This is a genomic window from Lautropia mirabilis, assembly GCF_900637555.1.
GTDB classification, from domain to species: domain Bacteria; phylum Pseudomonadota; class Gammaproteobacteria; order Burkholderiales; family Burkholderiaceae_E; genus Lautropia; species Lautropia mirabilis.
The window spans coordinates 10001-67671 of record NZ_LR134378.1 but is presented as its reverse complement, the minus strand read 5'-3'; the positions used below and the strand labels follow the sequence as shown (position 1 = coordinate 67671).

Sequence of the window (57671 nt, the reverse complement as noted above, 5' to 3'; positions counted from 1 at the left end):
AGGGCGGCCGGTCGTCGGAGGTGCCTTACTGGGGCGCGCTTGACTGGATCGCCCATCGTTTGCAGGACAGGCGCGCCTTTTCCATCCCGGGCGTCCGACAACGCTGGCATTGGCAGCGGCAGACATGAGCATTCCGCCGTCGATGCCACCGCTCCGGCCCTGGCAGCATGTCCTGAATGGGGGCGTGATCGCCTGGCGTTTCGTGGCGGTGGTGGCCGCCTTTGCGCTGTTCGGTTCGGTGGGGATCCTGTTCCTGCTGGCGCTCTGGCCGCTGCGCGATCCTCCGCCCCACAAGGCCATGCAGCGCCAGCTCCTGGCGCGACGCATCGTGGCCGCCAGCTGGCGGACGCTGCTGGGCTGGCTGCGCCTGACGGGCGTGATCTCCGTTCGCATGGAGGGCTTCGAACGTCTGGGGCGGCCGGGGCAGCTGGTGCTGGCCAACCACCCGTCGCTGCTGGATGTGCTTTTCCTGGTGGGGTACGTGCCGGGCATCAACTGCGTGGTCAAGGCGTCGCTGCTCGACAATCCGACCATGCGCGCCCCCATCCTGGCCTGCGGCTACGTGCTCAACGATGTCTCGGAGCGGATCCTTGCCGATTCTGATGCTGCGCTCCGTCAGGGGCAGACGCTGCTGGTCTTTCCGGAGGGCACGCGCACCGGTCCGGACGGGGTCATTCGCCTCAATCGGGGGGCCGTATCGATCGGCCTTCGAAGTGCTTCCGTCATCACGCCGGTCACCGTCCGGATGACGCCCCGCGGGCTGGGGAAAGGGGAGCCCTGGTATAGAATTCCGTTTTCAAGATATCGTTATGAGCTGCGTGTGGGCGCAGACATCGATCCTCGGGACTGGCTGGCTGAAAAGCCGCTGCCAATCGCCTCCCGGCGTCTGAACGATCATCTGCAGGATTATTTTGCGCGGGAGCAAGCACATGGATGACCTGAGGCAGTCCATCAAGGTTCTGATCATCGAAAGCCTGAACCTGGAGGACATCACGCCGGCCGACATCGACGATGACGCCCCCCTGTTCGGCACGGACGGCCTGGGGCTGGATTCGGTGGACGCCCTGGAACTGGGCCTGGCCCTGCAGAAGAAGTTCTCCTTCCGTCTGGATGGGGAGAACACGGCATTGCGCGAGCACTTTCACAGTGTCGCCACGCTGGCGGATTTCATCGGCAAAATGAAGACTGAGGCGAAGGGGTGAGCCATGCTGAACAGGGAGCAGGTCCAGGAGATTCTGAGCAACGCGCTCGTCGAACTGTTTGAAATCGACTCGTCGAAAATCACCCTCACGGCCAACCTCTATGAGGACCTTGAAATCGACAGCATCGATGCCATCGATCTGATCGACCATATCAAGCGCAAGACGGGCCATCGCCTGGTGGCCGATGATTTCCGCTCGGTCCGCACGGTGGGTGACGTGGTCGAAGCCGTCATGAAGAAGATGGAAGAGAACGGCGGGTGAGACTGTCGTGGCAGGTTCTTGTCGCCGTTCTCAGCCTGGCCTATCCACTGGCATGGTACTGGGGGCGTGAGGCTGGCCTGTTCAGCTGGCTGGCCGGCGGTATGGCCGTGCTCTGGGGGGTAAGGGCTCTCCTGCAGCGAACGCGCGGGCAGCGTGTGCTTTCCTGGGGGCTGGCCGCCTTCTTCGTGCTGGTGCTGCTCTTCGAGCGCCAGCACGCCATGTACTGGTACCCGGTGCTGGTCAACCTCCTGATGCTGGCGCTTTTCGGGGGCAGCCTGCTGACGGGGCAGAGCATTGTCGAACGGCTTGCCCGGATGCAGCACCCGGATCTTCCGCCCCGTGGTGTACGCTACACGCGACGGGTCACGCAGGTCTGGTGCGGTTTCTTCCTCTTCAACATCGCGGTCATCCTCGCGTTGATCGCCAGCAGCTCCTGGCGTGCGTGGGCGCTGTACACGGGAGTCATTGCCTACGGCCTCATGGCGCTCCTCTTTTCCATCGAATGGCTGTATCGACGCCGGGTCATGCGCCTCGATGCTCAATCATGATGCGCGACGCCGTCGTCATGGCGCCTGCATTCGGCTTTCCGATTCCTGAATCCTGACAGCGAGGGTCTTTCGCGAACATGTGGTGCCCGTTGCAGAGACTGCTGCTTGATCCCCAGATGCAGCCTGCCCGCGTGGGGGTGGCGCCCGAGTGGACGCGCGCCGATTTTGTCGCGCAGGCACTGCGCGTGGCCGCACGTCTGCGTGAAACCAGGCCTCGGGCCGTTGCACTGCATTTTTCCGATGCAGCGCGCATGGCGTGCACCTTCCTGGCGTGCGCGCATGAAGGGGTTGCCATGGTGCTGCCTCCCAACCTGGCGGCGGACAACCTGGTCTGGGCTTGTGAACAGGCCGATGTCTGGATGACCGATGGCCACACGCCGGATCTGGCACAGGATGTGGCGAATGCAGCGCAGGCCGTTGCTGATGCTCAGGTGGGAAGGGGCAACATCGAGGTCTGGCAAATCACCGACGATGCGATCCTCGTGGAGGCGCGTCATGGCAGCCTGCCTGCCCAGACAGCCCAGAGGGCAGAGAAGCGTGCGCCGTGCCCTGCAAACCGTGCCGAGGGTCATGAGGGCGCCGGGCAGGTCCCTGCGCATCTCCTGAAGCTGGACACGGAAGTCTGGCTCAAGACATCCGGCTCCACTGGGCAGCCGCAAATCATCTGCAAGACGGTGGCCCAGTTTCAGGCCGAGGCAGAGGCGCTGGCCCAGTGTTGGGGCTTGGTTGATGAGGCGCCCGTGGATGCGGTCGTGGGAAGCGTCTCGCCGCAGCACCTGTACGGTCTGAGCTTCCGTGTTGTCCTGGCGCTGTGCGCGGGCTGGCCCATCCATCGGATGCAGTGTGTCTACCCGGAAAGTCTGCTGGCCGCGGCGCTCCCGATGCGCCGAAGCGTCTGGATCTCCAGTCCGATGCTGCTTGATGCGCTGGGTGAAGACCGGGTGGGCCCGCGCCTGCGCGGCAGCGTGAGCCGGCTGGTGTCGTCCGCGGGCAGTCTTTCGGCGGCCACCCGTGAGCGTCTGCATCGGCAGCTGGGCATCCTGCCCGACGAGATCTACGGCAGTACCGAAACCGGCGTCATTGCCCATCGTCAGGGAAGCGGTCCCTGGCAGCCCCTGCCTTCGGTGCAGCATGGTACAGACGCCGAAGAGGCCCTGTGGGTCGATTCGCCATGGTCGGGCGGGCGTCGTCAGCTGGCGGACCTGGTATCGCCGCAGGGAAAGGGTTTCGTGCTCGAAGGGCGACGTGATCGCATCATCAAGCTGGCGGACAAGCGTGTTTCCCTGGCGCACGTGGAGGCGACGTTGAAGGAACATGCCTGGGTGGCGGACGGGGCCTGCGGGCTGAGCCCTGTCCACAAGCGCCTGGCTGTGGCCCTGGTCCTGTCCCCTGAAGGGGCCACGGCGTGGCGAGAGCAAGGGCGTGCAAGCGTCCTGAACGTGCTGCGTGATCATCTGCGTGGCAGCCTGGATGTCGTTGCATTGCCGCGCAGCTGGCGCGTCGTGCATCGCCTGCCTCGTGATGCGCAAGGCAAGCTCCCGCTGGCGGCCTGGCAGCGCCTGTTTGAGGCCCGACCGCTCGCGCCCGAGTGGGCACGCCTGCGGGACGGTGCGGAGGATCGGCAAGTCCGGTTCTCCGGGCAGGTTCCCTGGGATCTCGTCCACTTCGGGGGCCACTTTGCCGAGTTCCCGCTGGTGCCTGGCGTGGTGGAGCTGGATTGGGCCATCACGCAGGCCAGGACAGCCTTCACGCTGCCGCCACACCTGATCCGCACCGAGGCGCTCAAGTTCCGGCAGTTCGTGCGGCCCGGCGATGCTCTGGAACTGACGTTGGACTGGCAGCCTGACAAGGGGCGACTCGTGTTCGAACTGAAGGGGCCGGACGGCATCTGCGCTTCCGGGCGACTGGTGCTGGCGGCCCATCGTGAATCATGAAAGTTGCAGCGCTGATACCCCATTACGATCATGCCGGGACACTGCCGACCGTGGTGTCGGCCATGCGCGCGCAGGGCCTTCCGGTCCTGATCGTCGATGACGCCTCCCCCGAACGCTGCCGCCCGGTGCTGGACGAGCTGGCCAGGCAGGACGAGGTTCTGGTTCGTCACCTGCCCGTGAACCGGGGCAAGGGAGGCGCCGTGAAGGTGGGGATGGCCTGGGCGCACGACCTGGGTTACGACCATGTACTGCAGGTCGATGCTGATGCCCAGCACGCGCTGGGTGACGCAGCCCGCCTGCTGGAGGTGGCCCGTGCGCAACCCGAGGTAGTGGTCTGCGCCGAACCGGTCTACGGAGACGACGCACCGCGTGCGCGCCTGTATGGGCGCAAGCTGACCAATTTCTGGGCGGCGATCAATACGGGCTCCCGCCAGATCCGTGACGGCATGTGCGGTTTCCGCATCTACCCGCTGGGTCCGGTCCTGAAGCTTCTGAAAGCGCACCGGACGGGCGATCGCATGGATTTCGACATCGAGGTGCTGGTTCTTCTGGTGTGGGCGGGCGTCCCTCTGGCGTGGGTCCGTACCCCGGTGAAATACGAGCCGGGAGGTGTTTCGCATTTCCAGCCGTGGCGTGACAACATGCTCATCAGCCTGATGCACGCCCGGCTGTTCTTCCGGATGCTGGGCCGCAGGGTGTCGACATGGCTGCGGAGGCCACGATGAGCGCGGATCCTGCCGGACACTGGTCCCGACAGCAGGAGCGGGGTGTTCCCGGGCTTCTCACGCTGTCGGTCTGGCTGTGCAGGCATTGCCCCCAATGGCTGCTGCGTCCGATCGTCGCCGGGGTGGTGGGGTATTTCTTCCTGACCGCGCCCGGGCCGCGTCGCTGTATCCGCACCTACCACACCCGCTTGCGCAGCACCTATCCCGACGTGGTGCTGCCGTCATGGGCACCGGTCTGGCGGCAGTTCCTGGCCTTCGGGCAGGCCATCGTCGATCGCTTTGCAGTCTGGCAGGGGCGCATCAGCTACCAGGACCTCGTGGTGGAGGATCCGGACGGGCTCTACCCGGATATCCAGCGAAGTGCCCTGGGGGGCGGTAACGGGCAGCTGCTGGTGTGCTCGCACCTGGGCAACATCGAGATCTGTCGGGCGCTGGTGTCGCACAACGAGGGCTTCGTGCTGAACGTCCTCGTGCACAGCAAGCATGCCGAGAGTTTCAACCGGGCGCTACGGCAGGCAGGCGCCAGCGAGATCCGTCTCATCCAGGTCGTGGAGCTTGATCTGCCCCTGATGATGCAGCTGAAGGAGCGCATCGAGGCCGGCGAATGGCTGGCCATCGCCGCAGACCGCACCCCGGTGCGGGGCGAGAAGACGGTGAAGGTCGATTTTCTGGGGAAGCCGGCCCTGATGCCTCAGGGGCCCTGGCTGCTGGCCGGGCTTCTGGGAGTTCCAGTGAATCTGGTGTTCTGCAGTCGCCATGGCGAGCGCTACCGGCTGCGTCTGGAAAGGTTTTCCGAAGCACCGCGCTGGTCACGCGCCGAGCGCCCCGCCATGGTGGCATCGCTGGCACAGCGCTTTGCCCATCGGCTGGCCGAGGAATGCCGTCAGGTCCCTTTGCAGTGGTTCAATTTCTACGACTTTTGGGCGCAGGGTGATGATCAAGGAAACACGTGAGCTGTCATCGGTACGGCATCCGGGCGGTCCGGAGAGCGGGCATCGTCGTGCCTGGAAAGGCATCTGCACGGGAATGAGACAAGCGCTTCGCCTCCTGCTGGTGGCGGCGCTGCTGTTCGTGGCGCCGTCGGCCATGGCTTTCGATGTTGGTGCGTTGCAGAAACTCCTGCAGAAGGAAGAGCAGGTGCAGGGGCAGTTCAGCCAGGCGCGCTATCTCCGCGGGTTGCCTGATCCCCTTCGCAGCAGTGGCGATTTCAACATCGTGCCCGGCCAGTCGCTGTTGTGGCATGTGCGCAGCCCCTTTGAATACAAGGTGCGCATGGATGCGGAGGGGCTGGAGCACTGGGCCGATGGCCGCTGGCAGCGCGACAGGCAGACCGGCACGGGTGACCGGGCGCAGCTCGCGTTCTTCCGGGACATCATCGGTGGGCGTTTCGAGAGCTTGAGCCAGCATTTCTCGATGCAGCTGAGCGGTGACGAAAAGCGCTGGCAGTTGCATCTGACACCCTCCAGCGTCCTGATGAAACAGATCTTTGCGACCATCGACATCACGGGCGATGCCTATGTGCGCACCGTGAAGATCGCTGAGGCGCAGGGGGATCGCATGGAGCTTGAGTTCTCGGCGTTGAGCCATGGCCAATAGGGGCTGGCTTCGCTGCGGGCAGTGGCTGCTGGCCGCGCTGGTACTGACAGCTGCGGCGTTGCTGCTTCAGGCTTCGCGTACTGGCGCGCTTGTCGAGACCGGCATGCAGAGCCTGGTGCCGGCCTCTCACGCCGTGGATGAGGCTGAGCTGCGAGCAGAAGCGCAGGGGGAGCGCCTGCTCAACCAGCAGATGGTGCTGCTGGTGGGGGCGCCCGATGCCCGGCAGGCGGCAGCGGCAGCTGAGGAGCTTGCCCAGCGCTGGCGTGCCAGTGGCCTGTTTGCCGAGGTGCGAGAGAAACTTCTGCCGGACCTGTCGGTGCTGCAGAAACAGCTGGCACCGCTGCAGCTGGCCTTGATGCCGACCGACGTGCTGGATCAGTTGCGCACGGACCCGGCCGCGTATTTTCTGCAGCGCGCCCAGGATCTGGGCAACCCGTTCGGCCGACCCTCCCTGTTTCCGGTGGGAGACGACTGGCTGGGGCTGGGACGTTTCCTGCTGGGGCGGATGCCCGGTGACAACCGGCTGCGTTGGGATGCGTCGGCCGGAACCCTGCAAAGCGAGGACGCGGGACTGACCTGGGTCTGGGTGCTGGCCAAACTGAACGGGGACGGCGGCATTGCCGGCGCACCGGTGAATCTGTTGCCATTGCTGGACGAAACCCGGGCAGCTGCGGATGGACTGGGTGTGAAGGTCCTGACAGCCGGAGGCGCGATATTCGCTGCCGAGGGCAGGGCCCAGGGAGAACTCGAATCACGCTGGATGAGTGGTGTGGGCATTGGGCTTACGCTGACGCTGTTGCTGGTCATCGTGCGCAGCCTGCGGGTGCTTTTCATCCTGCTGCCCCTGGGGGTCGGTTTCCTGCTCGGGCTTGCAGGCTGTGTGCTGGCATTCGGTCAGGTGCACGTCCTCACGCTGGTGGTGGGCAGCAGCCTGGTCGGGGTGATGGTGGATCTGCCCATGCACTGGCTGGCTCCCGCATTGCTGCAGACGGAATGGCGTCCCTGGCCGACCATGCGACGCGTGCTTCCGTCCTTCGGGGTCAGCATCGCCATCACGGTGGCGGGGTATCTGGCCCTGGGGGTGGCGCCTTTGCCCGTCCTTCAGGAGACAGCGCTCTTTTCTACGCTGGCGCTGTGTGGCGCGAGTGCCGCCAGTGCATTGTGGCTGCCGGCCTCCTTCGAGGGGTGGAAGCCGGTTCCACGTCCCCAGGTGGCTCGTGCCATGGCAACCCTGCAACGAGCCATGCTCGGTCTGCGGAGCAAGCCGTGGTTCTGGGGGGTGGCGTTGCTCGTGGTGGTTTCCGGTTGCTGGCGTGCAGACTGGCGTGATGACATCCGTCAGTGGGTCAGTACCTCGCCAACGACGCTCGAACAGATGCAGGCGGTCGGCCGTTTGGGGGGAAGCATGGCTTCCGGGCGCTATCTGCTGGTGCAGGCGCCTGATGACGATACCCTGCTCATGCGGGATGCCGAGCTGGCCAGACACCTGTCGGCGCTCCAGTCGAAGGGGGATATCCAGGGCTTTCTGGCGCTCAGCCAATGGGTTCAGCCCGTGGGGCGCCAGCAGGAGATTCGCACGCTGCTGAATGATCTGGCCGCAAATGCATCGGCCTGGCAGCCGATGCGGGCATTGGGCGTGCCCGACGAGCGGATGCGTCAGGCCATCGACAGCCTGGTGGCCCTGCCGCCGGTGGGGCTGGAACAAAGCCTGCAGAACGATCTGGCCATTCCCTGGCAGCCCCTGTACCTCGGGGCGGGGGCTGACGGTCAGGTTGCAGCCTTGCTCCAGATTCGCGGCGTGCAGGACATGGACGCCCTTCAGAACGTGCTGAAGGGGCTGCCATGGGCACGCCTCATCGACCGGCCGGCACGGCTCAACGAGCTCTTCCAGGATACCCGGGGCTCCGTCATCTGGCTTAAACTCCTGTCGTGGCTGGGGGCTGCCGTACTGCTGTCGGTGCTGTTCGGCTGGCGGCGGGCCGTGCTTGTGTTGGCGGTGCCCACAGCGGCGGTGCTGGCCACGGTGGCCACGCTGGGCTGGGTGGGGCTGCCTGTTTCCCTGTTTGCAGTGTTCGGGCTTCTGCTGGCCTCGGCAATCGGTATCGACTATGCGGTCTATGCCCAAGGCGCGCGGCAGGGCGAGGGGCCCGAGCGATTTGCAGGCATCCTGCTGGCGGCGCTCACCTCCATGATTTCCTTTGCCCTGCTGGGCCTGAGCCATACGCCGGCTGTGTCCGGTTTTGGTATCTGTGTCACCCTGGGCATTGCATTCAACCTGGTGTTTTCCGCATGGCTGCCAGGTACGGCCGATGATGCCTCCGGTCTTCCGAAGGTCTGACGCGTGGCCGGGGCACCACACCATCTTCAAGAAGGAACAACATGAACGACGTTGCGGATTTCGATGTGGCCATTATTGGTGCGGGGCCTTCAGGGTCCGTGTCGGCGGCCTTGTTGCATCAGCAGGGTTTCCGGGTCTGCGTGATCGAGCGCACGCATTTCCCCCGTTTCGTCATCGGTGAAAGCCTGCTGCCCTACAGCATGGACATCCTGGAAGAGGCCGATCTGGTTCGGGTCGTTCAGGCGCAGCAGGGGTTCCAGTACAAGAACGGCGCGGCCTTCACGTGGGGCGAGCGCTACACCTGGTTCGACTTCACCGACAAGTTCAGCAAGGGCCCCGGCACCACCTTCCAGGTGCAGCGTGCCGTGTTCGACAAGATCCTGATTGACGAGGTCGAGCGTCGTGGCGTGACTGTCCGCTACGGACAGAACGTGACCGGCTACGAGGAAGTCGAGGGCGCATCAGGAGAGCACCTTGCCCGTCTCAGGATCGAGGCGCCCGAAGGGGCATACACCCTGCAGGCCCGCTTCGTGCTGGATGCCAGCGGTTACGGCCGTGTGCTGCCCCGTCTGCTGGGACTGGAGAGGCCCTCCGTGTTGTCGCCGCGCAAGGCCATCTTCACGCATATCGATGACCGCATCGTGGGCGACGACTTTGACCGCAACAAGATCCTGATCAGCACCCACCCGGCCGAGCGCGGTGTCTGGAGCTGGCTGATTCCGTTCGGCAACGGCCGTTCCTCCATCGGCTTCATCGGAGAGCCGGAATGGATCAACCAGCGTGCTGCCGGCCTGAAGGCCGCGGATGAAGGTGCCCTCAATGAAGCGCTGCTTCGGGGCGTGGTTGCCGAGATTCCCCGGCTGTCACGCATTCTCCGGAATGCCGTCTGGGACAACGGTGTCCCGTTCAGCTCGATCTCGAATTACTCGGCCAACGTCACGACGCTGGTGGGACGCAACTTTGCACTGCTGGGCAATGCGGCGGAGTTCCTCGATCCCGTGTTCTCTTCGGGCGTCACGGTGGCACTGCAATCGGCGCGTCTGGCCAGCCGCGTGCTGGGACGGCAGCTGCGTGGCGAGGCCGTTGAATGGGAGCGGGACTTTGTCGCCCCCCTGAAGGTCGGTGTGGAAGCCTTCCGCACCTATGTGATGGGGTGGTACGACGGCAGCTTCCAGGATGTCGTGTATTGCCGCCCTGAACAGGTCAATCCGGAGATCCGGGCGATGATCAGCTCGGTGCTGGCCGGCTATGCCTGGGATGAGGCCAATCCCTTCGTGGCGCGTTCGGCCCAGCGGCTGAAGGCCCTGGCCGAGATCTGCGGGCCGGCCAGTCGTGAATGATCGGGGGCGGGGGCACCTGCACTCTGGTGCGGTGTGCCTGGTGACGAACGAGGCCACCCGGGAGCCGACATGAAGGGGTTTCAGCGCTTCATGAGGTGGCTGCACGCAGGCAAGCGTGCAGCACTGGCATCGGGCATGGCGTTGCTGGCGGGGTGCGCGTCGCTGCAAGGCGTGCCCCCGGCACCCTCGACCCTGCCGCCCCTGGACGGGGCGCGGCAGTTTCGTGCCATGACCTGTGGTGAGAACGCGGACGGCCGGCAGAGTCTGGTGGTGGTTCAGCCCCTGGGGCCGACTGCCTGGCGCTGGTTGCAGCTGGATGCCTTCGGGGCGCCTCGCGCGCGGCAGATCATCGAGAATGGGCAGTGGCGCAATGACGGTTTCCTGCCCCCCAATCCGTCTGCCAGTCTGCTGTTTGCGGGACTGATGACCCGCCTGGTGCCCAGCGGCGCCATGGGCCGCGTGTTCCCCCAGCTGCAGGTGCAGCACCAGGGTGAGACCGAGCGCTTCATGCAGGGCAACACATTGCGTTGGCAAATTCGTACACTTGGCGCTGCGGAGCCGGGGTGGGAGCTTATGCTACCGGGGGCTGAAACTTGGTGCATCCACCCCCTGTCGCCCTGAGCAGCCCGTGGTGGCGACAGCGCTTTCGCCCGCTCCTTTCTCCATCGTTTTCTGTCCACTCTGCCTGGCGTTGCGGCTGGTGCTGCGGTCTGTCGGTGCGGGGTGGTCTTGTCCGGCCATTCATCGCTTCTCATCGAGCAGACTTCCGATGACCTCTGCACCGTCTTCCATGCACCTTTACCGTCCGGGCGTCCTCAGTGCGCTGGGAAGCGGCATGGAAGTCACCGTCGAACGGCTGCTGGATCCTGCGCCGTCCTCGCTGACGCTGTCCGATCAGTGGGTGGCGGGACGCACGCTGCCGCTCGGACAGGTCACCGCGCTGCTGCGGCCATTCGATGCCGCGTTGCCGGATGAGCACCGCAGCCGCAACAATCAGCTGCTATGGCACGCCATGGCGCAGGTGGAGCCAGCCTTGTCTGCTGCCTGCCGCTGCTTCGGGCCGGACCGGATCGGGGTGGTGCTGGGCACCTCCACGTCCGGGGTGGACGAGAACCTGCCTGCCTTTCGGCATATGGTCGATCACGGTCAGTGGCAGGAAGGCGCCTTCAGTCAGGCGCATCAGCTGCTGTGCTCGCCAGTGGACTTCATTCAGGCGCAGTATGGCCTCTCGGGCATCGGTTACGCCATTTCCACGGCCTGCACGTCCGGTGCGCGGGCCCTGGCCAGTGCAGCCAGACTTCTGAAGCTTGGGCTGTGTGATGCGGTGCTGTGTGGCGGCGTCGACAGTCTTTCGCTGCTCACCATCAACGGCTTCGCGTCGCTGGAGGTCGTGTCCGCGCGTGTGGCCAAGCCCTTTGCGGCGGACAGGGATGGCATCAACATCGGCGAGGCGGCAGCGGTCTTCCTGATGACTCGCGTGCCCATGCCCGGTTTCCCGGAAGGGGAGCCCATCGGCCTGTTGGGGTACGGCGCCAGCAGTGATGCCTGGCACATGTCGTCACCCCGTCCGGATGGAGAAGGGGCCCTGCAGGCCATTCAGGCCGCCCTGCAGGGGGCGGGGCTTTCTGCGGGGGATCTGGGCTGGATCAACCTGCATGGCACCGGTACGGCCCAGAATGACGCCATGGAGAGTCTGGCTGTTGTTCAGACCCTCGGTGTGGATGTGCCTGGCACCAGCACCAAGCCGCATACCGGCCATACGCTGGGGGCGGCAGGGGCTCTGGAGGCGGCCATTGTCTGGGGCCTTGTCAGTCGGCAGCTGAATCCCTCGGGGGCGTTGCCGGCTCAGGGGAATGAGCGGGATCCGTCGCTGGCGCCCTTGCGCCTGACACGGCCGGGAGACCGCTGGCCTTCGGGCCGGCGCCTGGGGCTCAGCACATCCTTTGCCTTTGGCGGAAACAACATGGCCCTGATCATGGGAGACACGGCATGAACGCGACGTTCCGCCCCGTTTCAGGAGAGGCACCGTGAGCGGCAGGTTGACGTGTCCGATTGTCGATGTGGCGCCTCTGCTGCCGCACTCCGGCAACATGGTGTTGCTCGACGAGATTCTTGACTATGATGAGGAGAGCCTGCAGGGGCGGGCCACCATCAGGGAAGATCACGTATTCCTGCGGCCGGAAGGCGTGGTGCCCGCGTGGATGGCCATGGAGATCCTGGCGCAGGGCATTGCTGCCTTCGATGGCTGTCATGCGGCTCAGGCCGGCCGGGGGCCGCAGCTGGGCTTCCTGCTGGGATCACGCAAGTTCTCGCTGTACGTGGACAGCCTGCCGGTCGGCGCCGACCTGCAGGTGAATGTGCGCATTTCGACCAGTAGCGGACAGGGGTTCGGGGTGTTCGACGGTGAGCTTCACTGGATGAACGCGCCGGAGGATATCCAGGCTTCCTTGCCCCAGGGCTCATTGGTGGCGGCAGGGGCGCTGAACGTCTATCAACCGGGGGAGGCTGGTGGCCTGGCCGGATTGGTGGGAATCCAGGGGAGCTGAAAGATGACCGTTGCAGATTCATCAACCATGCCGGCGCAGGGTTCCGGCGGGACCGTGCTGGTCACCGGGTCCTCCCGCGGCATCGGTCGGGCCATTGCGCTGGCTGCCGCAGCCGCGGGCTGGGATGTCGTCGTGCATGGACGCAGTCGCCAGAGCGAGGCCGAGTCCACCGCGGCCCAGATCCGCAGCATGGGGCGGCAGGCACGCGTCCTGATGTTCGATGTGGCCAACCGGGCCGAGGCTCGGCAAGCTCTCGAAGCCGACATGCAGGATCATGGTGCCTACTATGGTGTGGTGCTCAACGCAGGCCTGACCCGCGACAACGCATTCCCGGCCCTGTCCGACGATGACTGGGATCAGGTGCTGCGTACCAATCTGGACGGGTTCTACAACGTGCTGCACCCGGTGATGATGCCGATGATCCGTCGGCGTGCCCCGGGCCGCATCGTCTGCGTGGCATCGGTGTCCGGGCTGGTCGGAAATCGGGGGCAGGTCAATTACAGCGCCTCCAAGGCAGGGCTGATCGGGGCCGCCAAGGCGCTGGCCATCGAGCTGGCCCGTCGCCGGATCACCGTCAACTGCGTGGCGCCCGGCCTGATCGAGACCGAGATGATCGATGAGCGGGTGCCGGTGGACGAGATCCTGAAGGCAATTCCAATGCAGCGCATGGGGCAGGCCGATGAGGTCGCCCATGCCGTCGCTTTCCTGCTGTCCGAACGGGCAGCCTACATCACGCGCCAGGTGCTGGCTGTCAACGGGGGACTGTGTTGAAAAGGGTTGTCGTTACCGGGGTCGGGGGCATCAGCCCGCTTGGCCGGGATTGGCCGACCATTCAGGCTCGGCTGGCGAGTTACCGCAACGCAGTGCGCTACATGCCGGAATGGGATCGCTATCCGGATCTGAATACCCGTCTGGGGGCGCCAGTCACGGATTTCGAGACGCCGGCTCACTGGACCCGCAAACAGCTGCGCAGCCTGGGAAGGGTATCCCGGCTGTGTGTGGCTGCTGCTGAGGATGCACTGTCCGACGCCGGGCTTCTGGATGATCCGTCCATACGCGATGGTCGCATGGGGGTGGCGTGCGGTTCATCCACCGGCAGCACGGCCGATGTCAGTGACATGGCCAAGCTGCTCATCGATGGGGTGTCTCCCGGCTTCAATGCCAACACCTATGTGCGGATGATGCCCCACACCACGGCAGCCAACATTGCCATCTTCTTTGGCCTGACCGGACGGGTGATCCCCACGTCCTGCGCGTGCGCCTCGGGGAGTCAGGGGATCGGTTATGCCTATGAGTCCATCAAGTACGGCATGATCGACATGATGCTGGCGGGGGGCGGCGAGGAGCTTTGCCCGTCGGAGGCCTACGTCTTTGACTCCCTGTATGCCACCAGTCTGAAGAACGATCGGCCCGAGGCATCGCCGTCACCCTACGACAGCGGGCGTGATGGCCTGGTCATCGGAGAAGGGGCGGGGATTCTGGTGCTGGAGTCGCTGGAGCATGCACGTGCGCGGGGTGCGCGGATCTATGCCGAGGTGGCCGGTTATGCCAGCAACTGCGATGGTTCGCACGTCACGCGTCCGGAGCAGGCCACGATGCATGCGTGCATGCAGGCTGCGCTGCGCGATGCGGGCATTGCGCCTTCAGCGGTGGGATACGTCAATGGGCATGGCACGGCCACGGAGCATGGCGACATTGCCGAGACGCTTGCCACGGAAGCGCTGTTCGGCGATGCCATGCCGCTCAGCTCGCTCAAGAGTTACATGGGCCATACGCTCGGCGCCTGTGGTGCGTTGGAGAGCTGGTTTTCGATCGAGATGATGCGCCAGCAGTGGTTTGCGCCCACGTTGAATCTGGTGGATGTCGATCCACGTTGCGGCCAGCTGGACTATATCCGGGGTGAGGCGCGCCACATCGATACCGAGTATGTGGTCAACAACAACTTCGCATTCGGTGGACTCAACACGTCGCTGGTCTTTCGCCGGTTGGACTGAGTCTGCCTGATAGCGTTGTCATGCGTCAGGGTGGCTGCTGAAGTGCATGACGCCTGAAGCTTCCGGGGGCCAGTTTCCATGGCGCACCCAGCGCAGCGTTGTGCCCACGGTCGGTGAGGTGTGCGAGGTCTCATCCAGCACGCTGTCCGTGGGGAATGGCGCACGCTCGACGGATGAAACCCAGACGCAGGCCAGCATCCGGTCGGGGGACAGCATGGCGCTGATGCCCCGCCAGTCCCGCTCATCCGGGCCCTGAAGACGCCACGCCTGTCCTGTTGCAACGGGGCGACGAAGGCCGAGCGCCATCAGCCCCTTGGGTTCGGCATCTGCAGACTGTGCCTTGAAAAGCGCTTCTTTCAGCGTCCAGAGCCGGTAGAAGGCCTGGCAAGGATCAGGGCTCTGTTGCCACCACGCCTCTTCCTCGGGGCGGGCAAAGGCAGGTAGCAGATCCGCAAAAGGACGCGGCCGCGCATGTTCCAGGTCCACGCCCAGCGCATCCACTTCCCATCCTATGGCCAGTGCGGCGTGTCCGGCACTGTGGCTCATTGACCATCGGGTTCCCGATGCCAGCTCGGCAGCTGCCTGCTGCTTCAGGAAACGGCTGGTGCGCCAGTCGGCCCGCTCATGCAGGCGAGGGTTGCGCCTGCAGCGTTCGCGATCAGCGGCATCCAGGGCCGTGCTCAGGTAGTGATGCTGGCAGCTGACATCGGCCAACAGGATTGAAATTACAGGGCTTTGTTGCACAGCTTCTGGTTGCTCAGTCGATGGGCTTGTGCGTATCATGCCCGGGAGCCCTTCAATGACAAGAGGTATGGAGCTGTGAACAAGATCGTAACATCGCTGGCCGTGGGCCTGACCGTCCTGTGCAGCGCTGCAGGTGTGCAGGCGCGTGACACCAAGCTGCTGCTGCCCATCAAGGACGCACTGAACTACGTCGGCAAGAAGGGCTCGGCCAAGGAAATCCTCGATCCCAGCATCGCCCTGGTCTTTGGTCGTGGGGGTGGCAACATCATCCAGGCCGACCTGGTCAGCAACAAGAAGACCAACGGCTTCGGCAAGAGCGACGTGGATGCCTGCCATTGGGCCTTCCTGTCGGCCGTCAAGCAGTTCCAGCAATCGGCCAAGGATGTCGGGGCCAAGAAAGTGGTCAACCTCGTCAGCTACTACAAGAAGCACGAGTTCAAGAGCACGACCGAGTATGAATGCCATGCCGGTGCATTCATCGTCGGTGTGGCGCTGAAGGGCGACATCGCGCGCTGATCTGACCGTTTCATGACTTCCGGCCTGTCGGAGTGCCTGGCAGGCCGTCATCCGCTTCATTTCCCCTTCCTGTCGCAGTCTGCGCCTGACTGGCGAGCCCGATGGGCCGCCGTCCGGGCGCATCTGCCTGTTCATGCCTTCCTCATTCATCATCCGCCCGGCGCGTCCTGATGATCTGCCGGCCATTCTGGCTATCTTCAACGATCTGATTGCCACGTCCACGGCGGTCTATACCGAGACGCCGGTTGATCTGGCCGAGCGCATGGCCTGGTTCCGGGCGCGTCAGGAAGGTGGCTTTCCGGTGCTGGTGGCAGAAGAGACGGGGACGCCCGACGATCGTGCCGACGACGCTGCGCAGGCCGTAGCCGATCAGGGGCCAGAGGCTGCATCCATGGCTGGCGGCCCGCAGGGGGCGAACGCTGGTTCCCGCGTACTGGGCTATGCCACCTTCGGTCCTTTCCGTGGGTCCTGGCCGGGCTATCGGCACACGGTGGAGCACAGTGTGCATGTCCGACAGGATCAGCGAGGGCGCGGGCTGGGCACGGCGCTCATTCAGGCGCTCTTTCCGCTGGCGCAGGCGCAGGGCGTTCATGTGATGGTTGGCGCCATTGATGCCAGCAACACCGGCTCGCTGCGGCTGCACGCGCGATTGGGCTTCGTCCAGACCGGGCTCATGCCGCAGGTGGGGCGCAAGTTTGGCCGCTGGCTGGATCTGGCATTGGTGCAGCGGACTTTCCCTGAACGCGCAGAAGACGATGCCACGGACCCGGGCCGGGAATGATGGCGAGACGGGGAGTGGCGTTGCCCCGATAGCCGGGGAACGCGTGGGACAGGTGAGCCTGTGAGCAGGGAGGCAGGACGCCGGGAGCTGGTACTACAACCATGACTGAGACATCGCATCACGGCACACCGTTCGGCAACATCCGGCTCCGTTACTGGCCGGCAGCCGGGGCCTCAGGCGAGGCTGGGAGCAGGGGCAGGAACCAGGCCGAAGACAAGGCGGAAGCGTGGCCCACGGTCGTGCTGGTGCACGGCATGTTCGGTGATGTCGATGTCTGGTCGGCCACCGCATTGAATCTGTCCCGTGCCGGGCTATCGGTGCTGGCTGCTGACCTGCCGGGGCATGGGGAGAGCACGGCCGAGGTGGATTCCGCCGAACAGGCGGCCCAGGCCATTGGAGCGGCGCTTGATGCCTGGGAGGATGCCGCAACACAGGCCGAGGTGACGCAGGATGGACAGCGCCTGCTGCTGGTGGGCCACTCCTTCGGGGCGCTGGTGGCCTCGACGCTGGCGGCATCGCTGGAAAAGATGGGCCGGCTGGCCGGGCTGGTTCTGCTCTCGCCCAGCGGGCTGGGCGAGGAGGTCAACCGCGATTTCCTGCTGTCGGTCATCGAGGCGGCGGATGACGGCGCGTTGGCCCGTGCGCTGGAAGTGCTCACCGTGAAGCACTATCGCAGCTCGGCGGCCTATGTGCGGGCCATGCGAGCGCGCCTGCTGGCGGCGCAGGCCCAGCTCTATCGGCTGGTGGATGACGTGGTGGACATCACGGGCCGCCAGAGCCGCTCCATCGTCGAGACGCTGGCCAGCCTGAGCGCACCCGTCACGCTGGTGCATGGCCGCGAGGATGCCGTCATTCCCTGGCAGCATGCGCTCAATGCGCCGCCGGCCACCGCCCTGCACCTGCTGCCCGGCATTGGCCACATGCCGCATTGGGAGGCAGCCGCGCTGACCACGAACATCATCATCCGCGCGGCTGCTGAAGCGGAAGGACTGCGCTTGGCCGGGTGACACCTTTCCGGTTGCCGACCGGTCAGCGTCAAGCCCGGCCCTCAAGCGCTCAGCGACCGATCACCTGCGCGCCGGAGGTCACCAGCGGTGTTTCGCGCACGGTGGTCTTGCGGCCGTTCTGGATGTTGTCGATGCGCTTGAGCGCTGCATCCACCTTGTCCTTGCCGTCCAGCAGCGAGTAGGTGAGGATGAAGTCGCGGTGCTCCTTCGGGCCGATGGTGGGCACCAGCTTCAGGTCACGCTGGTACTTGCGGTTGTACGAGAAGCTGGTTCCCGGTTCCATGCCCGTCACGTAGCCCTGGGCATCGGTGTCCATGTTCTTCCACAGCGAGAAGGCGGGCAGCGCATTCACGTTGTAGGCAATGGACGCACCCAGCGTGCCGGCGGCGTTATGCACCATGGTCAGGGTGTTGCCGTTCTCGTCGCCATACGGGAAGACGTTGTAGACCACCTCGTCGAAGTCCTTGGTGCGGTCCTGGTACGTCTGCCAGGTGGACAGCAGCTTGCCGGCATAGTCGTTGAAGGGCGAGACTTCACGCACCGGCGCGGCGAACTTCGCGTCCTTCTCCATCAGCGGGGGACCGAAGTTGCTGTGATAGAGCGCCTGGTATTCCTTCGGATAGTCACCGTTGTTGGTCAGCCGGTCGTTGATGGTGAAGCTCTTGGCGCCCGGCACCGTGTTCAGCTCGGTGGCGATGGTGAAGTCCACCTTCTTGAAGGCCTGCTCGCGCAGCAGACCCTTCAGGCGGATGGTGTAGGGCGGCTTCTCATCGACGCTCAGGATGACGTTGGAGGCCGGGATGTTGGCTGCCAGACCGTGCAGCGTCAGCATCGTGCCGTCCTCGTCGGCACCGGCATGGCCTACCCATTCATAGCCGCAGCGGGTCAGCAGGTCGTTGAAGCCCTCCAGCCAGCCGATGCCGTTGCGGGCCCCCTGATCCAGGAAGGCCGGGTTGACGATCTCGTGGACCGGAGACTTCCAGCCCAGACGCACCTTGCCCGAGACGGCCTGCGCCACGTTCATGCCCCGGTTGGGGACGACGGTGATCTTCATGGCGCCGGTGTCGATGGTCACCAGCATGACGCCTTCCTGGCGTCCGCCGTGCAGCAGCTGCACCTTGATGGAAAAGGGTGAAGCGGCCTTGATGCCCAGCTGCTTGCTGGTGATCGTCTGCTCCCTGGCAGGCGTGTTGGTATCCAGCAGCGTGGTTTCCCATGCGCTGGCAGAGCCGGAAGCCAGGGCGGCGGCTATCCCCAGGGCGATTGCGGAAGTCCTCATCGGGTTCTCCTTCATCAGCGGTCAAGAGATGCATCTGCCGGGGAAGGAGCGGGAGGAGGGGCCGGGGCGATGTTCACATTGTTGGCGCCCGTTCGGGGAGGGCCGGGAAGCGATCCCGGCACACCTCCCGCAAGGTGGCAAATGTGACTTTATTTTAAATTGATGAGGGGCCGCAGCCCCTCAATGTCGACTCGCCTGTGCAGCCATGTCACGGCCAGATTTCAGAGCTTGCCGAAACCACCGTCTTTCAGTCGTGCCTCGGCATTCTGCAGGTGGGGCTCGTCGCCAAACACCAGGTCGCCACGGCCCACGATGGGCTCGTCCAGCGGTTCGCAGCACAGCAGGATGAGGTGGGTGTCTTCCTTCACCGTGAAGGTGGTGCCGTCGCCGTAGGCGTCCAGCAGCACCAGCTGCGGCGAACCGATCTCGTCGGGCCAGAAGTCGATGGTGATCTTGCCGGTGAGCATCAGCAGCTGTGCGTACCACTTGTGCGGCAGCGGCAGCGTCACCGTGTGACCGGCCTTCACGTGCACGTCCCAGAGCTGCAACGGCCCCACGGTCTCGGCCGGACCCAGGTCGTTGTGCCACTGGCCGGCGATCACTCGCAGCGTGCCGGCGCTCTCGGGCAGCACGAAGGAAGGGATCTGCGCCGCTGGCAGGTACTGTTGGTGCGGAGCGGAGAGCTTGTAGGCGGCCGGCAGGTTCACCCACAGCGTGACGGCCGATACGGTACCGCCTTTCTGCGTCAGTTGCGGACCCGCCAGCGTCTCGGTGAGCACGCCGTGCCCCACGCCGTTCCAGAGCACATCACCTGCGCCCAGCACGACGGGCGGCTGGCCTTCCGGTAGCGAGGTGCGTACTTCCAGGTCGCCTTCCAGCAGCAGGGTCACGGACTCGAAGCCGGCCTGCGGCTGGACGCCCGTGCTGCGGGGGCTGGCAGGATCGTCGGCCGCCGCCACGTGTTGCGGTTCGATCAGCGTGGCGTGAATGGCCGGATTGGCCTGGCGACCCAGACCCGAGTAGGTGAAGAACTGGCGTGCCTGCCAGAGGTTGCCGATACCCTCGGCAGTCAGGGGGCGCGTTACGCCGACGACGGGTTTTTTCATGTTACATGCTGTGGTCCATGTTGGCGCCGCCGCGCAGGTCCACCATTTCGGGGGTGATGTCCTTCATGTGCAGCAGCTTGCCGCCATACTTGGCGATGAAGGCCTTGGCGTCTTCCTCGTTGCTGAAGCTGCCGAAGGTGGGGCCCATCGAACCGAGCCGGCTGCTGCCCTCCACGTAGATGGCGGTGCGAGCGTCGATCCAGTGGCCTTCCGGGTGGTCCCAATCCGCCTTGCCCATGTCCTGCACGTAGACGGCGGTGATCTTTCGGACTTCCTCGGGGTGCATCAGCGTGTTCAGCACCTCCATCGTGTCGCAATAGAAGGCGGGCTCCGGTGTGTCGGCAAAATGGATCTGCCCCTTCGGGCCGGGGTAGTCGACCAGCAGCATGCCATCCAGCTCGCAGGCCGTGTCCTGGGAGATCTCCACAGGAGCCACGCTGGCGGCCTTCTCGCCTTCCTTGTCGCAGGCGCCCAGCACGGGGAGGGCGGCCAGGGCCATCAGGCCCATCATCAGCTGGCGGCGATCATGTCGGAGGGCATCCCCTGCGGACTGCGGGTTGCAGCAGCGGCAACGATAGCGCATCGACGGTTTCTTCATGGTCGGAATCTCCAGTTGGCAAAGGCAAGGGGAACCACGATCCAGCCCAGCATCACGGTGGTGAGCACGCCGATGTTCGACATCAGCGGCGGCACCATGTTGACGAGGCCATAGGCACTGCGCACGTCTTCGGTGGAGAAGACGTTCAGGATACGGAAGACGTCGGTGGGGTTCAGGAGCAGCAGGTACGGGAAGATGTCGCCGCCGTAATGGCCGGCGGTGGCCACCAGCACGCCCAGCAGCACCAGGTCGAACACCAGCACGAACAGGAACCATAACACGATGGCAGCGCCCGAGGCTCGGGTGCGGTCACGCGCCACCACCGAGACCAGCACGGCCAGGCTGAGGAAGGACATGCCCATCAGCAGTGCGCTCAGCACGAAGCCGGCATAGTGAAAGAGTGCCTTGGAGCCAAACTGGTAGACGAGCATCACGCCCACGGCTGCAAGGCCGGCCAGCATGGCCAGCGCCAGCGCCAGCGACAGGCCCAGGTATTTGCCCAGCAGCAGCTCGCCGCGCGTGATGGGGTAGGCCAGCAGCAGATCCAGCGAGCCGCGTTCGCGCTCGCCCACGATGGCATCGAACCCCAGCAGCAGCGCGATCAGCGGCACCAGGTAGATGACGAGACTGACCAGGCTGGTGACGGTGAATTCCAGCGAGCGCAGCCCCACCGTGCCCTGCTGGGCGCCGCCGGCGTAGGCGATGACCAGCGAGAACACCGCGAACACCAGTGCCACGGCCAGCACCCAGCGGTTGCGCAGCCGGTCGCGGAATTCCTTGGCGGCCACGGTGCCCACCTGCGAGAGCTGAATCATGCCTGTCCTCCTGTCGAGGTCTTTGGTGTCGATGGTTGTTGGTCGAGGGTTCCGGCAGATGCCGGCGTGTTCGGGGCTGCACGGTCATCCGGGCTGGCGAAGAACATGTCTTCCAGCGAAGGTTCCTGCACCTGGATGTCGGCCACGTATTCCTGTGCCGAGAGCAGGTGCTGCAGCAGGCGCATCTTGTGCCGGTGGGGCACGTCGATCACCACCGTGCCGGTGGCAGGATGTTCGCGCACCGGCAGGGTGGCCAGTTCGTCGGGCAGGGCCTGCAGCCAGCGGATCATGGCCGCAGCGTCGGTGCCGGGCTTGAGCTGGATCTGCATGTGCAGCGGCAGATCGAAGCCGGCACGCAGTTCGGTCAGCGAACCCAGCGCCTGGATGCGGCCATTGGCCATCACGGCCACCCGATCCACCCGGTTCTGCAGTTCAGCCAGGATGTGCGAGGTGAGCACGATGGTCAGGCCCCGGTCACGCAGCTCGGCCAGCGTGTCCCAGAAGAAGTGGATGGCGCGCGGGTCCAGGCCCGTGGTGGGCTCGTCCAGGAACAGCACCTGCGGGTTGCCCTGCAGCGCCTGCGCAAAGCCCAGTCGCTGGCGCATGCCCTTGGAGTAGGCGCGCACGGGGCGGTCGCCCGCGTGCTCCAGGCCCACCTTGGTCAGCAGTGCGGCACAGCCGGCCGTGTCCAGCCCCTTCAGGCGGGCAAAGAACTTCAGGGTTTCCAGCCCGCTCAGGTTGTCCCACAGCGCCACGTTCTCGGGCAGGTAGCCGATGCGGCGGCGCACCTGCAGGGCGCTGGCCTGTCCGACCGGCTCGCCCGCGATGTGGATGCTGCCCGACGCGGGGGCCAGCAGCCCCAGCATGATCTTGAAGAGCGTGCTCTTGCCGGCGCCGTTGTGGCCGATGAGGCCGAACACCTCGCCAGGGCGCACGTCGAGTGTCACGTCATCGACCGCGGTGAAGGCGCCGAAGCGGCGGGTTACCCCCTGAAGCCGGATGATGGCCTCGGAAGCCCCGGCCGCGGATGCCTGTCCGGGACGATCGGTGGGCGATGGGACAGGGCGTTCAGCGGCCATGACGCAGGTTCTCCGGTGCGTTGTAGAGGTTGTTGCGGGTTTTCGCCAGCCAGGGGGCCCATTCGGCAGCCAGCGGGTTCATGCGCGGGCGCTGCTCCACGACGCTGGGGACCCGTAGGATGGGAAACTGCTGGCCCACCATGCGCAGTGCCTGAACGGCCGGGCTGGCCATCAGCAGGCGCACGCCCGGGTAGCGCCAGGTCAGGCGGTCCACCATGTCGTTGGCTTCGTAGGGGATGTCGCCTCGGCCGTCGTCGTTGCGGTCCCAGCCCCGGTAGTTGCTCCAGAAGTTGCCCTTCTTGCCGCCCCAGGCCAGGTCCCGTGTGCCGGCATACTTGACCTGCTGCTGGTTGTCCACGAAGTCGTTGCCGTCCACCTCGTTGCGGGGAGAACCCGACAGGTGCACGCCGATGCGGTTGTTGGCCACCACGTTGTCGCGCAGCTTGATGTATTCCACGTCGTAGACGAAGAACCCGCGGCCGTTGTTGGCCACCCAGTTGCCGTCCACTTCCGAATCCTGCAGCGTGCGCAGCATGATGCCGTGGTCGGAGTTCTTCCAGGCGCGGTTGTTGCGGATGGTCTGATCACGAACCTCCATCAGCGCCAGACCGCCCCGGTTGTGCCAGGTATCGTTGTCTTCCCACAGGTTGTAGTAGGAATTCATGTAGTGCGTGCCGTAGCGGCTGTGGTGCAGCCGGTTGCGCTGGAAGACGGCATGGTGCGACACGTCGATGTAGAGGGCGTCACGCACGAAGCTGATCTCGTTGCCGATGATGCGAGCACCCTTGGTGTTGTAGAGCTCGACGCCATTGCCGCGCTTGGCGCTGTCGTAGTTGCGCTTGCCGGTGATGTTGTTGTTCAGCACCTGCACGTCGTTGGCCTTTTCGATCCAGAGCCCGAACAGGTTGTAGCTGAGGAAGCAGTTGCGCACGATGGCACGGTGTGCGCCGGGCTGGATGTAGATGCCGGCGTTCTGCTTCAGCAGGCTGTCGCCCGAATCCGTCACGATCAGCCCCTCAATGACGACATCGGGGGCGATGACGCGGATGGTGTCTCCCTGGTTGCTGCCGCTGATGGTGGGGCGGTTGATGCCGCGCAGCGTCAGCGTCCGGTCAACCCGAAGGTTTTCCACGTAGCGGCCGCGCTCGATGCGGATCTCGTCACCGGCCGTGGCCCGGTCGATGGCGGCCTGGATCTTCTCGCCCGGGTGGACGGTGATGACCGCGGCCTGCGCCATCGTGCCGCCCAGCAGGCCGGCCAGCAACAGCAGGCCGGCGAGTGGGCGCAGTTTTGTGGCCCGGCGTGCGCCGGGCAGGGTCTCTCTGGATATTGTCATGGATGATCGGGGAGATGCCATCAGAGCACCAGCGCACCGGAGCGGGTCAGCAACCAGAACAGTGCCGCGCCGATCAGCAGGTTCTTGAATGATACATAGCTGATCATGTCCATGACGTTAGCATGGCGGTAGGTTTTGCGCCACCACGGGCCATCCTTCACGTAGCGCTTGCCCTGAAGGCGCACCAGCACCTCGAACACGCTCCAGCCGAACCAGGCACCGATCACGCCCAGCGGCGAGGCGCTGCCGCTGGCGGCCAGGATCCACACCAGGGTGGCAGCCAGGGCCAGGGCAACCCCCACGGCCACGACCAGATGGCTGGCCTGCCAGGCTTCGCGGCTGAACGGCCACAGGTGGTCGATGATCTCGCCCAGCCAGCGGCGGCCGCCCTCCAGACTTTCCACCCGGGGGTGAACCCGTTCGGACGGCCAGCGCGGATCGACGCCCTTGACGGGAAGCTGCGCCGGCGTGGGTGTTTCGGGGATGATCGGGATGTAGTAGCCGTCCTTGCCGATCGGGGTCAGCGGCTGCCCATTGCGCTCACGCACCTTGCGTTCCTTGGCCAGCGGCGGGCAGGCCTTGTCATCGGTGTACAGGATCAGGCAGTCCAGACAGTGCAGGCACTCGCGGTGGTCGATCTGGCCGTCGGCATTGATGGCCAGCGAGCCGCAGTCCTTGGCGCAGGCCTTGCACTTGTTGCAGTCGGGCTTGCGCTTGAGGCCGAACCAGCGGAACGTGCTGGGCATGGCCAGCGAGGCACCCAGCGGGCAGATGTACTTGCAGTACGGCCGCTCGGTGAAGATGGCCAGTCCCAGGATGGTCAGCACGAACAGCCCGTAGGGCCAGCTGCGGTTGGTGATGCCCACCAGGAAGGTGGTCTTGAAGGGCTCCACCTCGGCCAGCTTCTCGGCCTCGACCATCGAGAACAGCGACACGGCCAGCAGCACGAAGAACACGCCGTACTTCACCCACTTCAGCCGGTTGTGCCATTTCATGGGCAGAAGGAACTGGAAGCGCTTGAGACCAATCTTCTCGCCGATGACGTGCAGGCCTTCCTGCAGCGAGCCGAACGGGCAGGCCCAGCCGCAGAACAGACCGCGTCCGAAGATGAAGACGGTGACGAAGATGAAGATCCAGAACAGGAACAGGAACGGGTCGCTCAGGAACAGCGTCCATTCCCACTTGAAGAGGATGGAATGGAACCAGGTGAGCACCTGCGTGACCGACGGCTGCGCCAGCAGTCCGAAGCCCACCCAGAAGATGCTGAGGATCCAGAACGGATACTTGAAGCCGTTGACCGGCCACTTGTTCTTGTGCGTGGAAAGCCGCGTGAGCCGCTCGCGGAAGGCATAGACCACGGCAATGGCCGTCAGCATGATGCCGAAGAGCACCAGCTGTACCCACTTGGCCTTCCATTGCTTCAGCCAGGCCGGATCGGGGCGAACCACCTTCGGATGCCCGCCCACCAGATACTGGGCCGGCAGCCAGTATTCGCTCTCGAAGGCCGTGAAGGTCTTGGTACCGGTGCTGCGGTCGAGCTTGTTGCCCAGGAAACTCAGTTTCCACGGGTAGGCGGCCGAGAAGCCCTTGGAGCGGATGATGAAGATGCCGGATTCGGAATACGACGGTGCGCCCTTGGCCTTGATGCTGTACAGGTTCTGCGCGTCGGTGTCGCGGAAGGTGAACGAGTCGTTCCCCTGGTGGACCTGGATGCGGTCGTAGATGCCGCCCCGCACGAAGCCCGAGCCCTTGAAGGACGCCTTGCCGTCGGTGCGGATGATGAAGATGGCGTTCTCGCCTTCCTTCAGGTTCTCGCGCAGTTTCTGCCAGGTGTTCTCACCCAGGATGGCGGGGCCCACGATGGGAGAGTTGAGCGAACCATACCACAGCTCGATGAAGGGCGAGCCGGTGGCATCCAGCCCCACCTGCTGGGGCTGCACCACGAGCTTGCCGATGGCGCCCTGCTTGACCAGCGTGTTCCAGTCGGGCAGGGGCTGACCTGCCTTGGGCTGCACATACTGCACCGGCTTGCGCTCGATGGGCTTGAGGATGCCGACCTGGCGCGCCACGGCGGCACCCGAGGTCATGATGACCTGGTTCTGGGCCACCACGGTGACGGTGGCGCCCGAGATGGCGTCCACGCCGATCACGTTGTCTTCGGGGCGGGACTGGCCCACCTCGATGTTGTCCTTGACGGAGCGACCCAGATACTGGTCGTTGAATTTCAGCAGCGCTGATTCAGGAATGCCCAGCAGAAGGATCGGCTCGGAGTGCTTGAGCACCTTCACACCGACATACTTGCCTTCCTTGTCCATCCCGATCAGCGTGACGACAGGCTTTCCGGAATAGGCGGGCGTGTCGGTGATGTCGGTCGACAGCATCACATAGCCCAGCACCTGCTTTCCATCGGGACCGCCCAGCGCCTCCACGTAGGGCGGCTGGCCCTTGCGTTGCGAGAACGACGTGGCGCCCGGGAAGACGTCCTTGCAGGGCACCAGCGCACACATGTCCGGCGCCGTGGCCAGATCGGGGGGCAGATTGGCTTCGTACGCCTGGGAACCGCCGGCCCCTGCTGCGGGCCGGGCCGATGCATTCAGGGACAGCAGGCCGAAGGCGGCAGCCGCCAACAGCCCCCTCCCAAGAGAGGTCCATTTCATGTCTAGCTGAGATCCGGAAAGAATTCATGATCCATCGAAAATGGCCGGGAACCGGGGCTGCTCATCACAGCCCGGCTGCCGGCCATTCGCCTTTGTCTCCAATCAGATCAGGAAGGATCGATCAGGGTTCGACCATCATGCGGCCGCGCATTTCAAGGTGAAGCGCATGGCAGAAGTTGGTGCAGTAGAACCAGAACAGACCCGGCTTGTCGACCTTGAAGGTCACCGAGACGGTTTCCTGCGGGTTCACGATGAACTGGATGTTGTACTCCGGAATCGCAAACCCGTGGGTCAGGTCTTCCACCTTGTCGATGTTGGTCAGGTACCAGGTGACCTCGTCGCCCACCTTCAGCTTCACATCCGAAGGCTCATAGGACGGGGCGAACGACACCATCTTCACCGTGACCTTGTTGCCATTGCGCGTGACGCCGGCTTCCGATGCGTCCTTGGTGGCCATCGGAAAGTCATCCATATTGTAGACCTGCTTCGGATGCAGCCAGTCGCGCGGGAAGATCACGAAGTCGTGCGGCTCCGGACGGACGGCGTTGTCGTGCGCCAGAATCATCTGCTCGCCCGTGATGTCCAGCAGCTGGTCGTTCTCGGCGTGCAGCGGGCCCACCGGCAGGAAGCGGTCCTTCGAGAACTTGTTGCCCACGGCCATCCAGATGCCGTCAGCAGCACGCGTCTCGGCGCAGGTGGCGTTGATGTGGCCAGGCTGGTACATCACGTCGATCTTGTGCACGATCGGGTTGATCGTCTTGTCGCCGGCGTACTTCTTGATGGCCTTCTCGACGTTCCACTTGCAGACCTGGCTGTCCAGGAACAGCGTGGTGTAGGCGTTGCCGCGGCCGTCGAAGGTCGTGTGCAGCGGTCCCAGGCCCACTTCGGGCTCGGCCACGATGGCCTTGTCCGGGTCGTCCAGCTTGCCGTCGAACCAGTCCAGCACCTTCTGCAGCTCGATGACGGTGCAGGTGGGCGAGAGCTTGCCCGAGCACACGAAGTACTTGCCGTCGGGCGAGGCATTCACGCCGTGCGGGTTCTTCGGCACCGACACGCGGCACACCAGCGCCGTCTTCGGATCCTTGTTGAACTCGATGCGGCCTTCGACCACGGGCACCTTGGAGTCGCCGATGGTGGTGAACTTGCCTTCCTTCACGGCCTGCTCGATACGGGCCACGTTGAAGAACAGGCAGGCATCCCGTTCGAACGACATCATGTCGGTGTAGTACTCACCTTCTTCCAGGTTGTACTGGTTGGTGGCAGCCAGCTTGCCGTCGAACGAGGTGGCAACCAGGTCGCAGTTGCCGTCGATGCGTGCCTGCCACTTCACTTCCATCGTCAGGGCGTTCACGCAGGTGAAGAGCGCGCCGTACTTGGTGGCGTCCTCGATGTCCTTGCCGTGGTTGGGCAGCGGAACGCGGAATTCCTGGCCGCAGAACACGCGCGTGGTGTAGTTGATGGCCGGGTCGACCGGGTCGCGCTTGTCGGGGAAGATGCCGTGGAAGCCCTGGACGTTCGGCAGCTTGGTGATCTTGTCGCACACCATGTAGTCCAGGCGGAAGCGGGCCAGGCGGGCGTTGATCTTGTCGTTCACCCAGCAGTACTTGCCGTCGTAGATGCCGTCCTTGTAGGAGGCCTGGATGTGGTGGGTGTCGCCCACGGTGTACTGCAGCGAGCCATCGGGGTTGGTGCCCATGATGGCCTTGGATTCGTTGGTGAGGCCCCAGCCCGTCAGGTGGTCGGTCACGAAGCAGGGCATGCGCGCCAGCTCACGGCCCGACGGGATGCCCAGGATGCGTGCGTCGCCCGAGTGGCCGCTGCTCCAGAGGCCATAGTGGGTGTCGAGCTGGCCCGGCTTGACTTCGGTGGTGCCGGCGCCGCCTACATGAGCGTCATGCTCGGGGGGCGCGCCTGCGGGTGCGCCAGCGGCATCAGCCGGTGCGTTCTTGGGGCTGTCTTCCTTGCATCCGGCCAGCGCCACACTGCCGATGCCCAAGGCCGCTGCAGCGTTCAGGAAGCGCCGTCTGCCGATGCCGGCGGGTTCTTTTTCCCCATGGGAGTCCTGGGCTTTGAGGCTCATGCTGTTCTCTCCTTGCGTCAGACCGTTTTCTAGACCGACTTGTTAACTGACATTTCAAGGATAGAGCAGGGGGGCGTTTCATAGATTGATGCGAGTCAATTCTGTTTGATTTCTGTCAATTCAGACGCTGTTCATCCCTCGCGTCGGGCATGCGACCTGTCGCCCATGAATGGGTGTCTCCGGTATCCATTCTTCAGGGAAAATGCATATGGCAACGATGAGGATCTGTCCTGAAGGGGCCCTTCGCAGGGCTTCGAGGGGACGTTTCCCCAGAGCCAGCGCCTCACAGCCAGCGCTTTTCATGCGCGCAAATGAAAAACGCCCGGCCATGTTGCCATGACCGGGCGTTGAATCTGGTGGCCAAGGGCGGAATCGAACCACCGACACAAGGATTTTCAGTCCTCTGCTCTACCAACTGAGCTACTTGGCCTTTGTCAGGCAGCCGTTGAACAACCGTTGCTGTCTGAGCACGCGATTCTATCCCAGGTATTTTGAAAACACAAATCCTGCGTGTTCGACCCCGGAGCGCATCCAGGGCAAGGTGGCTTCCGGGATGTCGTGGCGCGTGCTACAGCTTGGGGGAAAGGTCACGGTTTCGTGACACGTTCTGCGGCTGCGCGCCGATATACTGGCGGGATGAATACCTGTGATGTGGCCATTGTAGGGGCGGGCAGCGTCGGCGCAGCGGCCGCGCTGGCCTTCGCACGCGCTGGCCGGCGTGTGGCGCTGATCGATCCTCGTCCTGCGGCAGAACCGGGGGGCGGAAAACCTCTCGCGCCGGACGACTGGGACGCGAGGGTGTTCGCGCTGTCGCCTGCCAGCATGCAGCTCCTGCAGTCGCTGGGCGTTTGGGAGCGGCTGGATGCCCTGCGTCTTGCCCCGGTGCATGACATGCGGCTCTTTCATGACCAGGATGGTGGCGATGCGCAGGAAAGCCTGCGACTTGAGGCCTTCCAGGGCAACATCGAGACGCTGGCCACCATTGTCGAGGGCCGCAACCTTCAGCAGGCGCTGGATGCTGCCGTGGCCGAGGCTGCACGTTCGCTGCCGCTGCAGCGGGTGCAGGGCAGCGTGTCGTCGCTGGTGCTGCCGGCCCAGGCCGACGGGCGCACGCCGGCACGACTGACGCTGGCCGATGGCCAGGGCTGGGAGGCAGGGTTGGTGGTGGCGGCCGACGGTGCACGCTCGGCGCTGCGCGAGCTGGCCGGGCTGTCCGTCATGGTGCGTGACTATGGTCAGACGGCGGTCGTGGCCAACTTCGACAGTTCTCTTCCTACGCGGGATGCTGCCTGGCAATGGTTCGATGGCGATCTGGGGGTGATGGCGCTGCTGCCGCTCACCCCCATTGGCCGGCCTGCGGGGCAGGGGAGGGTCAGCCTGGTATGGTCGGCGCCCACTGACTGGGCGCAGGCGCTTCTGGAGATGCCGGCCGATGAGCTGGCGCGCCAGGTGGCGGCGCAGGCGCGCGGTGCGTTGGGAAATCTGCGATGCATCACGCCGGCTGCCAGTTTCCCGCTGCGTTCCGTCAGCTGCGCGCGCGTCATCGCCCCAGCCTTTGCCATGATCGGGGATGCAGCGCACGTCGTGCATCCCATGGCCGGGCAGGGCATGAATCTGGGCTTCGGTGATGTGCAGGCCCTGGCGGATGCCTTGCTGGGGGGCGAGGCCCGGTGGTCGCACGGCCATCCTTCCTGGCTGGCGCTGCGTCGCTATGAAAGGGCGCGTCGTGAGCCGGTGGCCACCATGCAGGCGCTGATGACCGGGCTGCACCAGGTCTTCGGCCCGGCGCTGCCCCCGCCGCTGGCCATGGTGCGCAATCTGGGCTGGAAGGCGGTGGCCACCTCCGGCTGGGCCAGACGTCAACTGATCGCTCACGCGATTCGTTGAGCCGGAATCCCGTTTCTTTTTATAGAGGCCAGGGCTGCCAGTGACCCGCCCGGGAGGGGGTATCGGCAGCGCCCGGCCCGTCATTACCACTCAAAGCGAGATATTCCATGATCGAAAAGATGCGCTCGACGCATGGCCACGGCCGTGCCCTGCGCCGTACCGTTGGCCAGATGCTGGCCGCGGGCATGATGGCAACCTGGCTGGCGGCCCCGCTGTCGGCGGCCGAGACGAAGGCTGACAACGGACAGTCTCCGGCAGAGTCCGTGGCGACGGCTGCCCAGGCCGCATCGGGCAAGGTCGATGATGCCACCCAGACCGCCATCCGCAATGGTCTGCAGCGCCTGATGGCGGGCAACACCGGCATGAAGATCGAGGAGATCCGCCCCACGCCGATCCCGGGCCTCTACGAGGTGCAGGTCGGCCAGATACTGGTCTATGCGGATGGTGCCGGCAAGTACGTGCTGGCCGAGGGGGAGCTGATCGACATCGAGAATCAGCGCAACCTCACGCGTGAGCGTGCCACCGAGCTGTCGCGCATCGACTTCAAGCGTGACCTACCGCTGGACAAGGCCATCAAGCAGGTCCATGGCAATGGCAAGCGCGTGCTGGCCATCTTCGAGGATCCGAACTGCTCGTACTGCCGCCGGATGCGCAGCGTGCTGGCCGGCATCGACGACCTGACCATCTATACCTTCACCTATCCGATCCTGGCGCCGTCGTCGCTGACCAAGTCGCAGAAGGCTTGGTGCGCGAAGGATCCGTCCTCAGCCTGGGCCGATCTGATGAGCAACGGCAAGGAGCCCGACAACGCGGGTGACTGCAAGACGCCGGTGCAGGAAGTGCTGGCCCTGGGCCGCAAGCTCAACGTCACCGGCACGCCCACGCTGTTCTTCCCGGACGGCAACCGTGTGCCGGGCGCCATCTCGCCGGAGCAGCTGGAGCAGCTGCTCGACGCTCAGGGCAAGGCTACGGCCAAGAAGGGCTGATCCCTTCCTATCGGGGCGCCAGCAGCCACATGCGCACCGGCGCCTTCATCAGGCCGGCGTTCAGGCCGGCCTCGTGGCCGAACCCCCAGAAGTAGTCGGCACGGCGCCCGCCCTTGATGGCGCCACCCGTGTCCTGTGCCAGCATCAGCCGCTCCATCGGCTGCTGGCTGACCGGGTGGGTGCTCTGGATGAACACGGCCGAGCCCAGTGGGATGCGGCTGCGGTCCACCGCCAGCGAGCGCCCGGGGGTCAGTGGCACCCCCAGTGCGCCGACGGGGCCTGCTTCGGGATCGGCCGGGTCGGTGGCCAGTTCGCGGAAGAACACCACGCCCGGGTTGGTCTGCATCACCTGGCGCGCCTGCGCCGGATGCTCACGCAGCCATTGTTGAATGGCGGGCGCTGTCACTTCCTCGCGCTTGAGGGCGCCCTGCTGCACCAGCGTCCGGCCGATGGCCTGGTACGGATGCCCGTTCTGGTCGGCGTAGCCCACACGGATCAGCGAGCCGTCGCGCAGCTGAACACGGCCTGAACCCTGGATCTCCAGGAAGAAGGCATCCACCGGATCATCCAGCCAGGCGATCACCGGCTGCGTGGCATAGCCACGCTTCGTCTCGCGGGTCTCGATCTCGCGGCGGTCGGCATAGGGCACCACGCGCTGACCGTCCAAGCGGCCACGCAGCCGCAGGCCCTTCAGCTGGGGCTGCACCGCGCTCAGGTCGATGGTCAGCAGGTCGGTGGGGATGGCCCGAAGGGGGACCTGGTTCGGACGCTCCTGCATCCGGCTGCCGGTCAGCAGCGGCTCGTAATAGCCCGTCAGCAGGCCATCGGGCTGGCCGGCATCCAGCAATTCCCGGGCTACGAAGCGGCTGCCCAGCCACTGGCGCAGTGCAGCGTCGTCACCCAGCAGGGCAAACTCTGCACACAGCGCCGGCCACTTGCCGGGGGGGCGGGGCAGCGCACATTGCCGGCGCACGGCGTCGGCAAAGCCCTGCAGGTCATCGCTGGCCAGGCCCGGCAGGCGACTGACGGGGATTTCAGCGGGCACCGCCGGCGCGGTGGGTTTGGTGGGTGTCGTGCTGCAGGCAGCCAGCGCCAGCAGCACCGCCAGCGAGGCGGCCGGCAGTGCGCGGCGGTGCCGCCGGGAGGGGCGGGCGGCTCCAGACGGCCGGGGCGCTGCTCCGGCAAGGCAGTGGTGCTGCGTTGGCGTCATGCCGATACTGAGCGATGCACCATGGATGTTCACCGCCCGAGCGGCGTTCGTGCTGTCCTGCATGTCCCTGTCGTTCCTCAGTGCAGCGTCCGCGACATGTTCAGCGGAAAACTCGGGATCTCGGCGTCGAAGCGGGCACCGTCCTCGGCCACGAAGAAGTAGCTGCCCTGCATGGTGCCCCCCGGGGTGGGCAGCTGGCTGCCGCTGGTGTACTGGAAGCTCTCTCCGGGCTTGAGCAGCGGCTGATGGCCCACCACGCCCAGCCCTTTCACCTCGCGGCGCTCGCCGGTGTCGTCCTGAATGATCCAGTGCCGGCTGATCAGCTGCGTGCCGACCGTGCCGCGGTTGGTGATGGTGATGGTGTAGGCGAATGCGAACACGCCGTCCATCGGCGCCGACTGCTCCTCCACGTAGCGGCTCTCGACGGTGATGTCCACTGCATACCGGTTTTCCGGGGTCATGGGCGATTCCTGGGAAGAGGGTGAGGGCGGGCGCGGACCGGGTATTGCCGGCAGCGGACCCGGGCGGGTTCCTGAATACAATGTGATGATTCTATTCAACACTCGCTTCAAGGGCAGGGCAAGCCACATGACATACCGGATCGCTCCCAGCATGCTTTCGGCCGACTTCGGCAGGCTGAAGGAAGAAGTGCAGGCCATCGAGGCCGCAGGCGCGGATCTTCTGCATTTCGATGTAATGGACAACCACTATGTTCCCAACCTGACGGTGGGACCCATGGTCTGCAAGGCGCTGCGACCGCACATCCGCATGCCCATCGACGTGCACCTGATGGTCTCGCCGGTGGATTCGCTGGCTGCTGCCTTTGCCGATGCAGGTGCCGACATCATCACCTTCCACCCCGAGGCCAGCCCTCACGTGGACCGGACCCTGCAACTGATCCGCTCGCGTGGCTGCAAGGCGGGTCTGGTGTTCAACCCGGCCACGCCGCTGTCGTGGCTGGACTACACGCTGGACCAGCTCGACATCGTGCTGCTCATGTCGGTCAACCCCGGTTTCGGGGGGCAATCCTTCATCCCCGGAACGCTGGCCAAGCTGCGTGACGCACGGCAGCGCATCGATGCCGAGAAGGCGCGCAGCGGCCGCGACATCTGGCTGGAGGTCGATGGTGGCGTCAAGGTCGACAACATCGCCGAGATCGCCGCCGCAGGGGCCGATACCTTCGTGGCCGGTTCGGCGGTTTTCGGCGCGCCCGATCCGGACGGGGGGTACCATGGAGTCCTGAAGCGCTTCCGCGAGGCGCTGGCCTAGAGCCGCAGATCCGCAGGCCGGCTCTGGCTGCCCCTGGGTACTTCATGGGCCCAGGGGCGAAAGTGAAAGGCGCAAGCCCCTGCCTGCGGGCATCCGCTGCCATTACAGGAGCCAGCCACCATGTCACAAGCCAACGTCCCGTCGTCATCCTCCCTGCCACCCGGGATGCAGCTCCGGCTGGCTGCCGTGCGCGCCCTGTGCTTCGACCTGGACGGCACGCTGCTGGACACCATCCCCGACCTGGCGGCAGCGGCCAACGGCATGCTGGTCGATCTGGGGCTGGCGCCACGCCCTGTGGACGAGGTGGGCACCTACGTGGGCAAGGGGGCCGATCGCCTCATCCTGCGCATGCTGGAGGCGGCCGGGCAACCCACCGAGGAAGGCTCCGACGCCTTCGCGCAGGCGCGCAAGCGCTTCCATGCGCACTACCGGCACTGCAACGGCAAGGAGGCACGCCTCTATCCGGGCGTGGCCAGCGGCCTCAAGCGCATGGCAGACATCGGTCTGCCCATGGCCTGCGTCACCAACAAGCCGCAGGAATACATCCAGCCGCTGCTGCTGCATTTCCATCTGCGCCAGTATTTCGACTTCTTCATTGGCGGCGACACGTTGCCCACCAAGAAGCCGGATCCGGGGCCGTTGCTGGAGGCAGCCCATCGCTGGTACCTGGCTCCCGGTCAGGTGCTGATGGTGGGCGACTCGCTCAACGACGCCCAGGCGGCGCGAGCCGCCCGCATGCCGGTGGTGATGCTGCCCTACGGCTACAACGAGGGGCGTCCGCTGGATTCGGTCGATGCCGACGCCACGGTCGAGGATCTGGATCAGCTGGCGACCTGGCTGGAACTGTCGCGAGGGCTGACACCCACTGCGCCGTCGGCGAAGCCGTAAGGGACGGTTTCCGCCTTGCCGCGTGTCCTGGAAGGGGCGCATGGCGATGTTGTCCGGGAACATGTGTTCCCGGACGATACGTCCATGTGCTGACAGACTGGTATGCTTTTGCCCGTTCTGCAGATCTTTCCCAGGCATCGCAAATGACCGAACTCGAATTCAAGGCGCTGGCAGCACAGGGCTATAACCGCATCCCTGTCATGCTGCAGACGCTGGCCGATCTGGACAGCCCGCTCGGCCTCTATCTCAAGCTGACGGATTCCGCCAACCGTCGAAATTCCTTCCTGCTCGAATCCGTGGTGGGGGGCGAGCGCTTCGGCCGCTATTCCTTCATCGGCCTGCCGGCCCGGACCGCCATTCGTGCCAAGGGTGCCCATATCGAGGTGGTGCGTGACGGCCAGGTGATCGAGGCCGTCGAGGGCGATCCGCTGGCCTTCGTGCAGCAGTACCAGCGCCGCAACCGCGTCCACCTGCTGCCCGGGCTACCGCGCTTCTGCGGTGGTCTGGCCGGCTATTTCGGCTACGACGTGGTGCACTTCATCGAGCCCAAGGTCGGCAATGTCGAGAAACCCGACCCCATCGGCGTGCCCGACCTGCTGTTGCTGGTGGTGGACGAGCTGGCCATTATCGACAACCTCAGCGGCATGATCTATCTCATCGTTTATGCCGATCCGTCCGAGCCCGAAGCCTACGGCAAGGCCCGTGAGCGGCTGCACGAGCTGCGCATGCGGATGCGCAACGCGGCCCTGGCCCCCGAGGACCTGGTGATGGGGGGGGGCGGCCATGCCGCGCATACGCCCATCGAGCGCCCGTTTGCGAAGGAAGACTATCTGGCCACCGTGGCCGTGGCCCGCGAACACATCATTGCCGGTGACCTGATGCAGGTGCAGATCGGCCAGATGTTGCGCAAGCCCTTTGCCCATTCACCGCTGTCCCTGTACCGGGCGCTGCGCTCCATCAACCCGTCCCCCTACATGTACTACTACGACTTCGGGGACTTCCACGTGGCGGGCTCCTCGCCCGAGATCCTGGTGCGTCAGGAGAAGGGGCCCGAGCCGCGTGTCATCCTGCGGCCCATCGCCGGCACCCGCAAGCGGGGACTGACAGAGGCCGATGATGCCCGTGCTGCCGAGGAACTGCTGGCCGACCCGAAGGAGCGTGCCGAGCACCTGATGCTCATCGACCTGGCCCGCAACGACATCGGTCGCTTGGCCCGCACCGGTACCGTCAAGGTTACCGAGCAGATGGCCATCGAGAAATACTCGCACGTCATCCACATCGTCTCCAACGTCCAGGGCCAGCTCGAGAAAGAGATGGACGCCATTGACGTGCTGCGCGCCACCTTCCCGGCCGGCACGCTCACCGGCGCGCCCAAGGTGCGTGCCATGGAACTGATCGAGCAGCTGGAGCCCGTCAAGCGCGGCATCTATGGCGGCGCTTGTGGCTACCTCAGCTATTCGGGCGAGATGGACGTGGCCATCGCCATCCGCACCGGCGTGCTCAAGGACGGCATCCTGAACGTTCAGGCGGCGGCCGGTGTTGTCTATGACTCGGTCCCCGAGAAGGAGTGGCAGGAGACCGAGATGAAGGCTCGTGCGGTGCTGCGCGCCGCCGAGATGGTGGAAAGCGGGCTGGCCAACGGAGGCTGAGGCCAGCGGGCGCCCGGCCGAGCGCCGGGCGCGGTGGCGATCAGCTTGCCGGATTGCTGCAGGCGGGCGCGTTGCGGTAGAGCGCGTTGCGGCTGATCCCGGTGTTGTCGTTCGTCTGATCGGCCAGCGTCGTCATCGTCACCGTCGTCCAGCCGTTGCGCAGCGATTTCGGGGCCGAATTGCCGGCAGCCGGGATCGCCACGCCGCGCATGCTGATGTGGGCCGGCGGGTAGTAGTCGGCACCCACCGTCATCAGCGCACGGCCACCGCTGATCAGTCGTGCCTGCACGCTGACCGAGATGGCCTGCACGTCACCCGGAATGCTCACGAAGTTGAACCAGCCATGCAGCGGGTTCGGCGAGTAGGCCGTGGCCGCCGGCGAGCTGGTCATGCGGCAATCGGTCAGGGCGGTATTGGCCGTGCAGGTGCCGATCTCGGGACGGATGTCCTTGGCCAGCAGTCGCCAGCGCTGCGTGCTGCGCGAGAAATAGAACACCGACATCCGGCCCACCTGGATATGGGCCGGGCTGCGGCTACCCTGCGGCCCCGAGATCACGAACCAGGGCATCAGCCGGTTCCAGGTGCCACCCACGCCGCGGAATTGCGGCAGACGCTGCTTCTCCCACCACGGCCAGTGGCTCCAGCCACCCAGTGCGCTGATCGAGTAGCCTGCGTGCGACCACGTCCAGGCCGGATTGATCCCCGCCAGATAGCCATCTCCCCAGCCCTGGTCCGCGATCATTCGGGCCGGCCGCGCGCATACGGCGTCACCGGTACTCTGTGCCTGAATGGAGGTACTGACGGTCATCAGGGCCAGCAGGCCGATGGCAAGCGAGGACTTTCTGGACGAGGGCTTGTTCATGAGTGTCGACGGGTTAGGAATGAATGGAAATGGACGGAAAGGATCGAAAGAAGGGGCCTCGCGTCCTGTACCCAGGTAGCGGAGCCGGCCGGAAGAGGGCTGAGGTCTATGAGCGTTGTATGAAATTACTTTCAGTTACAACAAAACATGCAAGATCTCCATCCAGGGCGACATGGGCAGCGCGTTCGTCGGCAAGAGGGCCTTGACAAACACAAGAAGATCTGAATCTTCCTGCTGTCCATTCCCGGATCATCGACGATCATCAGCATGACCGGGATTCACAACGACGGGTGTCGGTGTTTTTGAACACGAGGTTCATGCTTCCGTCATCTGTTGTGATCATTCGCTATCTCTATGCCGATGAACGGCGTCGAGCATACGACGACAGCGGATTCATGACGGTATGGACTTCGCTGAATCTTGTTGTGACAGCGTTTCCAGTGTGAATATTCGTGAACAGTGCTAATGTATTCGCTCAATTGCCTGTTTTTTCAGCGGGTGTTGGTTTGAAGTCGACGACATTTATTTAAATTTAGTCAAATTTAACTATTGTTATAGAACTGTTGCCTGTCTTGGACGTTTTGTATCTGAGAAAGCTCTCCGCTCGCTTGCGTCTCCTCACGTATTGCTCGCTATTTCAGCAGGAGGGGCTCCTGGCTGCTCTCGCGACCGCTCTTCGCTTCATGGCTCGAAAGCAGTCGATTTGTCAGTCGCAGGCCTCAAATAGCGGAAGATGCGCCACTGATCATGCATATTTTGGATGGCGAAAGATCGCTGGCTTTTCTCTGGGGAAACTCTCAGGGAAAAGTCAACAGGATTGGGGCTGCAGCGTCGAAGGTGTAACCGAATTGTTCCTTCATGAGGGGGGCCACGCCCGGCATTCACGCCCAGCGCGACACCCTGCGCGCATATGCGAAAACCGCATATGCTTCCTTGTTCGTCGCCGCTCGGAGGGGCGTGCCTCTCTATCTGCCGACCGTGAAATGCGGCATTCTTGCAACCCCTGCAAGGGCCGCTGGCCGAACGAAGGACCAAGATGATCAAGAAACTGCTTGTCGCTTCCCTGCTGTCCACCACGCTGCTGCCGCTGGCGGCCACCCAGGCCACGCCCGTGCGCTGGGCGCGTTCGGCAGATCCCGCCACGCTTGACCCGCACGCCGTCAACGTCGGCCTCAATTTCAACCTGCTGCATCAGATGTACGAGCCGCTGGTGATCCGGCTGGCTGACAACTCGCTGCAGGGTGCGCTGGCCGAAAGCTGGAAGCAGACCGATGATCCCTCCGTCTGGGCGTTCAAGCTGCGTCCGGGCGTCAAGTTCCATGACGGAACCCCGCTGACGGCTGCTGACGTGGTGTTCTCGCTCAAGCGAGCCCAGGCGCCGTCCTCGCAGATGAAGTCGTTGCTGTCGTCGGTCCGTGAGGTGGTGGCGGTCGATCCGCTCACCGTCCACATCAGGACCCAGGGGCCGGACCTGGTGCTGCCCGACAACCTCACCAATCTCTTCATCATGAGTGAGGCCTGGACACGCGCTCACCAGGCGGAGGCGCCCCAGGACACGGCGTCAAAAACCGAGAACTACGCCACGCGCCACGTGAACGGTACCGGCCCGTACACGCTTGTCTCGCGTGAGGTGGATTCGCGCACGGTCATGAAGCTCAACCCCACCTACTGGGGCAAGGGCCAGTTCCCGCTGCAGGTCACCGAGCTCACCTATGTGCCCATCAAGTCGCCCGCGACCCGGGTGGCGGCCCTGCTGTCCGGCGAGATCGACTTCCTGCAGGACGTGCCTGTCCAGGACGTGGCCCGCCTCAAGTCCAACGCCAACCTGAAGGTGGCCAGCGGGCTCGAGAACCGCACCATCTTCCTGGGGCTCGACGTGGGATCGGCCAAGCTGCGCCATTCCTCGGTCACCGACCGCAACCCGCTGGCCGATGCCCGGGTGCGCGAGGCGCTGGCGCTGGCCATCGACCGTGATGCCATCCAGAAAGCCGTGATGCGTGGGCTCTCCAGCCCCACCGGCATGCTGGCGGCTCCCTTCGTCAATGGCTACACCAAGGCGCTGGCCGCCTATCCCAAGGCAGATCCGGCGCGCGCTCGCAAGCTGCTGACCGAAGCCGGCTACCCCGAGGGCTTCACGCTCACGCTGGATGCACCCAATGATCGCTACGTGAACGACGAGGCCATCGCCACTGCCGTGGCGGGTTTCCTGGCGCGCATCGGCGTCAAGGTCACGGTCCAGGCGCGGCCGTTTGCCCTGCACAATGCGCTGCTCACCAAGGGCGACAGCGACTTCTACCTGTATGGCTGGGGTGTGCCCACCCACGACTCGGCCTATGTCTTCGACTACCTGGTCCACACCCGGGGCAAGAATCGTCTGGGCACCTGGAACATCACGGGTTACAGCAACCCGCAGCTGGATGCCCAGATCGAGTCGCTGTCCTCCGAAGGCAACCGCGACAAGCGCAACGCCACCATCCAGAGCATCTGGGAGGCCACTCGCCAGGCGGGCTTCTACATTCCGCTGCATGACCAGATGATCAGCAACGCCTCCATTCCCAGTCTGGATGTGCCGATCCATCCCAACAACATCACCTACTTCAAGCTGGTGAAGGTCAAGAAGCCCTGATCCATGCTTGCCCGTCTGCTCGGCCGCCTTGGCCAATCGGTGCTGGTGCTGCTGGTGGTGTCGATGGTCTCGTTCCTCGTGTTCCGCTACATCGGCGATCCCACCGTCAGCCTGCTGGGTGAGGATGCCTCGGTGGCCGAGCGCGAGGCCCTGCTGCATGAACTGGGCTTTGACCAGTCGGTGCCGGTGCAGTACGCCGGCTATCTGAAGCAGGTCCTCAGCGGCCACTTCGGCATCTCCTATCGCTTCCGCCAGCCGGTCACCGAGGTGATTGCTTCGCGCGTGCCGGCCACCGTCGAGCTGTCGCTGGCCGCCGCGCTCTTTGCGGTAGTGGGCGGCATCGGCCTGGGCGTCTACACCGCCATGCGCCGGCAGTCGCTCGTGTCGCGCACCATCATGGGCGTCTCGCTGGTCGGCGTCTCGCTGCCCACCTTCCTCATCGGCATCGGCCTCATCTACCTGTTCTCCGTTGAACTGAAGTGGCTGCCGGCCTTCGGGCGGGGAACTCTGGTCGATGTCGGCGGCTGGCAGACCGGGTTGCTCACTGTCTCCGGACTGTCGGCGCTGGTGCTGCCTGCCATCACGCTGGGCTTCTTCAAGCTCACGCTCATCATGCGGCTGGTGCGCACCGAGATGCTCGACGTGCTGCGCAGCGACTACATCCGCTTTGCACGCGCCCGGGGTCTGCGCAACGCCACGCTGTATGGTCGGCATGCGCTGCGCAACACCCTCATCCCCGTCATCACCATCATCGGCCTGCAGCTGGGCTCGCTCATTGCCTTTGCCATCGTCACCGAGACCGTCTTCCAGTGGCCGGGACTGGGGCTCCTGTTCATCACTTCCATCCAGGGGGTGGACGTGCCGGTGATCGCCGCCTACCTGCTGATGATCGGGCTGCTCTATGTCGGCATCAATCTGGTGGTGGACCTGCTCTACGCCTGGGCCGACCCGCGCCTGCGCCGGCGTTGAGACCACGCAGCCCATGCTTCTTTCCCTCCTGCCCCATGAAAGCCGTTCCCTCTGAATCCCGGCGGGATGCAGCAGCCCCCTCGGGGGACGCACTGGTTTCCCCGGTTGATGCTTCGGACGCCATGGTGAATGGCTCCGATGGCCCGGATGCGCCACCGACACGTCGCAGCTGGCGCCAGTCGGACTCGCTGCTGGTGCGCAGCCTGGCCGGGTCGCGCCTGACCCAGGCTGCCCTGCTGGTGCTGCTGACCTGCATCGGCCTGGCCATTGCCGCCCCCTGGGTCGCATCGCAGAATCCCTTCGATCCTGCTGCGCTCGATCTGCTCGATGCCTTCACGCCGCCGGGTGGGGAGGGCATCTCGGGGCACAGTTACTGGCTGGGCGCCGACGACCAGGGGCGTGATGTCTGGTCCGCCATTCTGTATGGGCTGCGCATGTCGGTGCTGGTCGGCGGCCTGTCCGTGCTGCTGTCCATGCTCATCGGCGTCACGCTCGGCGTGCTGGCCGGTTATCGCGGTGGCTGGCTGGATGTGCTCATCATGCGCATTGCCGACGTGCAGCTCACCTTCCCGGTGCTGCTGGTGGCACTGCTCATCTTCGGCATTGCCCGGGGCGTCCTGCCCAGCGGTCTGGGGGACGACGTGGCCGTCTACGTCATCATCGTCGCCATTGCGCTGTCCGACTGGGTGCAGTACGCCCGCACCGTGCGCGGTGCCGTGATGGTCGAGAAGCAGAAGGACTACGTTGCCGCTGCCCGCATGTTGGGGCGCTCCTCGCCGGGCATCCTGTTCTTCCACGTGCTGCCCAACGTGCTGGCGCCCGTGCTCGTCATCGGCACCATCAGTCTGGCGCTGGCCATCGTCGCCGAATCCACGCTGTCCTATCTCGGCGTGGGGCTGCCGCCGACTCAGCCCTCGCTGGGTACGCTCATCCGCATCGGCCAGGGGTTCCTGTTCTCCGGCGAATGGTGGATCCTGCTCTTTCCGTCGCTGATGCTGCTGGCCCTCGCGCTGTCGGTCAACCTGGTGGGTGACTGGCTGCGCGACGCCCTCGATCCCCGCCTGCACTGAGGTGCCCGTGACAGACACCCCGAAACCCCTGCTGGTCGCCGATGCGCTTGATGTCATCTTCGACACCTACCGCGGCCCGCACCAGGTGCTGCACCAGGTCTCGTTCCATATTGCACCGGGCGAAATTCTCGGTGTGGTCGGTGAATCCGGTGCCGGAAAATCGATGACCGGTCTGGCCGTTGCCGGACTCATCGAGGCGCCGGGCCGGCTGGCGCACGGTAGCGTCACGCTGGAAGGTGTGCGCATCGATACGCTGCAGGGAGATGCCATCCGTCGCCTGCGTGGCCGACGCATCGGCATGGTGTTTCAGGATCCGCTCACCAGCCTCAACCCGGTGCTCACCATCGGGCAGCAGCTCACCGAGACCATTCGCACCCACCTGCCGCTGTCCGAGAGGCAGGCCACCGAACGGGCGCTTGCCCTGCTGGCCGAAGTCGAGATTCCGCAGCCCGAGTGGCGGCTCTCCCAGTATCCGCACCAGCTCTCCGGCGGCATGCGTCAGCGTGTGGCCATTGCCCTGGCGCTGTGTGCCGACCCCTGCCTGCTGATTGCCGACGAACCCACCACCGCACTGGATGTTTCCGTGCAGGCGCAGATCATTGCGCTGCTGCGGCGTCTCTGCCGTCAGCGGGGCCTGTCGGCCATGCTCATCACCCACGACATGGGCGTCATTGCCGAGACCGCGGACCGCGTGATGGTGATGTACGGTGGTCGTGTCCTGGAAACGGGCCCGGTCCGCCAGGTGCTGCAGCACCCCCGTCACCGCTATACCCGGGCGTTGATGGCCGCCATCCCTTCCGTCACCCGACGCCAGCACCGCCTGCCTGTGCCAGGTGTCGCAACGTCGTCGTCCGAGATGGATGATGGCAACGTGCCGCAATCATTGTCTGAGGTGGATGACGGCGCCCCGCAATGGCAGGCCCAGCCCCCGAAGGCTGTCGAAAGTGCGTCAGCCGCTGATCAATCCGAGGAAGCGGATGCCGGCACGCCACTGCTCGCTGTCGAGAACCTCTCTCGTCGCTTCGATCTGTCCTCGGGCTGGTTGCAGCGCCTGCTCTCGCGTGAGCCCCGGCGCATCCTGCAGGCCGTCGACAATGTGGGCTTCACCATCACGCGCGGCCGCACCTTCGGTCTGGTCGGTGAGTCCGGTTCGGGCAAGTCCACCGTTGCCCGCATGGTGGCCGGGCTGCTGAAACCGGACAGTGGGCGCATCGTCTTCGAGGGCATCGATCGCTGGAGTCGTGACGCCGCGCGCTTGCCGGCCGAACGACGGCTCGCCTTGCGCCGCCGCTGCCAGATGATCTTTCAGGATCCCTACGCCAGCCTGAATCCGCGCTGGCGTGTGGCCCGGCTCATCGCCGAACCCTTGCACGTGCTGGGGCTGGCCACGGATCACGATGAAATCGAGGCACGCGTCATCGACATGCTGCGCCATGTACGCATGTCGCCGGATGATGCACGCAAGTATCCACACCAGTTCTCCGGCGGACAGCGCCAGCGCATCGCCATTGCCCGTGCCCTCATCAGTCAGCCGGATTTCATCATCTGCGACGAGCCCACCTCGGCCCTGGATGTTTCGGTGCAGGCCCAGGTACTCAACCTCATGCGTGACCTGCAGGACGAGTATGGCCTGACCTATCTGCTCATCAGCCATGACCTCGCTGTCATCCGCTTCATGTGTGATGACATTGGTGTCATGCAGCAGGGACGGATGGTGGAGCAGGGCAGGGCGCAGGCCGTGCTGGACGACCCGCAGGATCCCTACACCCGTCAGTTGCTGGCCGCCATCCCGTCCCTGGGCGTCTGATCGGCCAGCATTGCGTGGTCGGGGTTCAGAGCCCCAGCTTGCTGGCCACGTAGTCGGCGTCCTTGTCACCCCGGCCCGACAGGTTCACCAGGATGTGCTCGTCGGGCGAGTGCTTTGGCGCCTCGCGAATTGCCCAGGCCACGGCGTGGGCGCTTTCCAGCGCAGGGATGATGCCTTCCACCCGGGACAGTGTCAGGAAGGCGTCCAGCGTTTCCTTGTCGCTGGCCGTCGTGTATTCCACGCGGCCCACGTCCTTCAGGTAGCTGTGCTCCGGTCCCACGCCCGGATAGTCCAGGCCCGAAGCAATGCTGTGTACGGCAGCCGGCGACCCGTCTGCGTTTTCCAGCACATAGCAGCTCATGCCATGGATCTCGCCCGGCTTGCCCCAGGTCAGCGTCGCCGCATGGCGCCCTGGGTTGTCCACGCCCTCGCCAGCAGGCTCCACACCCACCAGATGCACATCCGCGTCATCCAGGAAGGCCGTGAACATGCCGATGGCGTTCGATCCGCCGCCCACGCAGGCCGCGACGTGCTGGGGCAGCCGGCCGTGCCGTTCCAGGAACTGTGCGCGTGCCTCGCGCCCGATGATCGCCTGGAAGTCCCGCACCATCTTCGGGAACGGGTGCGGCCCCACAACAGATCCGATCGCATACAGGTAATCGGTCGGGTTTGTCAGGTACTCCTCGAAGGCACTGTCCACGGCTTCCTTCAGCGTGGCCGCCCCCCGCGTCACCGCCACCAGCCGGCACCCCAGAATGCGCATCTTCGTGACGTTGGGGTGCTCTTTCTCGATGTCCACCTGGCCCATGTGGATCTCGCAGGGAATACCCACCAGTGCACAGGCGGTTGCCAGTGCCACCCCGTGCTGACCGGCTCCGGTTTCGGCAATCACCTTCTTCTTGCCCATGAAGCGGGCCAGCAGTGCTTCGCCCAGGCAGTGGTTGATCTTGTGCGCACCCGTATGGTTGAGGTCCTCGCGCTTGAGATGGATCTGCGCGCCGCCCAGCTGCTTCGACAGCCGCCGTGCATGGAAGATCGGGCTCGGACGGCCCACGTAGTCGGCCTGCAGTGCCGCCAGCTCCTCCTGGAAGTCCGCCCGTTGCCGGATTGTCTCGTAGGCGGCGTCGATGTCGTCCATCGCCTGCTTCAGTACAGGCGGCACCAGCTGCCCCCCATAGGGGCCAAAATAGCCCTTGGCATCGGGCAGGTCGGTATCGAAGCGTCGGGCGGGTGTCGTTGACATGATGTCTCCAGGATAGACAATGGCAGGATGAAGGCCGCCATTGTCGCACCGTTGCCGCCGTAGACAAGGCCGTCGCCACGCATCCTGGCCATCTGTCGGATCTGATGATGACTTCTCCCACGCAAGCCCGCACGCTGCCCCTGGTGGCCCACACCTTCGAGACCCCGCTTGGTCCCATGCAGGCCTGTGCCAGCCCGCTGGGCCTGTGCCTGCTGGAGTTCACTGATACCGCCCGTCTGGACCACGAGCGTCAGGACCTCTGCCGCCTGCTCCACACCTGCATTGAGCCCGGGCACAACACTCACACGATGCAGGCCGAACAGGAGATCGCCGAGTATTTTTCCGGCAGTCGCCAGCACTTCGATGTGACGCTCCACACCCCCGGCACGGTCTTCCAGCAGGGAGTCTGGTCCATCCTGCAACGCATCCCCTACGGCCGCACCATCAGCTACCAGCATGAGGCCAAGGCGCTGGGCAACCCGCGCGCCATCCGTGCGGTGGCCACTGCCAATGGGGCCAACCGCATCTCCATCATCATTCCCTGCCACCGCGTCATCGGCAAGGATGGGGGGCTGGTCGGCTATGGCGGGGGGCTGTCGCGCAAGCAGTGGCTCATCGCCCACGAACAGGCGCATCGGCCTTTCGAGCTGCAGGGCGGAGCAGAAGAAGAGATCCCCGCCGGCTGAGCAGCGAGTGTCCGGTCAGGCGCGCGTGCTGTTTGAGCGCAGTCTGCACTCATCATTCACGTCGGAAGCCCAGTCCGCTGCAGTCCTCCGTGGAGGACCGTCGGTCCCTGCGAGGTGAAACGCTTGTCTGTGACCGCAGTTCAGCGTCGCGCCGGCCACAGCGAAGCCGTTGCCATGGCCATCGTCACCGCGGCCAGCATCGGCAGAATCGCGGCTGAATGCTGCCCCGTGAAGCCCAGGACCAGCGCAAAGGCCGTCAGCGGCGCGTTCATCGACACCGCCAGGAACCCGACCGACCCTGCCAGTGCCGAGAGCAGCAGGTCCATCTGTGACAGTGCGCCCAGCCCGGGCACCACCACATCCGGCACCCACCCCGTCTGCGGCAGCAGACGCGCCAGCAGTGCCAGCAGAAGCCCCGCCAGCGCGCCGATCGACAGCCCGGGGGTTAGCGTGCCGCCAAAGGCGCCGGCCCGCAGCGTCATCAGCACCACGGCCGTCTTGCCCACCAGCAGTGCCGCACACAGTGCCAGCGTCGTTCCGTCATAGGCCGCCTGTGCGGCAGAGCGGCCGTTGCCCAGCACCTGCGGCAGCCACATGGCCACCACACCGGTGACAAGGCACGCCAGTGGCAGCGCCCACAGGACCTCCCAGCCCCGGGCCCGGCGGCTTTCCACCTGCTGCACGGCCCGACGGAACGCTGCGCCAGGCAGCCCAACCAGCGCCCCCACCAGCGCCGCCCACAGCACCATGACGGTGCCGCCTTCTACCTGGCCTACCAGATAGAAGGTTTCCGTCGATACATCCATGCGCGCCACCAGTGTTGCAATGACCGACACAGCCAGGGCCAACACCCCGGCACGGATCGAGAATGCGCCCAGGAGGATCTCCAGCGCGAAGATCGTGCCCGCAAGCGGCACCTGATAAACCCCGGCCAGTCCAGCCGCCGCACCACTGGCCACCAGAATCCGGCGCATCTCGTCGTCCAGCCGGAAACTGTCGGCGATCCGTCCGGCAAACAGTACCCCCAGCTCACGGGGGGCCACCTCACGCCCGATTGGCGCACCGGAGCCCACCGCCACGATCTGCAGCACGGCGTGCAGCACGTTCTCCAGAAACGGTGGCCGTCGCCGTGCCGGTGTGTCGGCCGCGACTGCCCCATTGACGCCCACCACCGGCCGGCCCTTCAGCTGCAGGCAGGTCCAGCCCAGCGCCACCACCAGTCCGCCCGCCAGCAATGCCCACAACCGGTGATCCGACGTTGTTCCGTCGGTCACTATCCGCATCTGCGCTTCGCTGTGCCCGTAGGCCAGGTGCTGCACCATGTGGATCAGCCATGACAGCGCCGCAGCACCCAGGCCTGCGGCCACTCCGGTCAATGCCACGGCGGCCACCAGGTGCAGCCGGGAGGAGGGCGGGGGGGAGGCGTCAGCGGATGGCATGATGATGGACTCGAAACAGAACGATGGTCCGACAGGTCGGGGTCATTCTAGTGCTTCATCTCGCACGCGGTAGCCCCGGGAACCGTTTACACTGTCGGGTCTAGCAGGTTGCCGTCCGGCCGGAGGGCGCGGCACCGTCACGTCCGCATTCATATCGAGGAATCCCAAGAGATTGTCATGTCCGCCAAAGTCCTGATGATCGACAACTACGACTCCTTCACCTACAACATCGTCCAGTACCTGGGCGAACTGGGGGCGGACGTCGTCACGCATCGAAGCGATGCCATCAGCCTGGACGACATCCGTCGCCTGGCGCCATCGCACCTGGTGCTTTCGCCCGGCCCCGGAGACCCGGATGGCGCCGGCATCACGCTGGAGGCCATCCGCACCTTTGCCGGCCAGCTGCCCATCCTGGGCGTCTGCCTTGGTCACCAGGCCATCGGGCAGGCCTATGGCGGGAAGGTCGTCCGCGCCAGGCGCGTCATGCACGGCAAGCACGACGATGTCATTCACAAGGGCCAGGGCGTCTTTGCCGGTCTGCCCGAGCGCTTTCGGGTCGTGCGCTACCACTCGCTGGTCATCGGTCCGGACACCGTGCCTGACAGCCTCGAGGTCACGGCCTGGACGGAAGACGGCGAGATCATGGGTCTTCGCCACCGCGAACTCAGCATCGAGGGCGTGCAGTTCCACCCCGAATCCATCGAAAGCGAACATGGCCATGCCATGCTGAAGACCTTCCTGGACCGCCGGGCCTGATATCGCCAGGCAGCCCCTCACCCTGGGGCCGCCGCGGGCATGCCGCCGCAGTCATCTGAACAACCACGAACCAGCCATCATCATGAGCATCACGCCGCAGGACGCCCTCAAGCGCATCATCGACCACCGGGAAATCTTCCATGACGAAATGCTGCACCTGATGCGCATGATCATGCAGGGCGAGGTCTCGCCGGTCATGACGTCGGCCATCCTTGCAGGCCTGCGCGTCAAGAAGGAGTCCATCGGCGAGATCACGGCTGCTGCCGAGGTCATGCGCCAGTTCGCCAACCCGGTCCACGTGGCTGATCGTCGCAATTTCATCGACATCGTGGGGACCGGCGGTGACGGTGCGCACTCCTTCAACATCTCCTCCACCGTCATGTTCGTGGTGGCCGCTGCAGGGGGCACCGTTGCCAAGCACGGCAACCGAAGCGTGTCCTCCAAGTCGGGTGCAGCTGATGTGCTGGAGGCGCTGGGCGCCAACATCATGCTGAACAGTGAGCAGGTCGCTGCCAGCATCGCTCAGTGCGGCATCGGCTTCATGTTCGCGCCCAACCATCATCCTGCCATGAAGAACGTTGCTCCGGTCCGCAAGGAACTCGGCGTGCGCACGATCTTCAACATTCTGGGGCCTCTCACCAATCCTGCTTCGGCGCCAAATAATCTGCTCGGTGTCTTCCATCCCGACCTCGTGGGCATCTTCGTGCGCGTCATGAAGCAGTTGGGGGCCGAACGGGTGCTGGCCGTTCACGGCATGGATGGCATGGACGAGATCTCGCTGGGGGCCGAGACCCTGGTGGGTGAGCTGCGTGATGGCCAGATCCGCGAATACAGCATCCATCCCGAGGACTTTGGCTTCACCATGGCCTCCAACCGCCAGCTTCGTGTCGAGAACCGCGAACAGTCGCGTGACATGCTGCTGAGCGTCCTGGATGATCAGCCCGGCCCGGCACGCGACATCGTCGCACTCAACGCAGGGGCCGCGCTTTACTGCTGTGGCGTGTCCGACTCCATCGCCGATGGCATCCGTCTGGCTCAACAGACCCTGGCTTCCGGTGCTGCACGCCGCAAGCTCGATGAATTCGTCCGCGTCACGCAATCCCTGGCCTGATCACATGACCACCCCGAAGATTCCTACCATCCTGGAGAAGATCCTCCAGACCAAGCGCACGGAAATCACCCATGCCCGTGCCACCATCGGCGAAGCCGCCCTGCAGCGTCAGGCTGCCGAGCGCCTTGCCGAAGATCCGCCGCGCGGCTTTGCCAGGGCCATTCAGGCCAAGGTCGCCCAGGCTGCCGCCGATCTGCAGGCGCCCCCTGCCATCATCGCCGAGGTCAAGAAGGCCAGCCCCAGCAAGGGCGTCATCCGTCCCGACTTCGATCCCGTGGCGTTTGCGCGCAGCTATGAAAAGGGCGGGGCTACCTGCCTGTCAGTGCTGACTGACCAGCAGTATTTCCAGGGCCACGACGACTTCCTGCGCCAGGCACGCGCCGCCGTCTCCCTGCCGGTGCTGCGCAAGGACTTCACCATCGATCCCTGGCAGGTCCTTGAAGCCACTGCCATCGGCGCCGACTGCATCCTGCTTATTGTTGCCGCACTGACCGATGCCCAGATGGCGGATCTCGCTGCCTGCGCCCGAGAGAATCGCCTCGATGTTCTCGTCGAGGTTCATGATGCCGCTGAACTCGATCGTGCCCTGAAGCTCGATACGCCCCTCATCGGCATCAACAACCGCAACCTGCACGACTTCCACGTCAGCCTCGACACCACGCTGGACCTGCAGGACCGCCTGCCTGCCGATCGGGTCACCGTCTCCGAGAGCGGCATCTTCGGTGCCCAGGACATCCGCCAGCTGCGTGCCGGCGGCATCCACGCCTTCCTCATCGGTGAGGCCCTGATGCGAGCTCCTGACCCCGGTCAGGAACTCGCGGGCTGGCTGGCAAGCTGAGAAAGCCCCCGGCAAGCTGCCGGGGCTTCAGAAGCGTCACTTCCCGGCTTTCAACTGCGTCTTGCCGCTGACTGCGCGGGATGTGCGTCGCGATGGGCGGACACTGCTCTTGTTGCCGCCCCGTTTCTGCGCAGTACCCAGCCAGGCTGCCCGCATGGCATGCGCTCCGGGTTGAGCTTCCAGCCGGATCGTCCCCGGTGCCTCCACCAGCGCCACGGTGGCCATCAGCAGCTCGTCGCGCCGGAAGGCCGCCACCAGCACGGTCTCGCCAGGTGCCTTGCGTGCCAGCAGCGTTTTCAGTCGGGCTTCCGTGCAACGCAACCCATCCACCGCCACCAGGCGGTCGCCGGCTGACAGGCCGGCAGCGGCAGCCGGTCCATCACGTTCAGCGGTCAGGATCGTCAGTTCGCCATCACGCACGCCCGTGCGTGCCCCCAGTGATACCCGCACATCCTCCGGACGCTCCGTGACGACGGTCAGTCCCATCGGTTTCAGCAGTCGAGCCAAGGGAAGCTCTTCCGTTCCATAGGCCCAGGCACGGATCTGCCGTCGCAGGTCCAGCCCTGTCGCTTCCTGAATGAGGGCCGGCATGTCGGCTTCGCCCACGCCTCGCCCTGTGGTGCCTTTCTGAACAACATCCAGAGCGGTATCCGGGCTGGCAGTTTCTTCCATCGTGCGGTGCGAGGCACGGGCCGCCGTCTTCGTTGCCACGGACCGGGGGCGCCCCGCAGCGCCTTGCACTCCAGCGGGCTTTCCTGTCCCGGATCCGATCCGTTGCGTATCGGTGTCATAGAAGCCGCGGCCATACCGTTGCCACAGCAGCCGCATCACGTCATCCAGCGAACGCTGGCTCTGGGTCCTCTCCCGGATCAGCAGATCCAGACAGAGCGCCACCAGTGATCCCTTCACGTAATAGCTGGACACCGCGTTCTGCGTATTCTCGTCCGGGCGGTAATACTTGATCCACGCATCGAAGCTGGACTCCGCCACACTCTGCAGTCTGCGTCCCGGGTTCGATGCCACACGCTGCATCGCCTGTGCCAACAGCTTCAGATAGGCCGCCTCGTCGATGGCGCCCGAGCGGACCAGCGTCAGATCGTCGTAATACGACGTGAAGCCCTCGAACACCCACAGCAGATCGGTACATACCTCGCGATCCAGATCGTAGGGGGCGAACCGGGCCGGCTTGATCCGCTTCACATGCCAGGTGTGGAAATATTCGTGGCTCGCCAGCCCCAGGAAAGTCTGGTAGCCGGACGGCGTACCTCGCATGCCGGGCCAGGGCAGGTCATCACGTGAACAGATCAGTGCTGTGCTGGCCCGATGCTCCAAGCCGCCATAACCATCGCCCACCGCCATCACCAGGAACAGATAGCGCTGGACGGGCGCCTTCCTGTGCTCGGGGTCGAACATCGCGATCTCCGTCTCGCAGATCGGCTTCAGGTCGCGTATCAGTCGCTCGAAGTCCACCGAGGCCCGACCCGTCACCACGATCTCGTGCCGGCAGCCACCTGCATCGAAATGCGCAAGCTGGAAGTCGCCCATCTCCACCGGGTGATCAATCAGTGCGTCATAGTCCGGTGCCCGGAAGCGCCCGAACTGGTACAGGGCGTCAGCAGACCCTTTGGCGCTTCTTGAACCACCCGCAGACATCTCGGGGCGGGGCAGCGTCGTTGCCACCTTCCAGTGTGCGAAGGCCTCCCCGTCGGGCGGCAGGATGTCTACCGAACATGGGCTGTGTTCCTGCCCCTGCACGCACAGGAACACGCTGCTGCCATTGAAGAACCCATGCGTCGTATCCAGATGGGCTGCTCGCACGGACAGATCCCACGCATAGACCTGATAGCGGACCACCAGGCCCAGCCCCGTATCCGGCAACGCATCACATAGCCAGGTGTTCTTGTCAATCTTCCGGATACCGACTGTCATCGTGTCGGTGTCGTCCGAAGCAGAGGCCCTGGCAGCAGGACGCTTCGTCGATCTTGCAGCAACAGAAGCCTGCGCTGCAGCAGACTCACCGTGGAACGCCTTGGGCGGACGTCGACAAGCCTGTGCGGAAACACTGTCCAGATGTCGTGCAAACTCCCGCACCAGATAGCTGCCCGGAATCCACACCGGCAAGGACAGCCGCTGCCCCGCCGGGTCCGGCCTGGCCACCCACACCGACACCTCGAACAGATGCGCACCCGGATCCACCGGGAAAATCGAATAATGAACGTCTTCCACTGCCATCCTCATCCTTCCTGAGTCCACCTGATCCAAATGCTCCACCTTCAACGACCACGCTGGCAATAGGGGTGTGCAGCCACCGGCTCGCATGCCCGGCAGTCATGGCTTGGGTAGCACACGTGTCTGCCACGTGCTTTCCCCATCCGGCAGGCCTCGTGACTGTTGGCTGGAGCGACCGAACCATTTTCGCTGAGCACCCAAAATGCTGGCAACCATCATCCGGGACACCGTTGTCAACGCCGCCCATGACGGCAGATCGCCATGATCCGGGTAACCTCCGGGGAGGGTTGTTCCCTATATCGACTGGTGCAGTACCCGCGATGGGGCCTGTACGGCAGAAAGGCTGCGCTATGCTTATCCATCAACGACGACATTCCGACCAGGAGACACCATGAGCCAGTCGCAGCCTGAGACCGCTTGCATCCAGACCGAGACCCATGGCCGCGTGGGGCTCATCCGCCTCGATCGCCCCAAGCAGCTCAACGCCCTGAACGATGCCCTGATGGATCAGCTCGGCGACGCCTTGCTGATGTTCGACCGGAACCCCGATATCGGTGCCATCGTCCTGACGGGGAGCGCTCGCGCCTTTGCCGCTGGCGCCGACATTGCTGCCATGAGCGACTACGACTTCGTGGATGCCTACGGCAACGACTTCATCACCCGCAACTGGGAAACCATCACTCGCATCCGCAAGCCCATCATCGCGGCCGTCGAAGGCGTCGCCCTGGGGGGCGGCTGTGAGCTGGCCATGATGTGCGATCTGATCATCGCCGCAGACAGCGCCCGCTTCGCGCAACCGGAGATCAAGCTCGGCATCATGCCGGGGGCCGGGGGTACCCAGCGCCTGCCGCGCGCCGTCGGCAAGGCCAAGGCCATGGACTGGATGCTCACCGGTCGTCTCATCGATGCCCACGAAGCGGAACGAGCCGGCCTGGTCTCACGTGTCGTGCCTGCCGAAGAAACGCTTCCAACTGCTCTCCAGGTCGCCGCCGAAATCGCCGCCATGCCCCTCATGGCCGTCATCGCCCTCAAGGAATCCGTCCAGCGCGCCTTTGAAGCGCCCCTTGCGGAAGGCCTGCGCTTCGAACGACGCCTCTTCCACGGCCTCTTTGCCACCGAGGACCAGAAAGAAGGCATGCGTGCCTTCCTCGAGAAACGTCCTGCCAGCTTCAAGCACCGCTGACCCCTGGGTATGTGAGCGCAACCCCACCCCACAGGTAAATACAAGCGCTGGCCTCAATCCAGCGCAAACGAATGCAAGGGCACGGAGCACGGTCCTGGGTCCTGGGTCCTGGGTCCTGGGTCCTGGGTCCTGGGTCCTGGGTCCTGGGTCCTGGGTCCTGGGTCCTGGGTCCTGGGTCCTGGGTCCTGGGTCCTGGGTCCTGGGTCCTGGGTCCTGGGTCCTGGGTCCTGGGTCCTGGGTCCTGGGTCCTGGGTCCTGGGTCCTGGGTCCTGGGTCCTGGGTCCTGGGTCCTGGGTCCTGGGTCCTGGGTTCTGGTCCTGGTCCTGGTCCTGGTCCTGGTCCTGGTCCTGGTCCTGGTCCTGGTTGATGCAGGGGGATGGGGGGGGCAGAAGATGGGAGTGGGGTCGGCTTGGGCTCGTGTCACCAGTAGGGTGAGCGGCGAAGGGGTTGCGAACCGCATCAGCATGGGCTCAGAGAACATGTTCTGCGGCCATCCTGTGGTCGTGACGTGTTGCAGCGATGCGACTGAAGCAACTGAAGTGCCGTGCAGGCGACCGGAGCGCGCGCATTGACGGCAGTCTTCAGGCTCCTGCCGCTCTGCTGGACGCGAAAAGAGCACCAGATGCCCGGCGGTTACAAATTATTACAATATGAGTGTTCTGTCGTGGAGATTGGCTTTCTGAGCCGATCTTCGGGCGATATGGATAGGATGAACGGTCGATTTCTGCCACGGGCGGCGCTTCTGAGGGTAGAAAGCAGTTGACATCCATTCGGGGTATCCCCATAATTCCACTTCTTCGCTGCTGACACAGCGACGCGACGAAAGACACAGTCTTCCGATCAGCGTGAAGTCCTAACGGACGAATGGTGTTGGCGGCTCGTTCCTTAAAAATCAGCAGCCGATAAGTGTGGGCGTTTGGGGTAGGTGGCCGACGCTGCATTGCGTAAGCTATGTGGTGTTTGGCAAAGAGAAATACCCTGATGCTCACATGAAATTGATTTTTCCAAGTCAGTTTTGATGAGAGCTTGCAAAGATTGAACTGAAGAGTTTGATCCTGGCTCAGATTGAACGCTGGCGGCATGCTTTACACATGCAAGTCGAACGGCAGCGCGGGCTTCGGCCTGGCGGCGAGTGGCGAACGGGTGAGTAATACATCGGAACGTGCCCAGTAGTGGGGGATAGCTCGGCGAAAGCCGGATTAATACCGCATACGACCTGAGGGTGAAAGCGGGGGATCTTCGGACCTCGCGCTATTGGAGCGGCCGATGGCAGATTAGCTAGTTGGTGGGGTAAAGGCCTACCAAGGCGACGATCTGTAGCTGGTCTGAGAGGACGACCAGCCACACTGGGACTGAGACACGGCCCAGACTCCTACGGGAGGCAGCAGTGGGGAATTTTGGACAATGGGCGAAAGCCTGATCCAGCAATGCCGCGTGTGTGATGAAGGCCTTCGGGTTGTAAAGCACTTTTGGCGGGAACGAAAAGGACTGTGCCAATACCACGGTTCGATGACGGTACCCGCAGAATAAGCACCGGCTAACTACGTGCCAGCAGCCGCGGTAATACGTAGGGTGCAAGCGTTAATCGGAATTACTGGGCGTAAAGAGTGCGCAGGCGGTTTTGCAAGACCGATGTGAAATCCCCGGGCTTAACCTGGGAACTGCATTGGTGACTGCAAGGCTAGAGTGTGTCAGAGGGAGGTGGAATTCCGCATGTAGCAGTGAAATGCGTAGATATGCGGAGGAACACCGATGGCGAAGGCAGCCTCCTGGGATAACACTGACGCTCATGCACGAAAGCGTGGGGAGCAAACAGGATTAGATACCCTGGTAGTCCACGCCCTAAACGATGTCTACTAGTTGTCGGGGATTAATTTCCTTGGTAACGCAGCTAACGCGTGAAGTAGACCGCCTGGGGAGTACGGTCGCAAGATTAAAACTCAAAGGAATTGACGGGGACCCGCACAAGCGGTGGATGATGTGGATTAATTCGATGCAACGCGAAAAACCTTACCTACGCTTGACATGTCCGGAACCCTGAAGAGATTTGGGGGTGCTCGAAAGAGAGCCGGAACACAGGTGCTGCATGGCTGTCGTCAGCTCGTGTCGTGAGATGTTGGGTTAAGTCCCGCAACGAGCGCAACCCTTATCATTAGTTGCTACGCAAGGGCACTCTAATGAGACTGCCGGTGACAAACCGGAGGAAGGTGGGGATGACGTCAAGTCCTCATGGCCCTTATGTGTAGGGCTTCACACGTCATACAATGGTCGGTACAGAGGGTTGCGAAGCCGCGAGGTGGAGCCAATCCCAAAAAACCGATCGTAGTCCGGATTGCAGTCTGCAACTCGACTGCATGAAGTCGGAATCGCTAGTAATCGCGGATCAGCATGCCGCGGTGAATACGTTCCCGGGTCTTGTACACACCGCCCGTCACACCATGGGAGTGGGTTTTACCAGAAGTAGGTAGCTTAACCGCAAGGAGGGCGCTTACCACGGTAGGGCTCATGACTGGGGTGAAGTCGTAACAAGGTAGCCGTACCGGAAGGTGCGGCTGGATCACCTCCTTTCACGAGAAACACCTCGAACAAACGCTCACACTTATCGGCTGTTGGTTGTCGGAGCAAGATTCAACATTCTGGATCTGAGCCAGAAATTGTAGGGTTCACGGGTCTGTAGCTCAGCTGGTTAGAGCACCGTCTTGATAAGGCGGGGGTCGATGGTTCGAGTCCATCTAGACCCACCAATCATCTGGGCATGAGCAAAGAGCTCATGCCGATGAAGGGGGTGTAGCTCAGCTGGGAGAGCACCTGCTTTGCAAGCAGGGGGTCATCGGTTCGATCCCGTTCACCTCCACCATTTTTGTTCAGAACGTCCAGACGGCACAAGCCACGAATTCAAGACAGGCGATCCCGTCCTGGCGCACAAGCACCAGGGCAGAATCGAGTGTCGAATCTTGATCTTTAAAAATTTGATAGAAGTCGACAAGTTGTTCCGTAGCCGGAACAACGATGTGATTGCGTCGAACAAGTCTCAACGAAAGAGTTCCGAGTGAACTGAGAGGCGGCGAAAACGCAGCATGCTTGATCCTGGATTTGAAGAAGTTCAAGTCCGCAAACCTATAGGGTCAAGTGAATAAGTGCATGTGGTGGATGCCTTGGCGATTACAGGCGATGAAGGACGTTGTAGCCTGCGATAAGCCGCGGGGAGCTGGCAAACAAGCTTTGATCCGCGGATGTCCGAATGGGGAAACCCACCCGCAAGGGTATCGCTGACTGAATCCATAGGTCAGCGATGCGAACGTGGCGAACTGAAACATCTAAGTAGCCACAGGAAAAGAAATCAACCGAGATTCCGAAAGTAGTGGCGAGCGAAATCGGAGCAGCCTGTGCGTGATAGTCGATTAGCTAGTGGAACGGTATGGAAAGGCCGGCCATAGAGGGTGATAGCCCCTTACACGAAAGCGAATCGGTGGTACTGAGCGTACGACAAGTAGGGCGGGACACGTGTAATCCTGTCTGAAGATGGGGGGACCATCCTCCAAGGCTAAATACTCGTAATCGACCGATAGTGAACAAGTACTGTGAAGGAAAGGCGAAAAGAACCCCGGGAGGGGAGTGAAATAGATCCTGAAACCGCATGCATACAAACAGTCGGAGCCTCGCAAGGGGTGACGGCGTACCTTTTGTATAATGGGTCAGCGACTTACGTTCAGTGGCAAGCTTAACCAGATAGGGGAGGCGCAGGGAAACCGAGTCCGAATAGGGCGCCATAGTCGCTGGGCGTAGACCCGAAACCAGGTGATCTATCCATGGTCAGGATGAAGGTTGGGTAACACCAGCTGGAGGTCCGAACCGACTAATGTTGCAAAATTAGCGGATGAACTGTGGATAGGGGTGAAAGGCTAATCAAACCTGGAAATAGCTGGTTCTCCCCGAAAACTATTTAGGTAGTGCGTCATGTATTGCTCCAGGGGGTAGAGCACTGTAATGGTTGTGGGGGCCATCGCGGCTTACCACGCCATAGCAAACTCCGAATACCTGGAAGTATGAGCATGGCAGACAGTCGCCGGGTGCTAACGTCCGGCGGCAAGAGGGAAACAACCCAGACCTACAGCTAAGGTCCCAAAGTGTGGCTAAGTGGGAAACGAAGTGGGAAGGCTAAAACAGTCAGGATGTTGGCTTAGAAGCAGCCATCATTTAAAGAAAGCGTAATAGCTCACTGATCGAGTCGTCCTGCGCGGAAGATGTAACGGGGCTAAGCCATGCACCGAAGCTTAGGCTGCACTCTTTGAGTGCGGGGTAGGGGAGCGTTCTGTAAGCCTGTGAAGGTGTCTCGTAAGGGATGCTGGAGGTATCAGAAGTGCGAATGCTGACATGAGTAGCGTTAAAGCGGGTGAAAAGCCCGCTCGCCGTAAGCGCAAGGTTTCCTACGCAACGTTCATCGGCGTAGGGTGAGTCGGCCCCTAAGGTGAGGGCGAAAG

General features: G+C 64.1%; 49 protein-coding genes, 3 tRNA genes and 2 rRNA genes (2 of these 54 running past the window's edge). 37 read left to right on the top strand and 17 right to left on the bottom strand.

The window, feature by feature from the left end; translation table 11 throughout:
* From EL249_RS00305 to EL249_RS00230, 16 genes are all read left to right on the top strand, one after another.
* On the top strand, positions 1-128 hold the 3' portion of the coding sequence (locus EL249_RS00305; protein ID WP_197721592.1) for a beta-ketoacyl synthase chain length factor. 607 nt of this gene lie to the left of the window's left edge; only the last 128 of its 735 coding nucleotides appear in the window; its start codon lies beyond the left edge, outside the window; it ends in the stop codon at positions 126-128.
* Positions 125-937: a lysophospholipid acyltransferase family protein gene (locus tag EL249_RS00300; protein ID WP_005675102.1), complete on the top strand. Its 813-nt coding sequence runs from the start codon at positions 125-127 to the stop codon at positions 935-937. Before EL249_RS00305 ends, EL249_RS00300 begins: the two co-directional genes overlap by 4 nt.
* Positions 930-1202: a phosphopantetheine-binding protein gene (locus EL249_RS00295; RefSeq protein ID WP_005675104.1), complete on the top strand. Its 273-nt coding sequence runs from the start codon at positions 930-932 to the stop codon at positions 1200-1202. Before EL249_RS00300 ends, EL249_RS00295 begins: the two co-directional genes overlap by 8 nt.
* Before the next feature lie 3 nt (positions 1203-1205).
* Positions 1206-1463, top strand: coding sequence for an acyl carrier protein (locus tag EL249_RS00290; RefSeq protein ID WP_005675106.1), 258 nt, complete (start codon positions 1206-1208; stop codon positions 1461-1463).
* The gene (locus tag EL249_RS00285) at positions 1460-2011 is read left to right on the top strand and encodes a COG4648 family protein (protein WP_005675107.1); all 552 of its coding nucleotides are present in this window, start codon (positions 1460-1462) and stop codon (positions 2009-2011) included. The genes EL249_RS00290 and EL249_RS00285 overlap by 4 nt, the downstream gene beginning before the upstream one ends.
* An 89-nt stretch (positions 2012-2100) precedes the next feature.
* Positions 2101-3945, top strand: a complete 1845-nt coding sequence (locus EL249_RS00280; protein WP_050782000.1) for an ApeI family dehydratase — start codon at positions 2101-2103, stop codon at positions 3943-3945.
* Positions 3942-4670, top strand: a complete 729-nt coding sequence (locus EL249_RS00275) for a glycosyltransferase family 2 protein (RefSeq protein ID WP_005675109.1) — start codon at positions 3942-3944, stop codon at positions 4668-4670. The genes EL249_RS00280 and EL249_RS00275 overlap by 4 nt, the downstream gene beginning before the upstream one ends.
* The gene (locus EL249_RS00270) at positions 4667-5623 is read left to right on the top strand and encodes a lysophospholipid acyltransferase family protein (protein WP_040532221.1); all 957 of its coding nucleotides are present in this window, start codon (positions 4667-4669) and stop codon (positions 5621-5623) included. The genes EL249_RS00275 and EL249_RS00270 overlap by 4 nt, the downstream gene beginning before the upstream one ends.
* A gap of 100 nt (positions 5624-5723) precedes the next feature.
* Complete coding sequence (locus tag EL249_RS00265; RefSeq protein WP_126348016.1) at positions 5724-6266, top strand: LolA family protein; 543 nt, start codon at positions 5724-5726, stop codon at positions 6264-6266.
* Entirely contained in the window at positions 6256-8604 is a 2349-nt protein-coding gene (locus EL249_RS00260; protein ID WP_005675112.1) for an MMPL family transporter, read from the top strand. Before EL249_RS00265 ends, EL249_RS00260 begins: the two co-directional genes overlap by 11 nt.
* Before the next feature lie 41 nt (positions 8605-8645).
* Positions 8646-9944, top strand: coding sequence for an NAD(P)/FAD-dependent oxidoreductase (locus EL249_RS00255; RefSeq protein WP_005675114.1), 1299 nt, complete (start codon positions 8646-8648; stop codon positions 9942-9944).
* 90 nt (positions 9945-10034) lie between these two features.
* The gene (locus tag EL249_RS00250) at positions 10035-10565 is read left to right on the top strand and encodes a hypothetical protein (protein ID WP_170169588.1); all 531 of its coding nucleotides are present in this window, start codon (positions 10035-10037) and stop codon (positions 10563-10565) included.
* A gap of 148 nt (positions 10566-10713) precedes the next feature.
* Positions 10714-11937, top strand: a complete 1224-nt coding sequence (locus tag EL249_RS00245) for a beta-ketoacyl-ACP synthase (protein WP_005675117.1) — start codon at positions 10714-10716, stop codon at positions 11935-11937.
* 34 nt (positions 11938-11971) lie between these two features.
* Positions 11972-12490 (top strand): hotdog family protein, encoded by a 519-nt coding sequence (locus EL249_RS00240; RefSeq protein ID WP_005675118.1) that lies wholly within the window; start codon positions 11972-11974, stop codon positions 12488-12490.
* A gap of 3 nt (positions 12491-12493) precedes the next feature.
* Positions 12494-13261 (top strand): 3-oxoacyl-ACP reductase FabG, encoded by a 768-nt coding sequence (fabG, locus tag EL249_RS00235; RefSeq protein WP_005675119.1) that lies wholly within the window; start codon positions 12494-12496, stop codon positions 13259-13261.
* Complete coding sequence (locus EL249_RS00230) at positions 13258-14484, top strand: beta-ketoacyl-ACP synthase (RefSeq protein ID WP_040530255.1); 1227 nt, start codon at positions 13258-13260, stop codon at positions 14482-14484. The genes fabG and EL249_RS00230 overlap by 4 nt, the downstream gene beginning before the upstream one ends.
* Positions 14485-14502: 18 nt before the next feature.
* Here EL249_RS00230 and EL249_RS00225 read toward each other — a convergent pair whose 3' ends face one another.
* Positions 14503-15198, bottom strand: a complete 696-nt coding sequence (locus tag EL249_RS00225) for a 4'-phosphopantetheinyl transferase family protein (protein ID WP_005675121.1) — start codon at positions 15196-15198, stop codon at positions 14503-14505.
* Positions 15199-15303: 105 nt separating this feature from the next.
* On the opposite strand from EL249_RS00225, the gene EL249_RS00220 reads away from it, so the two are divergent.
* The 3 genes from EL249_RS00220 (at position 15304) to EL249_RS00210 (ending at position 17532) form a co-directional block, all read left to right on the top strand.
* The gene (locus tag EL249_RS00220) at positions 15304-15744 is read left to right on the top strand and encodes a hypothetical protein (protein WP_005675122.1); all 441 of its coding nucleotides are present in this window, start codon (positions 15304-15306) and stop codon (positions 15742-15744) included.
* Positions 15745-15877: 133 nt separating this feature from the next.
* Positions 15878-16525: a GNAT family N-acetyltransferase gene (locus EL249_RS00215; RefSeq protein WP_005675123.1), complete on the top strand. Its 648-nt coding sequence runs from the start codon at positions 15878-15880 to the stop codon at positions 16523-16525.
* A 101-nt stretch (positions 16526-16626) separates the two neighbouring features.
* The gene (locus EL249_RS00210) at positions 16627-17532 is read left to right on the top strand and encodes an alpha/beta fold hydrolase (RefSeq protein ID WP_005675125.1); all 906 of its coding nucleotides are present in this window, start codon (positions 16627-16629) and stop codon (positions 17530-17532) included.
* A gap of 49 nt (positions 17533-17581) precedes the next feature.
* Here the strand turns inward: EL249_RS00210 and EL249_RS00205 are convergent, their stop codons facing one another.
* The 9 genes from EL249_RS00205 to EL249_RS00165 form a co-directional block, all read right to left on the bottom strand.
* Positions 17582-18811 (bottom strand): aldose 1-epimerase family protein, encoded by a 1230-nt coding sequence (locus EL249_RS00205; protein WP_040530258.1) that lies wholly within the window; start codon positions 18809-18811, stop codon positions 17582-17584.
* Positions 18812-19032: 221 nt separating this feature from the next.
* Positions 19033-19917, bottom strand: a complete 885-nt coding sequence (locus EL249_RS00200) for a pirin family protein (RefSeq protein ID WP_005675127.1) — start codon at positions 19915-19917, stop codon at positions 19033-19035.
* Position 19918: 1 nt separating this feature from the next.
* Positions 19919-20515 carry a nitrous oxide reductase accessory protein NosL gene (locus EL249_RS00195; protein WP_005675128.1) on the bottom strand — a complete coding sequence of 199 codons (597 nt, stop codon included), beginning with the start codon at positions 20513-20515 and terminating at the stop codon, positions 19919-19921.
* On the bottom strand, positions 20512-21330 hold the full coding sequence (locus tag EL249_RS00190; protein ID WP_005675129.1) for an ABC transporter permease subunit: 819 nt from the start codon (positions 21328-21330) through the stop codon (positions 20512-20514). Before EL249_RS00190 ends, EL249_RS00195 begins: the two co-directional genes overlap by 4 nt.
* Positions 21327-22409, bottom strand: coding sequence for an ABC transporter ATP-binding protein (locus EL249_RS00185; RefSeq protein ID WP_005675130.1), 1083 nt, complete (start codon positions 22407-22409; stop codon positions 21327-21329). Before EL249_RS00185 ends, EL249_RS00190 begins: the two co-directional genes overlap by 4 nt.
* Entirely contained in the window at positions 22399-23646 is a 1248-nt protein-coding gene (locus EL249_RS00180; RefSeq protein WP_050782108.1) for a nitrous oxide reductase family maturation protein NosD, read from the bottom strand. The genes EL249_RS00185 and EL249_RS00180 overlap by 11 nt, the downstream gene beginning before the upstream one ends.
* Before the next feature lie 119 nt (positions 23647-23765).
* On the bottom strand, positions 23766-26402 hold the full coding sequence (locus tag EL249_RS00175; protein ID WP_005675135.1) for a NosR/NirI family protein: 2637 nt from the start codon (positions 26400-26402) through the stop codon (positions 23766-23768).
* A 121-nt stretch (positions 26403-26523) separates the two neighbouring features.
* Entirely contained in the window at positions 26524-28482 is a 1959-nt protein-coding gene (gene nosZ / locus EL249_RS00170) for a TAT-dependent nitrous-oxide reductase (RefSeq protein WP_005675136.1), read from the bottom strand.
* A 354-nt stretch (positions 28483-28836) separates the two neighbouring features.
* Positions 28837-28912: transfer RNA gene (locus EL249_RS00165), tRNA-Phe, on the bottom strand.
* A gap of 206 nt (positions 28913-29118) precedes the next feature.
* Between EL249_RS00165 and EL249_RS00160 the strand changes: the two genes are divergently transcribed.
* Both EL249_RS00160 and EL249_RS00155 read left to right on the top strand, forming a co-directional pair.
* Positions 29119-30369, top strand: coding sequence for an FAD-dependent monooxygenase (locus EL249_RS00160; protein ID WP_005675138.1), 1251 nt, complete (start codon positions 29119-29121; stop codon positions 30367-30369).
* Between the two features lie 107 nt (positions 30370-30476).
* Positions 30477-31355, top strand: a complete 879-nt coding sequence (locus tag EL249_RS00155) for a DsbC family protein (protein WP_005675140.1) — start codon at positions 30477-30479, stop codon at positions 31353-31355.
* 7 nt (positions 31356-31362) lie between these two features.
* Here the strand turns inward: EL249_RS00155 and mltA are convergent, their stop codons facing one another.
* Both mltA and apaG read right to left on the bottom strand, forming a co-directional pair.
* Positions 31363-32628 carry a murein transglycosylase A gene (gene mltA / locus EL249_RS00150; protein WP_005675141.1) on the bottom strand — a complete coding sequence of 422 codons (1266 nt, stop codon included), beginning with the start codon at positions 32626-32628 and terminating at the stop codon, positions 31363-31365.
* Positions 32629-32642: 14 nt separating this feature from the next.
* Positions 32643-33026, bottom strand: coding sequence for a Co2+/Mg2+ efflux facilitator ApaG/CorD (gene apaG / locus EL249_RS00145; RefSeq protein WP_005675142.1), 384 nt, complete (start codon positions 33024-33026; stop codon positions 32643-32645).
* Positions 33027-33111: 85 nt separating this feature from the next.
* Between apaG and rpe the strand changes: the two genes are divergently transcribed.
* From rpe to trpE, 3 genes are all read left to right on the top strand, one after another.
* The gene (rpe, locus tag EL249_RS00140; RefSeq protein ID WP_005675144.1) at positions 33112-33834 is read left to right on the top strand and encodes a ribulose-phosphate 3-epimerase; all 723 of its coding nucleotides are present in this window, start codon (positions 33112-33114) and stop codon (positions 33832-33834) included.
* Positions 33835-33954: 120 nt separating this feature from the next.
* Complete coding sequence (locus EL249_RS00135) at positions 33955-34722, top strand: phosphoglycolate phosphatase (protein WP_005675145.1); 768 nt, start codon at positions 33955-33957, stop codon at positions 34720-34722.
* A gap of 143 nt (positions 34723-34865) precedes the next feature.
* Positions 34866-36371, top strand: coding sequence for an anthranilate synthase component I (gene trpE / locus EL249_RS00130; RefSeq protein ID WP_005675147.1), 1506 nt, complete (start codon positions 34866-34868; stop codon positions 36369-36371).
* 40 nt (positions 36372-36411) lie between these two features.
* Here trpE and EL249_RS00125 read toward each other — a convergent pair whose 3' ends face one another.
* Entirely contained in the window at positions 36412-37233 is an 822-nt protein-coding gene (locus EL249_RS00125; protein WP_005675148.1) for a hypothetical protein, read from the bottom strand.
* A gap of 1036 nt (positions 37234-38269) precedes the next feature.
* Here EL249_RS00125 and EL249_RS00120 point away from each other — a divergent pair.
* The 4 genes from EL249_RS00120 to EL249_RS00105 all read left to right on the top strand — a co-directional run bounded on the left by EL249_RS00120 (position 38270) and on the right by EL249_RS00105 (position 43705).
* Positions 38270-39859: an ABC transporter substrate-binding protein gene (locus EL249_RS00120; protein WP_005675149.1), complete on the top strand. Its 1590-nt coding sequence runs from the start codon at positions 38270-38272 to the stop codon at positions 39857-39859.
* Between the two features lie 3 nt (positions 39860-39862).
* The gene (locus EL249_RS00115; RefSeq protein WP_005675150.1) at positions 39863-40828 is read left to right on the top strand and encodes an ABC transporter permease; all 966 of its coding nucleotides are present in this window, start codon (positions 39863-39865) and stop codon (positions 40826-40828) included.
* 122 nt (positions 40829-40950) lie between these two features.
* Positions 40951-41898: an ABC transporter permease gene (locus EL249_RS00110; protein ID WP_005675151.1), complete on the top strand. Its 948-nt coding sequence runs from the start codon at positions 40951-40953 to the stop codon at positions 41896-41898.
* Between the two features lie 7 nt (positions 41899-41905).
* Entirely contained in the window at positions 41906-43705 is a 1800-nt protein-coding gene (locus EL249_RS00105; protein ID WP_050782109.1) for a dipeptide ABC transporter ATP-binding protein, read from the top strand.
* A 25-nt stretch (positions 43706-43730) separates the two neighbouring features.
* Here EL249_RS00105 and trpB read toward each other — a convergent pair whose 3' ends face one another.
* On the bottom strand, positions 43731-44948 hold the full coding sequence (gene trpB, locus EL249_RS00100; protein WP_005675153.1) for a tryptophan synthase subunit beta: 1218 nt from the start codon (positions 44946-44948) through the stop codon (positions 43731-43733).
* Between the two features lie 104 nt (positions 44949-45052).
* On the opposite strand from trpB, the gene EL249_RS00095 reads away from it, so the two are divergent.
* The gene (locus EL249_RS00095; protein WP_005675155.1) at positions 45053-45634 is read left to right on the top strand and encodes a methylated-DNA--[protein]-cysteine S-methyltransferase; all 582 of its coding nucleotides are present in this window, start codon (positions 45053-45055) and stop codon (positions 45632-45634) included.
* 140 nt (positions 45635-45774) lie between these two features.
* Here EL249_RS00095 and EL249_RS00090 read toward each other — a convergent pair whose 3' ends face one another.
* Positions 45775-47073, bottom strand: coding sequence for a chloride channel protein (locus EL249_RS00090; RefSeq protein ID WP_005675156.1), 1299 nt, complete (start codon positions 47071-47073; stop codon positions 45775-45777).
* Between the two features lie 177 nt (positions 47074-47250).
* Between EL249_RS00090 and EL249_RS00085 the strand changes: the two genes are divergently transcribed.
* The 3 genes from EL249_RS00085 to trpC all read left to right on the top strand — a co-directional run bounded on the left by EL249_RS00085 (position 47251) and on the right by trpC (position 49778).
* Positions 47251-47829 carry an anthranilate synthase component II gene (locus EL249_RS00085; RefSeq protein ID WP_005675157.1) on the top strand — a complete coding sequence of 193 codons (579 nt, stop codon included), beginning with the start codon at positions 47251-47253 and terminating at the stop codon, positions 47827-47829.
* 82 nt (positions 47830-47911) lie between these two features.
* On the top strand, positions 47912-48940 hold the full coding sequence (trpD, locus tag EL249_RS00080) for an anthranilate phosphoribosyltransferase (RefSeq protein WP_005675158.1): 1029 nt from the start codon (positions 47912-47914) through the stop codon (positions 48938-48940).
* 19 nt (positions 48941-48959) lie between these two features.
* A complete protein-coding gene (gene trpC / locus EL249_RS00075) occupies positions 48960-49778 on the top strand; it encodes an indole-3-glycerol phosphate synthase TrpC (RefSeq protein WP_411431049.1) in 819 nt (272 codons plus the stop codon).
* Positions 49779-49814: 36 nt separating this feature from the next.
* On the opposite strand, the gene EL249_RS00070 is transcribed toward trpC, so the two are convergent.
* Entirely contained in the window at positions 49815-52004 is a 2190-nt protein-coding gene (locus EL249_RS00070) for a M61 family metallopeptidase (RefSeq protein ID WP_233419743.1), read from the bottom strand.
* A 394-nt stretch (positions 52005-52398) separates the two neighbouring features.
* Here EL249_RS00070 and EL249_RS00065 point away from each other — a divergent pair, with 394 nt between their 5' ends.
* The 4 genes from EL249_RS00065 to EL249_RS00045 all read left to right on the top strand — a co-directional run bounded on the left by EL249_RS00065 (position 52399) and on the right by EL249_RS00045 (position 56047).
* On the top strand, positions 52399-53190 hold the full coding sequence (locus EL249_RS00065; protein ID WP_005675161.1) for an enoyl-CoA hydratase: 792 nt from the start codon (positions 52399-52401) through the stop codon (positions 53188-53190).
* Between the two features lie 1037 nt (positions 53191-54227).
* A 16S ribosomal RNA gene (locus EL249_RS00055) occupies positions 54228-55758 on the top strand.
* Positions 55759-55857: 99 nt separating this feature from the next.
* Positions 55858-55934, top strand: a tRNA-Ile gene (locus EL249_RS00050).
* A 37-nt stretch (positions 55935-55971) separates the two neighbouring features.
* Positions 55972-56047: transfer RNA gene (locus EL249_RS00045), tRNA-Ala, on the top strand.
* A gap of 7 nt (positions 56048-56054) precedes the next feature.
* On the opposite strand, the gene EL249_RS00040 is transcribed toward EL249_RS00045, so the two are convergent.
* Complete coding sequence (locus tag EL249_RS00040; protein ID WP_126348014.1) at positions 56055-56297, bottom strand: hypothetical protein; 243 nt, start codon at positions 56295-56297, stop codon at positions 56055-56057.
* Between the two features lie 16 nt (positions 56298-56313).
* Between EL249_RS00040 and EL249_RS00035 the strand changes: the two genes are divergently transcribed.
* Positions 56314-57671: ribosomal RNA gene (locus tag EL249_RS00035) — 23S ribosomal RNA — on the top strand (it continues 1520 nt past the right edge of the window).
* Together the 16S and 23S rRNA genes with 2 tRNA genes alongside form the textbook arrangement of a ribosomal RNA operon.

What these genes read in the sequence shown, in the direction of transcription:
- EL249_RS00270 (WP_040532221.1), top strand. Translation starts at nt 4,667, where the DNA reads ATGAGCGCGGATCCTGCCGGACACTGGTCCCGACAGCAGGAGCGGGGT.
- mltA (WP_005675141.1), bottom strand. Translation starts at nt 32,628, where the DNA reads ATGCAGGACAGCACGAACGCCGCTCGGGCGGTGAACATCCATGGTGCA.
- EL249_RS00245 (WP_005675117.1), top strand. Translation starts at nt 10,714, where the DNA reads ATGACCTCTGCACCGTCTTCCATGCACCTTTACCGTCCGGGCGTCCTC.
- trpB (WP_005675153.1), bottom strand. Translation starts at nt 44,948, where the DNA reads ATGTCAACGACACCCGCCCGACGCTTCGATACCGACCTGCCCGATGCC.
- trpD (WP_005675158.1), top strand. Translation starts at nt 47,912, where the DNA reads ATGAGCATCACGCCGCAGGACGCCCTCAAGCGCATCATCGACCACCGG.
- EL249_RS00205 (WP_040530258.1), bottom strand. Translation starts at nt 18,811, where the DNA reads ATGAGGACTTCCGCAATCGCCCTGGGGATAGCCGCCGCCCTGGCTTCC.
- EL249_RS00260 (WP_005675112.1), top strand. Translation starts at nt 6,256, where the DNA reads ATGGCCAATAGGGGCTGGCTTCGCTGCGGGCAGTGGCTGCTGGCCGCG.
- EL249_RS00195 (WP_005675128.1), bottom strand. Translation starts at nt 20,515, where the DNA reads ATGAAGAAACCGTCGATGCGCTATCGTTGCCGCTGCTGCAACCCGCAG.
- EL249_RS00200 (WP_005675127.1), bottom strand. Translation starts at nt 19,917, where the DNA reads ATGAAAAAACCCGTCGTCGGCGTAACGCGCCCCCTGACTGCCGAGGGT.
- apaG (WP_005675142.1), bottom strand. Translation starts at nt 33,026, where the DNA reads ATGACCCCGGAAAACCGGTATGCAGTGGACATCACCGTCGAGAGCCGC.
- EL249_RS00185 (WP_005675130.1), bottom strand. Translation starts at nt 22,409, where the DNA reads ATGGCCGCTGAACGCCCTGTCCCATCGCCCACCGATCGTCCCGGACAG.
- EL249_RS00115 (WP_005675150.1), top strand. Translation starts at nt 39,863, where the DNA reads ATGCTTGCCCGTCTGCTCGGCCGCCTTGGCCAATCGGTGCTGGTGCTG.
- EL249_RS00180 (WP_050782108.1), bottom strand. Translation starts at nt 23,646, where the DNA reads ATGGCGCAGGCCGCGGTCATCACCGTCCACCCGGGCGAGAAGATCCAG.
- EL249_RS00095 (WP_005675155.1), top strand. Translation starts at nt 45,053, where the DNA reads ATGATGACTTCTCCCACGCAAGCCCGCACGCTGCCCCTGGTGGCCCAC.
- EL249_RS00135 (WP_005675145.1), top strand. Translation starts at nt 33,955, where the DNA reads ATGTCACAAGCCAACGTCCCGTCGTCATCCTCCCTGCCACCCGGGATG.
- EL249_RS00120 (WP_005675149.1), top strand. Translation starts at nt 38,270, where the DNA reads ATGATCAAGAAACTGCTTGTCGCTTCCCTGCTGTCCACCACGCTGCTG.
- EL249_RS00250 (WP_170169588.1), top strand. Translation starts at nt 10,035, where the DNA reads ATGAGGTGGCTGCACGCAGGCAAGCGTGCAGCACTGGCATCGGGCATG.
- EL249_RS00155 (WP_005675140.1), top strand. Translation starts at nt 30,477, where the DNA reads ATGATCGAAAAGATGCGCTCGACGCATGGCCACGGCCGTGCCCTGCGC.
- EL249_RS00300 (WP_005675102.1), top strand. Translation starts at nt 125, where the DNA reads ATGAGCATTCCGCCGTCGATGCCACCGCTCCGGCCCTGGCAGCATGTC.
- EL249_RS00090 (WP_005675156.1), bottom strand. Translation starts at nt 47,073, where the DNA reads ATGCCATCCGCTGACGCCTCCCCCCCGCCCTCCTCCCGGCTGCACCTG.
- EL249_RS00125 (WP_005675148.1), bottom strand. Translation starts at nt 37,233, where the DNA reads ATGAACAAGCCCTCGTCCAGAAAGTCCTCGCTTGCCATCGGCCTGCTG.
- EL249_RS00110 (WP_005675151.1), top strand. Translation starts at nt 40,951, where the DNA reads ATGGTGAATGGCTCCGATGGCCCGGATGCGCCACCGACACGTCGCAGC.
- EL249_RS00295 (WP_005675104.1), top strand. Translation starts at nt 930, where the DNA reads ATGGATGACCTGAGGCAGTCCATCAAGGTTCTGATCATCGAAAGCCTG.
- nosZ (WP_005675136.1), bottom strand. Translation starts at nt 28,482, where the DNA reads ATGAGCCTCAAAGCCCAGGACTCCCATGGGGAAAAAGAACCCGCCGGC.
- EL249_RS00255 (WP_005675114.1), top strand. Translation starts at nt 8,646, where the DNA reads ATGAACGACGTTGCGGATTTCGATGTGGCCATTATTGGTGCGGGGCCT.
- rpe (WP_005675144.1), top strand. Translation starts at nt 33,112, where the DNA reads ATGATTCTATTCAACACTCGCTTCAAGGGCAGGGCAAGCCACATGACA.
- EL249_RS00290 (WP_005675106.1), top strand. Translation starts at nt 1,206, where the DNA reads ATGCTGAACAGGGAGCAGGTCCAGGAGATTCTGAGCAACGCGCTCGTC.
- fabG (WP_005675119.1), top strand. Translation starts at nt 12,494, where the DNA reads ATGACCGTTGCAGATTCATCAACCATGCCGGCGCAGGGTTCCGGCGGG.
- EL249_RS00065 (WP_005675161.1), top strand. Translation starts at nt 52,399, where the DNA reads ATGAGCCAGTCGCAGCCTGAGACCGCTTGCATCCAGACCGAGACCCAT.
- EL249_RS00210 (WP_005675125.1), top strand. Translation starts at nt 16,627, where the DNA reads ATGACTGAGACATCGCATCACGGCACACCGTTCGGCAACATCCGGCTC.
- EL249_RS00215 (WP_005675123.1), top strand. Translation starts at nt 15,878, where the DNA reads ATGCCTTCCTCATTCATCATCCGCCCGGCGCGTCCTGATGATCTGCCG.
- trpE (WP_005675147.1), top strand. Translation starts at nt 34,866, where the DNA reads ATGACCGAACTCGAATTCAAGGCGCTGGCAGCACAGGGCTATAACCGC.
- EL249_RS00175 (WP_005675135.1), bottom strand. Translation starts at nt 26,402, where the DNA reads ATGAAATGGACCTCTCTTGGGAGGGGGCTGTTGGCGGCTGCCGCCTTC.
- EL249_RS00085 (WP_005675157.1), top strand. Translation starts at nt 47,251, where the DNA reads ATGTCCGCCAAAGTCCTGATGATCGACAACTACGACTCCTTCACCTAC.
- EL249_RS00160 (WP_005675138.1), top strand. Translation starts at nt 29,119, where the DNA reads ATGAATACCTGTGATGTGGCCATTGTAGGGGCGGGCAGCGTCGGCGCA.
- EL249_RS00275 (WP_005675109.1), top strand. Translation starts at nt 3,942, where the DNA reads ATGAAAGTTGCAGCGCTGATACCCCATTACGATCATGCCGGGACACTG.
- EL249_RS00190 (WP_005675129.1), bottom strand. Translation starts at nt 21,330, where the DNA reads ATGATTCAGCTCTCGCAGGTGGGCACCGTGGCCGCCAAGGAATTCCGC.